This is a genomic window from Leucobacter sp. UCD-THU (genome assembly GCF_000349545.1).
GTDB lineage: Bacteria > Actinomycetota > Actinomycetes > Actinomycetales > Microbacteriaceae > Leucobacter > Leucobacter muris.
In genome coordinates this window covers 386,439-443,526 of the sequence record NZ_KB714599.1, presented here as the reverse complement: position 1 = coordinate 443,526, position 57,088 = coordinate 386,439, and the positions used below count along the sequence as shown (strand labels likewise).

Here is a 57,088-nt window from a genome sequence, read left to right as displayed (position 1 = left end):
GATCTCGAGGTAGGTGCCGTTGTCGATGAGCTCCTGCAGCGCCGCCTGGATCGCCTTCGCGAGTTCCTCGTTGGAGTTGTCGACGCCGAGGCCCCAGAGGCTCTCGCCGCCCTCGATCTCGATGGCGTCCATCTTGTTCTCGGGGTCGGCCGCGCGGGCCGCGGCGACGGGGTAGTCTCCGATGGTGGCGACGGCGCGGCCGCTCTGCACGGCGAGGTTGGCCTCGGAATCGCCGCCGAAGGCGAGAATCTCGTAGGGCGACTTGCCGTCGGCCTCGCACTCGGCCGAGAACTCCTCGGCGAGCAGCGCCGACGAGCCGGAGTCGACCACGGCGACGATCTTGCCGCAGAGATCGGACGGCGTCTCGATCGACTCGGGGTTGCCGGTGGAGACGAGGAACGCGTTGCCCGCGCTCACGTAGTTGATGAAGGTGGTGGTCTCGCGGCGCTCGGCGTTGTCGGTCATCGAGCTGGCGAGCACGTCGTACCGCTTCGAGATGAGGCCCGGGATCATCGAGTTGAACTCCTGATCCTCGATCGTCATGGAGACGCCGAGGGTGCGCGAGATCGCGTGGCCGATGGCGGGATCGACGCCGATGATGCCCTCGCCGTCGCTCGCCCACTCCTCCATGGGCGGGTAGCCGACCGAGGTGACCCAGCGCAGTCCCTTGCCCTTGAACTCGTCGGGCAGCAGCGCGGCGGCCTCCTCGGAGGGCTCGATGCCCTCGATCACGTCTTTGGCCTTCTCCTCGTCGGGCACGGCCATGAACTCGACCTCGCCCGCCGCGTCGCCGCTGCCGGTGTCGCTGAGGGACTGCCCGCCGCAGGCGGTCAGCCCGAGCAGGGCGAAGCTCGCGACGATCGCTCCCGAGAGCTGCAGTGCTCGCGTGCTGTTCTTCATCTGGTTCTCCATTCGTGGGTTGGGGTGCGCACTTCCCCGTGCGCGGCGTGGATCCCGGTGCGGTGCAGCCGTTCAGTCGGCCCGGTAGACGACCCGGCCGCCGACGACGGTGGTGCGCACGGTGAGATCCGGGATCTCGTGGGGTTCGACCGCGAAGATGTCGCGGTCGAGCACGACGAAGTCGGCGAGGAGGCCCGGGGCGAGCCGACCGACACGATCGGCGAGGCCGGCGGCGCGGGCGCCGCCCTCGGTGAAGGCGCGCAGCGCGTCGAGCAGCGCGATGCGCTGTTCGGGCTCGCGCCCTCCGGGCGGCAGGCCCTCGCGGTTCTGGCGGGTCACCGCGGCGTGCACGCCGTAGAGCGGGTTCGCCGGTTCGACCGGGGCGTCCGAGCCGAAGGCGACGAGCGCGCCCGAGTCGAGCAGCGACCGCCACGGGTAGTGCGCGATGTCGCGGTCTCCGAGCAGTTCGACGCTCAGCGGGAAGTCGCTCGTGCAGTGGATCGGCTGCTGGGAGGCGACGACGCCGAGCTCGGCGAAGCGGGGCACGTCCTGCCAGCGCAGGTGCTGGGCGTGCTCGACGCGATTGGTGAGGCCGGCGGCGGCGGTAAGTTCGCGGTGGCGCTCGTAGGCGTCGAGCACGAGCGTGTTGGCCCGGTCGCCGATCGCGTGGGTGGCGACGGCGATGCCGTGGCTCACGGCCCGCTCGACGAGTTCGCAGAGCTCGTCGAAGGGGATGACCTCGATGCCGTGGTTGCCGGGCTCTCCCGCGAAGTCCTCGTGCAGGTGCGCGGTGTGGGATCCGAGCGCGCCGTCCGAGAAGAGCTTGACGGGGCCGTCGGTGAGCCAGTCGTCGCCGCGGCCGGTGCGGCGGCCCTCGGCGATCGCGAGGTCGAGGTCGCCCATCGCGACGCCGACGTGCACGCGGATCGCGATGCGCCCGTCGGCCCGCAGTCGTTCGAGCCCGGCGCGCACGTCTTCGCCCTCGAAGTTGGTGATCTGGGTGATGCCGCAGGCGAGGAGCGTCTGCTGGGCCCGCTCGAGGAGGCGGTGCAGCTCGCCGACGAGCGCGGCCTCGGAGCGGTCGCGGATGTCGTCGCCCGCCGACTCGAGCAGCAGGCCGGTCGGCTCCTGCGAGCCGGGTTCGCGCTCGATGCGGCCGCCGACGGGGTCGGGCGTGCCGGCGTCGATGCCGGCGGCGCGCAGGCCGGCCGTGTTCGCCCAGACCGCGTGGCCGTCGACGCTCGGCAGGGACACGGGGCGAGAGCCGAAGAGCGCGTCGAGCGCCTGACGGGTCGGCATCTCGCCGGCGGGCCAGAGGTTGCGGTCCCAGCGGCCGCCGAGCACCCATCCGTCGCCCGGGTGGGCGTCGGCCCAGGCTCGCAGCCGGTCGAGGGTCTCGCCGAGCGAGGCCGCGCCGCGGAGGTCGGGCGCCTCGAGCTCTCGGGCGAGGTTGCCGATGTGGAAGTGGGCGTCGTGGAAGCCCGGCAGCACGACGCCGCCGTCGAGTTCGACGGTCTCGGTGCCGGCGGGCGCGATTCCGCGCAGTTCGCCCTCGGAGCCGAGGGCGACGATGCGACCGTTCTCGACGAGCATCGCCTCGTGCACCGCGGTCTCGGACTCGAGCGAGCGGATCGCCCCATGCAGGAACAGCGTGGAAACCATCAGTATCACTTACCCTCTCGCATCATCCTCGAAGCCCGTTCTAGCTCAGGCTAGGGCACGCAGGCCCGCGCTTTCCACTCCACCGCTGCGCGAATCGGCTACGCTGAGCATCAGCAGATCTTACGCATTTTCCGCTTCTCGATGCCGGGAGTCGCCATGCTCAACCCCGTCCACCTGCGCACGCTGCTCGAGGTCGTGCGCCTCGGATCCTTCGCCGGCGCCGCGAACCGCCTCGGCTACACGCCCTCGGCGGTCTCCCAGCAGATGGCGGCGCTCGAGCACGATTCCGGGGTGCGGCTGTTCGAGCGCACCGCGCGCAGCGCCCGCCCCACGCAGGCCGCCGAGATCATGGCACAGCACGCCGTCAACGTGCTCGCCGAGCTCGACGCCCTGCTGGAGGCCGCGGCCGGCGCCGGGCTCGACACGCGGGAGGAGCTGCGCCTGAGCATCTACGCGAGCCTCGCGCACCGGGTCTTCCCCGATCTGCTCACCGAGCAGCTCGTCGACGAGCCGCTGCTCGGGGTGCGCCTCACGATCCGCGACCCCTCCCCCGCCATCCAGGCGCTCCGCAACGGCGAGGAGGTCGACGTGTCGCTCGTCTACCAGGTCGGCGACAGCGGGCTGTCGTGGCCGGACTCGGTGCATCCCGAGTACCTCGGCGAGGATCGCTACCGCGTCGTGGTGCCCGAGAGCTGGGATCTGCACCGGCACGGCCCGGTGAGCGCGTCGCAGCTCGTCGGCCGCCCATGGGTGCTGCACCATCCCGGATCGAGCGACATCGCCGAGATCGAGGGCGCGTTCTCGGCCCGCGAGCTGCGGCCGAGGGTCGTCGCCCGCTGCGACGACTTCTCGGTGTCGCTGAAGCTCATCGGCAGCGGCTACGCGGCGTCGTTCATGCCGGAGGTGGCGCTCGGCGAACTGCCGGCCGGCGTGCGCGTGCTCGACGTGCCCGAGATCGCGCTCTCGCGACGGGTGTGGGCGCTCGTCTCCCGGCGCGCCCCCCAGCAGCCCGTGCAGCGTCTGCTGCGCCGGCTGCGCGAGGCGATCATCCGAGACGAGGCGCCACGGGAGTGAGGCCGGCCCTCTCGAGTGCGATGCCGAGGTCGAGCGCCTCGCGCTCGGAGCGGGCCATGATCTGCAGGTCGCCGACCGCGAGGGCCGCCAGGTCGAGGGCCGAGGCGGGCACGGCGTAGAGGCCGAGCAGATCCCGGTAGTCCTCCTCGCGCTCGCCGACGCGCGGCAGGGGGATGCCGAGCACCGGGCTCACGACGGCGACCGCCCCGAGCCGCCGCCACTCGCCGAGCAGCCGCTCGCGCAGCGCGGCGAGCCGCTCGCGGCTCGCGCGATAGCGCTCGAGCGGGATCCCCTGCGTGCCGGCGAGCTTCGCGGCAACGTTCGGATCGTATTCGCCCGCCAGACGCGGGTAGGTGGCCTGGTGCGCACGGGCGATCTCGGCGCGGAAGGCGGGCCAGAACGCCGCCTCGATCTCGTCGAGCGGCAGCTCCACCCGCACCGTCTGCACGCCGAGCCCCTCGAGGATGCCCAGCGCGGCGGGGTCGGGATCGCCGCAGACGCCCACGCGGAGCGGTGCCCGGCCTCCGCCGCCCGCGAGGTCGCCCTGTCGACCGCCTGCCGCGCCCGCCCGCGCGAGCGGCCCGCCCGGGCTGCTCGCGCCCTCGGAGAGCGCGCGCCAGGCCTCGGCCACGAGGGAGACGCTCGCGGCCATCGGCCCGACGGTGTCGAACGACGGGCACAGCGGCTGCACCCCTGCGAGGTCGAGCGACCCGTTGCGGGGCCGCAGGCCGACGACGCCCGTGCAGGCCGCGGGGATGCGGATCGAGCCCGCCGTGTCGGTGCCGAGGGCGAGCTCGGCGATGCCCGCCGCGATCGCCGCGGCGCTGCCTCCCGAGGATCCGCCCGGGATCCGATCCGGGAACCGCGGGTTCGGCACCCGGCCGTGCCAGGGGTTGTCGCTGCTCACCCCGTACGCGAACTCGTGCAGGTTCACCTTCGCGACGGGCCGCGCGCCCGCGGTCGCGAGCGCGGCGACCGTCGGGGCGGTCGCGAGCGCGGGTTCGTGACCGAAGATGCGGGACCCGCCCGTCGTGGGGGCGCCCGCGACGTCGATGTTGTCCTTCACTGCGAGGCGCAAACCCCGCAGCGGGCCGTCCCCCGTCTCGATTCCCGACAGCTCGGTGATCACGATGCCCGCAGGCGCAGCCGTTCCGTTCACGCGCACCACAGTAGCGGGTGCCCGGTCGGAAACGGGAGTCGCGGTGGCCTACGGCGGTGCCGCCCTAGTCCGCGACGAGCGCGTTGAGCGCCCTGATGAGCAGGTGCAGGCTGCCGATCGCGCGCGGCTCGGGCACCAGGGTGACGCGCGGCAGCTCCGTCCGATCCCGATCGGCGAGCTCCTCCGGGAAGGCGTCCGCGAGCTCGATGCGGCCCTTCGCCAGCATGTGCGCGAAGCGCGCGTTCAGCTCGTCGAGCTGCGCCTCCTCGGGCGCCCGCCGCAGTCGCAGCACGAGGCGGTCGTACTGCACGGCCGGGGCGGTCGGCGCGTTCTGCCCGCTCAGCATGGTCTGCCCGGGCGGAACCGCCGCCGAGGCGAGTCGGGCCGGCGACGCGGGGGCCCCGCCCGCCTCCGAAGGATCCGGCTCGGTCTCGACCCGCGCCCGCGGATCGCCCGCATCGGTTCCGGCGCGATCCGGCACCCACCGCAGCGAGTCGTAGTTGCTCCAGAAGCCCGCGATCTCGGCCACGGCGGCCTCGACCGAGTCGGTGATGAGCACACGATCGAGATCACCGGGCGACACCATGCCGTAGTCGGCGAGCTGCTCGCGCACGAACGCTTCGAAGCCCCGCCAGAACGTGCCTCCCGGCCGGTCGAGCAGCACGATCGGCGTCGGCACGGCCTTGCCGGTCTGCTGCAGCGTCAGCAGCTCGAACGTCTCGTCGAGCGTGCCGAATCCGCCGGGCAGGCACACGAAACCGCTCGACTCCTTGACGAGCATCAGCTTTCGGGTGAAGAAGTACTTCATCGCGACGTGGTTGCCGTCCTGACTGATCATGTCGTTCGGCTTCTCCTCGAAGGGCAGCCTGATCGAGACGCCGAGCGACCGGTCCGGCCCCGCGCCGCGAGCCGCGGCCTCCATGATCCCCGGCCCCGCCCCTGTGACGAGCATCCAGCCTAGCGCGGCGAGCCCCTGCGCTACGGCCTCGGCCTGCTCCCACAGCGGGTCGCCGGCGAGGATGCGAGCCGATCCGAAGATCGTGACCTTGGGCGTGCCCTCGTGCGCCGCGAAGATGCGGAAGGCGCTGCGCATCTCGGTCAGCGCCGCCGACGAGAGCTTCAGATTCGCGCGGCTCGTGCCGTCGCGGCCGAGGCCGATACTCGTGTCGACGAGCTGCGTGACGAGCTTGCGCTGCCCCCGCACCCCAGCCTCGTCGAGCAGCTCGGCGATCCGCCCCCGCAGCTCTTCGCGATCCTCTGCCCCTCGTTCACCGCTCATGCCTCGAGTCTACGAGGCGGGCGAACACACGACCGGGGGTTGTTGCCCCATCGTCGGAGAGGCGCGGTGGGTCGCGGGCTCAGGCGGTGACGACCTCGGGCGCACCCGTGCCCGCCGTATGGCCCATCTCGTCGGCGATGCGGTTCGCCTCCTCGATGAGCGTGGCCACGATCTCGCTCTCGGGCACGGTCTTGATGACCTCGCCCTTCACGAAGATCTGCCCCTTGCCGTTGCCGCTCGCCACGCCCAGATCGGCCTCGCGGGCCTCGCCCGGGCCGTTCACGACGCAGCCCATCACGGCGACGCGCAGCGGCACGCTCATGCCCTCGAGGCCCTTCGTGACCTGCTCGGCGAGGGTGTAGACGTCGACCTGAGCGCGGCCGCACGACGGGCAGGAGACGATCTCGAGCTTGCGCTCGCGCAGGTTGAGCGACTGCAGGATCTGCAGGCCCACCTTGACCTCCTCGACGGGGGGCGCCGAGAGCGAGACGCGGATCGTGTCGCCGATGCCCTCCGACAGCAGGATGCCGAACGCGGTCGCGCTCTTGATCGTGCCCTGGAACGCCGGTCCGGCCTCGGTGACGCCCAGGTGCAGCGGCCAGTCGCCCCGCTCGGCGAGCTGGCGGTAGGCCTTCACCATGACGATCGGATCGTTGTGCTTGACCGAGATCTTGAAGTCGTGGAAGTCGTGCTCCTCGAAGAGCGAGGCCTCCCAGACCGCGCTCTCGACGAGCGCCTCGGGTGTCGCCTTGCCGTACTTCTGCAGCAGACGGGGGTCGAGCGATCCGGCGTTCACGCCGATGCGGATCGAGACGCCAGCGGCCTTCGCCCGCTTCGCGATCTCGCCGACCTGATCGTCGAACTTGCGGATGTTGCCCGGGTTCACGCGCACCGCCGCGCAGCCGGCGTCGATCGCCGCGTAGACGTAGTTCGGCTGGAAGTGGATGTCGGCGATGACCGGGATCTGGCTCTTCATCGCGATGATCGGCAGCGCCTCGGCGTCGTCGCGCGACGGGCACGCGACACGCACGATGTCGCAGCCCGACGCCGTGAGCTCGGCGATCTGCTGCAGGGTCGCGTTGATGTCGGTGGTGGGCGTCGTGGTCATCGACTGCACCGAGACGGGGGCGTTGCCGCCCACCATCACCGAACCGACCTTGATCTGCCGGGTCTTGCGCCTGGGGGCGAGGACCTCGGGGACCTTCGGCATTCCTAGATTCACTGCTGCCACGGAGTCGAGTGTACCGCCGCCCGCTGTGCGCCGCCCGATGGCCCCCGGCGGATCGAACCGGCGCCCGCGGCGGCGCAGCGACCGAGCGCGAGCACGAGCCCGACCTCAGCCGAGCAGGCTCACCGGCTTCACGATGTCGGCGTACATGAGCAGCAGCGACATCGCGCCCACCGCCACCACCACCACGAACGTGACCGGCACCATGCGCGCCGTGTCGACCGGCCCGGGATCGGGTTTGCGGCGGACGCGCGCGAGGCCGCGCTTCGCCCCCTCGTAGAGGGCTCCCGCGACGTGGCCGCCGTCGAGCGGCATGAGCGGCACGAGGTTGAAGACGAACAGCGCCACGTTGAGCGAGCCGAGCAGGCCGATCACGCTCTGGGCGCGGGCCGCGACGGGCGCCTCGTCGAGGCTCACGATCTCGCCCGCGAGCCGCCCGACGCCCACGACGCTCATGGGGCCGTTGGGGTCGCGCTCCTCGGCGCCGAAGGCCGCGTTCCACGTGTCGACCATGCGCTGCGGCAGTCGCACGATCACACCGGCGACCTGCCGCACGTTCTCGCCCACGAACGCCGGCACCGCGGTGACCGGCTGGGGCACCGTCTCGGAGGCCGAGACCGCGCCGATCATGCCGACGGTCTCGGTGACGGGTTCGCCCGCGTCGTTCGTGACGGGTCGACCGGCATCGTCGAGCACGGCTCGGGCGTTCGGCTCGGGGGTCATCGTGAGCGTCTGCTCGGCCCCGTCGCGCTCGACGAGCACGCGCAGCGACTGCCCGGGCGAGCCCGCGACGATGCCGCGGAACTGCTCCCAGCTCTCGATCTCCTCGCCGTTCACAGTCACGATCCGGTCCCCGGGCAACATGCCCGCCGCCGCGGCGGGGGCGGCGGGATCGCCCTCGCCGCAGGTGGTCGCCGTGCTGCCCGCGGGCAGCAGGCACTCGCTGACGCTGCCGAGCGTGGTGGTGCTCTGCGGCACCCCGAAGCCGACGAGCACGATGCCGAAGAAGACGAAGGCGAGCACGAGGTTCATGAACGGGCCGCCGAGCATGATCACGATCTTCTTCCAGACCGGCAGCCGGTAGAAGGTGCGGTGCTCATCGCCCGCCTCGATCGTCTCGGCGCTCGCGATCCGGGCCTCCTCGACCATGCCCGCGATGCCGCCGCGGCCCTCGGCGGCGCCGGTGCCCTCGGGTTCGGCGCCGCTCTCGGCGTCGGCCTGGGCCTCGGCGGATCGCGAACCGCTCGCGGCGGTGGTGCCTGCGGAGCCGGGTCCGCCCGACTCGGTCGCAGCGGGGTCGGGATCGCCGATCCGCTCCACCTCGGCGATCACGTCGCCCGCCCCCGAGCGGTGGGCCGACGCGGGCCGCTCCTCGACGACCGTGTTGAGGAAGCCCGTGGTCGACTCCCGCGGCGCCTCCCCCGGCCTCTGGGGCGGGTACATGCCGATCATCGCGACGTAGCCGCCGAGCGGGATCGCTTTGACGCCGTACTCGGTCTCGCCCTTCTTGCGCGACCACAGCGTCTTGCCGAAGCCGACCATGTACTGCGTCACCTTCACGCCGAACAGCTTGGCGGGCAGCAGATGGCCGATCTCGTGCAGGCCGATCGAGACCGCGAGCCCGATGACCACGATCAGGATCCCGAGCACGTAGAGCAGCACCTCAATCACCCGCTCAGGCTACTGCTCGGCGCTGTGGACTCTCGGAGAGCCCGGCGCAGCGGATCAGCGCGAACCGCGGGCGGCGATCGTCTTCTGCGCGCGCTCGCGCGCCCACCGCTCGGCCTCGGCGAGCGATTCGAGTGTCAGGATGTCGGGCGCCGTGTGGGCCTCGAGCACGTCGCGCACCGTGTCGACGATGTCGAGGAAGCCGATGCGGCCGGCGTGGAAGGCTTCGACGGCCTCCTCGTTGGCGGCGTTGTAGACCGCTGGGAAGGTGCGCCGGGCGCGCCCCACCTCCTTCGCGAGGTCGACAGCGGGGAACGCTTCGGAGTCGAGCGGCTCGAACTCCCACGAGGTCGCGGCGGTCCAGTCGAGCGGCGGCACGGCGTGGGCGACGCGGTTCGGCCAGCTGAGGCCGAGCGCGATCGGCAGGCGCATGTCGGGCGGCGACGCCTGCGCGATGGTCGATCCGTCGATGAACTCGACCATGGAGTGCACGATCGACTGCGGGTGCACCACCACGTCGATATCGCCGTAGGAGACCCCGAAGAGCAGATGCGCCTCGATCACCTCGAGGCCCTTGTTGACGAGCGTGGCCGAGTTGGTGGTGACCACGCGCCCCATGTTCCAGGTGGGGTGCGCGAGCGCCTGCTCGGGGGTGACGTCGCGCAGGCGCTCGCGGCTGCGGCCGCGAAACGGGCCGCCCGAGGCGGTGAGCACGAGCCGCCGCACCTCATCGCTGCTGCCGGAGCGCAGCGCCTGCGCGATCGCCGAGTGCTCGGAGTCGACCGGCACGATCTGTCCCGGCTTCGCGAGGCCCGTGACGAGGTCGCCGCCCACGATCAGCGACTCCTTGTTGGCGAGAGCGAGCGTGCGGCCCGCCTCGAGCGCCGCGATCGTCGGCCCGAGGCCGATGGAGCCGGTGATGCCGTTGAGCACCACATCGGCCGGCACGTCGCGGATCAGCTTCGCGGCATCGGCGGCGCCGAGCGCGGTGTGCTCGACGTTGAACTCCTCGGCCTGCTCGCGCACCCGTTCGGCCTGGCTGCCGGCCACGAGCCCGACGACCTGGAACTTGGAGGGGTTCTTGCGGACGACGTCGAGCGCCTGTTCGCCGATGGAACCGGTGGACCCGAGAATGACGATGCGCCTCATGGCACCCATTCTGTCAGCACGCCGTTGCCCGAGCCCATCGAGACGATCATGGACGCGAGCGGGGAGGCGACGCCGAAGCCCGCCCCCTGAGTGCGTCACAGGGGCCGGCTGCGGCGTTGCGGCTACTCGCTGTCGGCGTCGGCGTGCACCGTGCCGAGGATGTCGAGCACGAAGATCATCGTGTCGTCGGGCTGGTGACCCATCTGCTCGAGGCTCGCGGCGCCGTAGCCGCCGTCTTCTGCGGGCACCACCGAGATGATCTGCGATCCGACCTTCTGGCCGACGAGGGCGCGCGCGAAGCCGCCGATGACGCCGCCGGGGCCCTCCTTCGCGAGGAAATCGATCGGCTCGCCGCGGCTCCAGCTCGAGTCGAACTCCTCGCCCGTGCGCCAGATCACGCCGCGGTAGTTGACGTAGACGCGGTCGCCCTCCTGCACCTCTTCGCCGTCGCCCTCGATGAGGGTCGCGATCGACAGCTCGGACGGGGGCTCCGCACCCTCGGGCACGGTGATGGTGGGCGCGCCGTCGTCGGCGAGCACCACGCTCGGGAAGCCGGCGGGAGCCTGCTGCTCCTTGCCCTCGGCCTTCTTCAGCAGCTGATCGGGCTCGAGCGTGCCGGGCTCGCCGGCGGTCGCGTCCTCGCCCTCGGTGATCTCGCCGAACTCCATGACGACGACGATCGAGTCCTTCTCGCTGAGACCCTCGATGCCGCTCTCCTCGGCCTTCAGCTCGCCGAAGACGTCGGCGTAGGGCGCGACGAGAGCGACCTGCTCGCCTGGCGTCGCGCAGCGGATGCCCTCGTAAGCCCAAGGCATGAGCTGCTCCTCGACGAACGGCACCGCGCTCTCGGGGAACTGCTGGAGGCTGGCGCCGTCGGAGCCGTTGAACATCGACATCGCGACCGCGATGGTCTGCCCGCTCTTGACGACGTCCCCCTCGCCGTTCTCGAGCACCGAGCGCTCCATCTCGTCGGCCGAGACGGGCGTCTTCGAGGTGATCTCGAGGTCGGAGCCGACCCCGCCCTTCACCGCGATGGACTTGCTGGCCTCGCCGGCGGGCACGCAGGCCTCGCCCGACGCGTCCTTCCCGGTTCCGCCGCCCCCCGTGCAGCCGGTCATGAGCAGTGCCCCGGCGACGGCCGCGGGCAGGAGAACGGAGGAGATTTTCACTGGTATCTGACTTCCTTACACGTGAACTTGCGACGGGGCCGAGCGGCCGCGGATCGTCCCCGAGTATTCCGCACCCGGCTGCCCGTCTCCTGGGAGAGGCGGCTCAGCGCCTCGACTTCGCCGGCAGCACCGCTCGGGCGGCGCTCACCGCGACCACCACGAGCAGCACCAGGGTGGCGAGGTCGCAGACGATGTACACGTAGTGCCACGGCGACTGCCCCGGATCCGCCCCCTGCAGCACGAGGTCGGTGCGCGCGTTGAGCGGCGGTCGCACCACGGTGAGCTTGAAGACGAAGACGAGCAGCAGCGCCATCCAGCTCCAGAGCCGGGCGCCGGCGATGCGGGTGGCCGCAGGCCAGAAGCACAGCAGCGTGTACACGAGCAGGATGGCCGCCTCCACGAGGTTGAGCACGGCGAAGACGAGGCGGCCGATGCCGAGACCGAGCGGGATCGTGATGCCGGGGGCCTGGAACTTCAGCGGAGCCTCGATGAACGAGATGGCCGCGACCATGCCGAACCACAGCACGGGCAGCACGAGCCGCCACAGCTCGGTCGAGATCCTGCGGCGCTCGGCCGCCTCCGTGCCCGCGTCGGCGCTCATGCCGATGCTCCTTCCGCTCGGGCCTCGAGCGCCGCGGCGTAGAGCTCGCGCGCCGAGAGGCCGGTGGCCTCGGCGACCGCTCGGGTCGCATCCTTGAGTCGTTCGCCCTCGACGACGCGCTGCTGCACCTCTGCGAGCGCGGCCTCGGCCGACACCGCGACCTCGGGAGCGCCCCCGACCACGACCACGATCTCGCCCCGCACACCCTCGGCGGCCCAGTCGGCGAGCTCGGCGAGCGAGCCTCGGCGCACCTCCTCGTGCAGCTTGGTGAGCTCGCGGCAGACCGCGGCCGGCCGACCGGGGCCGAAGGCCGCCGCGAGGTCGGCGAGCGAGGCCGCGAGACGGGTCGGCGCCTCGAAGAACACGAGCGTGCGGCGCTCGGCCGCGAGCGCCGAGAGCGCCCGGGATCGCTCTCCCGCCTTGCGCGGCAGGAAGCCCTCGAACGCGAAGCGGTCGGTCGGCAGCCCCGCGACGGCGAGCGCGGTGACGACGGCGCTGGGGCCGGGGATCGCGCTCACCTCGACGCCGTGCTCGGCCGCGAGCTGCACCACCCGGAACCCGGGGTCGGAGACCGTCGGCATGCCGGCGTCGCTCACCAGCACCACGTCCTCGCGAGCGGCCCGTTCGACGAGCGACGCCGCCTTCTCGTGCTCGTTGTGGTCGTGCAGCGCGAGCAGTTCGGGGCGGTTCTCGATGTCGAGCAGGCGCAGCAGCTGGGCGGTGTGCCGCGTGTCCTCCGCGGCGATCACCGTCGCAGCCTCGAGGGTCTCGCGGAGGCGCGGCGAGGCGTCCCCCAGATTGCCGATGGGGGTGGCCGCGAGCAGGATCATGCCTCCATGGTATGCCCGTCGCGCATTCCTCGCCCCTCGCGCCCGTCGCGGATCCCGCGCCCTCGTGAGGAGGAGACTCAGCGGGCACTGCCAGAATGTCGACCATGAGCGAAACGCCTCCTCAGGATCCCCAGCGCCCCCTCCCGCCGGCCAACCCGTTCACCGCGCCGCAGGCGGTCGAGGCCGACCGGGCGCCGAAGAAGGCGATGATCTGGATCGCCGCCGCCCTTGTGGCCCTGCTCTTCACCGGACTCATGGTCTGGTACACCACGGTGCAGCTGCGCGGCGGCGCGGCGGGCTCCGGCGGGCCGATCGCCGGACCCGTCGAGGATCAGACCGACGACGACGGGGCAGAGAACGGATCGGGGTCGTCGGTCGAGTGGCCCGAGAACCTCGCGACCGGCGGGATCGTGTTCGTCGAGCAGGGCGGCGAGGTCGGCGTGCTGCCCTCCGACGCCCCCGTCGGCGACGCGGTGCCCGCGCCGGTCGACGCGGCCGGCATCGGTGCGCAGCACCACATCCGCGTCTACCTCGACTACCGCTGCCCCTTCTGCGCGTTCTTCGAGGAGGCCAGCGCCGACACCCTCGAGCAGGCGGTGCTGAACGGCGACACGGCCGTCGAGATCCACCCGCTCACCTTCCTCGACCGCGCCTCGGCCGACGGCTACTACTCCTCCCGCACGGCGGGCGCGATCGAGTGCCTCGCCGACACGCAGCCCGAGGCGGCATGGGCGGGGCACCAGGCCCTGCTCGATCAGAGCTTCCAGCCCGGCGAGGGCACGGCCGGGCACGACAACACCGCGATCCTCTCCGAGCTCGACCGCGCGACCGGCGGGCTGAACGACGCGGCCCGCTCGTGCATCGAGCAGGAGCGCTTCGTGCCCTTCGCCCAGGCGCTCAACGATTGGGTGTTCAGCACGCCGGTGCCCGGGGCTCAGGATCCCGCGCTCGAGGTGACCGGCACCCCGCTCGTCCTGGTCGACGGGGTGCCCTACTCGGGCGACCCGCGAGACGGCGCCGCCTTCCGCGCGTTCCTCGAGCAGCAGGGCGTCGAGCTCGGCTGATCCCGAACCCATCGGGCCGCGAGTGCAGGCGGAGAGGCGCCCCGACCAGGGTGCGCCCCTTCGAGGTGCACCCGGCCGAGGGGCACCCCGACCGCGGGATGCGCCCCGACCGCGCTGCTAGACTCGGTCGGCTATGCATGAGACCGACCGGCACGGCGCCCAGCAGCCCTCCCCCACCCTGACCTCGCGCACCGGGATGCTCTACTACCCGGTGGCGCTCGTGGCGCGGCTGCCGTTCGCGATGATGGTGATCGGCGTGCTCACCCTCGTCGTCTCGGCCCGCGGCTCCGTCGAGCTCGGCGGCCTGAACTCGGCGATGGTCGGGCTCGGCATCGCCTGCGTCGGACCGCTCATCGGAGCGGCCGCCGACCGCTTCGGGCAGCGCCCCACGCTGCTGCTCGCGGGAGCCGCCAACAGCGTGCTGCTCGGGGCGCTCGCCTGGGTGGCGTTCAGCCCGGCGCCCACCTGGGTGCTGTTCCTCACCTCGTTCGCGGTCGGCGCCACCGCACCCCAGATCTCCCCGATGTCGCGCTCGCGGCTCGTCACGATCATCTCGAACGAGCTGCCGAGGCAGCGTCGGCCCCGCCTGCTCTCGACGGTGCTCGCCTACGAGTCGGCCGCCGACGAGGTCATCTTCGTGTTCGGCCCCGTCGCGGTGGGCGCGCTCGCGACCACGCTCGGCGCGTGGGCCCCGATCGCGGGCGCCGCGATCCTCACCCTCTGCTTCGTCACCGCGTTCGCGATGCACCGCACCAGCGCGCCGGCGAAGACCGCCGAGGAGCGCGCCGCGACCCTCGCCCCCGCCTCGGAGCTGTGGCGGCCCGCCCTGCTCGTCACCGTCTTCGGCATCTTCACCGTCGGCCTGTTCTTCGGTTCGATGCTCACTGCACTCACCTCGTTCATGCAGGACCGCGGCGATGCCGAGAGCGCCGGCCTCGTCTACGGCGTGATGGGCATCGGATCCGCGATCTTCGCGATCGGGGTGGCGCTGCTGCCCGCGCGCTTCACGCTGCGGTCCCGGTGGCTGGTGTTCGCGCTCATGATCCTCGCCGGCACGGCCCTGCTGCAGACCGCGGACGACCTGCCGCGTATGCTGCTGAGCCTCGCGATGATGGGAATCGGGATCGGCCCGCTGCTCGTCACGCTCTACAGCTTCGGCGCACGGCGCAGCCCCGAGGGGCGCTCGGCGACCGTGATGACGATGCTCGGTTCGGGTCTGATGGTGGGCCAGTCTCTCGCGGCGGCCATCACGGGTGTGGTCTCCACCGACCTGGGCACGCGCGCGGCGCTCGTGCTGCCGCTCGTCTCGGCCGCCCTCGCGGTACTCGCCGGTGCGGCCAACTGGGCGCTCACGCCGGCGGGGCGCGAGCCGGGCATCACCACGGGCCCGATCGACCTCGACTGAGCCGGTCGCGCGGAAGGTGCGGGCGGCGAGTCGGCTCGAGCGCCATCGGCCTCGGCGCGCTTCAGCTCTCGGCAGATCCGGGCTCCCGGCCGATGCGCGGCTTCGGCAGGTGCCAGCCGCGGGCGACCGAGGTGAGCCGCAGCACGATCGCCGCGGCGCCGCCGACGAGCGACGCGAGGCCGTCGCTGCCGCCGAGGGCCATGATCCCGACGGCGAGCCCGGCGCCCACGAGCGCCGATACGGCGTAGAGCTCGCGCGTGAGCACGCCCGGCACCGTGTTGACGAGCACGTCGCGGATCACACCTCCGCCGATCGCGGTGATCGTGCCCACCAGGATCGCGGTGAGCGGGGTCTGCCCGGCGGCGAGCGCCGTCGCGGCCCCGTTCGCCGAGAAGAGCCCCAGGCCGAAGGCGTCGAACACCACCTCGAAGTGGCGGATGCGCGTGATCCCGGGATGGACGAAGAAGACCGCGAGCGACCCCACGAGGGCGACCGCGAGGTTCGGCCAGTGCGTGAACGAGACGGGCGGGTGCACACCGAGCAGCATGTCGCGCACGATGCCGCCTCCGACACCGGTGAACGATCCCACGACCACCACGCCGAGGATGTCGAGGCGGCGGCGCACGCCGACGAGCGCTCCGGAGATCGCGAAGGCGAGGATGCCCGACAGCTGCAGGATCTCGTAGACGACGGTGCTCACCACGGGGCGATTCTATCCGGCGTCTCGCCCTGACGCGGTTTCGCGGATCCGCACCGCTCCGGGCCGCGCCGGAATACGCGCGCGGGCGCGAGCGTTGTACCGGGCGGTTCCCCGGGCACCAGCTCGGGTGGAAGAATGGAGACCATGTCTGCCCTCACCCCCGCGGAGGTCGCCGAGCTGCGCGCGGCCTTCCCGTACTTCGCGCTGCAGGCCGAGACCCCGCAGCCGCCCGCCTACCTCGACGCCGCTGCGACCTCGCAACGGCCGTCGAGCGTGCTCGACGCCGAACGGCGGTTCCTCGAGACCGCCAACGCCGCCGTGCACCGCGGCACGAGCGGGGCCGTCGGGGCCGCCACCGAGGCCTTCGAGGGGGCGCGGGAGGCGGTCGCCGGCTTCGTCGGCGCGGCCGCTCCCGAGCAGATCGTGTGGGCCGAGAACGCCACCGACGCGCTGAACATCGTGGCGCTCGGCATCGGCGAGGCGAGCGCGAACCCGGCACTCGGCGTGCCCGGCAGCGAGCGCTTCGCGCTGGGTCCGGGCGACGAGATCCTGGTCACCGAGGCCGAGCACCACGCCAACCTCATCCCGTGGCAGCGGCTCGCGGCCCGCACCGGCGCCGCCTTCCGCTACATCCCCGTGCGCGAGGACGGCACCTGGACGATCGACGACGCTCGCGGAGCCCTGAACGAGCGCACGCGGGTGTTCGCCTTCGCCCACATCTCCAACGTCACGGGCTACGTGGCCCCCGTCGCCGAGCTCGCTGAGCTCGCTCGCGGCGTCGGTGCGCTCACCGTGCTCGACGCGTGCCAGTCGGTGCCGCACATCCCCGTCGACCTCGACGCGCTCGGCGTCGACTTCGCGGCGTTCTCGGGCCACAAGATGCTCGGCCCCAACGGCATCGGCGTGCTCTACGGCCGCCCAGAGCTGCTCGCCGCGCTGCCGCCGTCGCGCACGGGCGGCTCGGCGATCACCCGCGTGACCATGGAGTCGGCCGAGTTCATGCCGCCGCCCATGCGCTTCGAGCCGGGCACGCAGCCCGTGTCCCAGGCCGTCGGCCTCGGCGCGGCGGTCGAGTTCCTCTCGGCCGTCGGCGTGGGGCGGGCCGCAGCGCGCGAGCACGAACTCGTGGAGCGCCTCGTCGCCGGCATCGAGGCCACGCCCGGCGTGCGCCTGCTCGGCCCCTCCGATCCCGCGCAGCGCGTGGCGCTCGCCGCGGTCTCGGTCAACGGCCTGCACGCTCACGACGTCGGCCAGTTCCTCGACGAGCAGGGGGTGCTCGTGCGGGTGGGCCACCACTGCGCGCAGCCGCTGCACCGCGCCTTCGGCATCGCATCGTCGACCCGCGCGAGCGTGCACCTGACCACCACCGAGGACGAGATCGATCGTTTCCTCGACGCGCTCCGCGGCGCTCAGCGGTACTTCGGAGTGGAGGCGGCGGCGTGAGCGCGCTCGACGGACTGTACCAGGAGCTCATCCTCGATCACTCGAAGCGCCCGGTGGGCAAGGGCCAGCTCGACGCCCCGGAGGGCGCGCTCACCGCGTCGCACCACGAGTTCAATCCGAGCTGCGGCGACGAGATCGACCTCTCCATCGCGGTCGATCCCGAGAGCGGGCGCATCGAGGGCCTCGCCTGGAACGGCCAGGGCTGCTCGATCTCGATGGCGTCGGCGTCGATCCTCTCGCAGCTGGTGCGCGATGAGCATCTCACGCTCGAGGGTGCGCAGCAGCGCATCGCAGCGTTCCGAGAGATGATCCAGGCGCGCGGCGAGGGCGAGCCCGACGAGGAGCTGCTCGGCGACGCGGTCGCGCTGCAGGGCGTCGCGAAGTTCGTGATGCGGGTCAAGTGCGCCATGCTGGGCTGGGTCGCGCTCGAGGCCGATCTGCGCCAGGTCGAGGGGCAGCGGGCATGAGCACCGCCATCACGGTCGACAGCACGGTCTCGGAGATCGTCGCGGTGCTCGAGGCGCTCGAGGATCCGAAGGCCCGCGTCGTCAACGAGCGGCACGGCGACGATCACGGCGTCAACCTCACGCGGCTGCGCGAAGTCGCGAAGCCGCTGAAGAAGAACCAGGATCTGGCACTCGAGCTGTGGGCCACCGGGTACACGCCCGCCCGCCTCGTGGCCACGCTCATCGGCAGGCCGCGCGCGTTCACGCAGGCCCAGCTCGACTCCATGCTGCGAGAGGCATACATCCCCAAGGTGCACGGCTGGCTCGTCAACTACATCGTGAAGAAGAGCCCCCACGCCGAGGCGCTGCGCCTCGTCTGGCTCATCGACGACGACCCCGTGGTGGCGAGCGCCGGCTGGGAGCTGACCGCGGAGCGTGTCATGAAGCAGCCCGAGGGCGTCGACGTCGAGATGCTGCTCGACGTGATCGAACTGGGCATGCGCGATGCGCCGCCGCGCCTGCAGTGGTCGATGAACTGGTGCCTCACGCAGATCGGCGTCTGCCACGAGCAGTACCGCGCACGGGCGATCGACATCGCCGAGCGCCTCGAAGTGCTCAAGGACTACCCCACGCCGCCCGGCTGCACGTCGCCGTACGCGCCGCTCGCGATCGCCGAGCTCGTGTCGCGCCGCGGGGTCTGACCGCGACGGCGCCGCGGGCGGAGCGCATCCCGACGGTCAGACCCTCGCGACGAGGCCGCTCTCGGCCGCGGCGAACCGATCCGCGACCTCGCGGATGATCGCCTGCATCGCCGCGCCCGCGTGCGTGGGCGCCATATCGGAGCGCCGCGCGATGCTGATCGTACGGGTGAGACCGTCGCCTGCGAGGGGCGTGACGCGCAGCTTGGGGCGATCCGCGGCCACCATCGCGGGAATCACCGCGATGCCGATGCCCCGCTCGGCGAAGCTCAGGGCGGCGTCCATCTCGGCGCCCTCGACCGCCACGAGCGGGGCCGCGCCCGCGCTGCGGAATGCGGCGTCCATCGTGACTCGCAGGTCGTAGTTCTCGGGGAACACGACCTGCGGCACCCGGCTCAGCTCGCCGAGGCCCACCGGCGCGGCGCCGGCGAACGGGTCGGGCTCGCTCGCCGCCGAGACGGCGACGAGGCGCTCGCTCAGGATCGGCTCCCGTTCGAGCACCGCTCGGGCCGCGCCCGACGAGACGCTCGTCACGATGAGCGCGAGGTCGAGCCCGCCCTCCATGAGCGCTGCGAGGAGGCTGCGCGATCCGCGCTCGAGGATCTCGATGTCGATGCCGGGGTGCCTGCCCCGGAACTCGGCGAGCACGTCGGCCACGAGGCTCGTGCACAGCGTGGGGGTCGCCCCGAGCCGGATCCTGCCCCGTCTGAGGCCGGCGAGCTCGGCCATCTCGCCGCGTGCGGTCTCGGCGTCGGCGAGCATGCGCCGCGCGAACGGCAGCAGACGCTCGCCCGCAGCGGTGAGGGCCACGTTGCCGCGCGCTCGGTGGAACAGCTCGACGCCGAGCTCGGTCTCGAGGCTCGCGATCTGACGGCTGAGGGAGGGCTGAGCGAGGTGGAGGTGCTCGGCGGCGCGCGTGAAGTGCCCGGTGCGGGCCACCTCGGCGAAGCCGCGGAGCTGTTCGAGATTCACACTTCATAGCCTATCCACATCATAATGATCCAATCTATTCATTGGAGTAATCATCGGTGGGTGCCTAGCGTGGTCCCCATGAACACCATCGCAGCCACCACCGACACTCCCGGATCCACCCGCCCCGAGCGGCTCCTCTCGACTTCCGTGCTCGTCATCGGCACGGGCGGCGCGGGCCTGCGCGCGTCCATCGAGCTCGCCGAGCGCGGCGTGCAGGTGCTCGCCGTCGGCAAGCGCCGCGCCCACGACGCCCACACCACGCTCGCCGCGGGCGGCATCAACGCCGCCCTCGGCACCGTCGATCCCGAGGACAGCTGGCAGCAGCACGCCGCCGACACGCTGCGCGAATCCTACTTCCTCGCCGACCCCGCTATCGTCGAGGTCGTCACCCGCGGCGCGGCTCAGGGAATCGAGGAGCTCGAGCGCTGGGGCATGCCCTTCGCCCGCGAGGACGACGGTCGCATCAGCCAGCGCTTCTTCGGCGCGCACAAGTACCGTCGCACCTGCTACGCCGGCGACTACACCGGTCTCGAGATCCAGCGCACCCTCATGCGCCGCGCCGCCGAGCTGCGCGTGCCCATCGTCGACACGATCTACATCACCCGCCTGCTCGTCAGCGACGGGCGCATCTTCGGCGCCTACGGCTTCGACATCGTCGACGGCACCCCCGTCGTCATCCACGCCGACGCGGTGATCCTCGCGGCCGGCGGTCACACCCGCATCTGGCGCAACACCTCGTCGCGACGCGACGAGAACACGGGCGACTCGTTCCGCCTCGCAGCCCTCGCCGGCGCGCGCATCCGCGACGCCGAGCTCGTGCAGTTCCACCCGTCGGGCATCCTCGAGCCGGCGGAGGCCGCCGGCACCCTCGTCTCCGAGGCGGCCCGCGGTGAGGGAGGCATTCTGCGCAACGCGCTCGGCGAGCGCTACATGGAGAAGTACGATCCCGAGCGCATGGAGCTCTCGACCCGCGACCGCGTCGCGCTCGCGAGCTACACCGAGATCGCCGAGGGGCGCGGCACGACGAACGGAGGCGTCTTCCTCGACGTCTCGCACCTGCCGCGCGAGCAGATCCTCTCCAAGCTGCCCCGGGTGTACCGCACCCTCATCGACCTGCAGATGCTCGACATCACCGAGCAGCCCATCGAGATCGCGCCCACCGCCCACTACTCCATGGGCGGCGTGTGGGTGCGCCCCGAGGATCACGGCACCGGCGTCGACGGGCTCTACGCCATCGGCGAGGCGTCGAGCGGGTTGCACGGCGCCAACCGCCTCGGCGGCAACTCCCTCATCGAGCTGCTCGTGTACGGGCGGATCACCGGCACCGACGCCGCCGAGTACGTCACCGGCCTCACCGAGATCACGCGCGATCCGACCGCCGTCGCCGAGGCGCGCGCCGAGATGCGGGCGCTGCTCACGGGCGACGGCACCGAGAGCCCGCGCCGTCTGCAGCGGGCGCTGCGCGATCTCATGACCGAGCACGCGGGTGTGGTGCGCAGCGAGGCGGGCCTGCGCGAGGGCCTCGAGAAGCTCGACGCCCTCGAGGAGCGCGTGGCGAAGGTCACCGCCCACCCCGACATCGCGGGATTCGACGATCTCGCGCACGCCTTCGACCTCTTCGGATCGATGCTGGCGGCCCGAGCGACCCTGGAGTGCGCCGTCGAGCGGCGCGAGACCCGCGGCTGCCACAACCGCTCCGACTTCCCCGAGCAGAGCGACGAGCTGCGCGGCAACTTCGTGTGGTCGCCGTCTGCCGGTGCGGTGTTCGAGCCGCTGCCCGAGGTTCCCGAGTCGTTCCGCGCACTCGCCTACGCCGACGCCGACGACTCGGTCGAGGGCAAGCTGGTCGAGTAGCCCGGCCCGATCACGGGCCTCCGCGGGCCAGGGTCGGTCCTGGCCCCGGTCGGGGTCGGGACCGGGGGTCGGGTCTGAGATCCGGGCCCGGGCTCGGGATCCGGATCACCGCACTTCGCTCACAGCCGGCCGATTCGAGTGAGTTCCACCCGAATCGGCCGGCTGCCTGTGCATCAGCCCGATTCGCGCGCCCGCCCCGCGCAGGATCGGATCATGACGCCCTCCAGCACCCCCGACGATCAGCGCCGCGTACTGACCTGCCGCGGCACCGCAGACTTCCTCGCAGCTCTCCCCCACCTCGTCGGCTACACCGCCGACGACAGCATCTTCGTCGTGTTCTTCTCCGGTTCGCGAACGGGCCAGGCGATGCGCCTCGACCTGCCGCCCGACGAGACGCCCGGGCACACCGCTCCGCTGCTCGACTTCATCAGCGGCACGTTGCGCGGGCTCGACGGCGAGCGCGCCTCGCCGCCGGCCGTCGTCATCACCTGCACCCGAACCTTCGCCGAGTCCGACGGGCCGCCGTGGCGGTCGCTCGCGCGACGCATCGAGCGCCGTCTGAAACGAGACGGCGTCCGCCTGCGAGAGCTCTGCTGCCGAGCTCCCGACGGCTGGATCAGCTACCTCGACCCGACGGCTCCCAGGGGCGGGCGCCCGCTCAGCGATATCGCAGAGAGCCCGATCGCGCTCGAAGCGGGTGCGAACGGCGAGGCTCCTCGCGATCTGGCCGAGCTCGGGGCGATCCCCGAACCGGCCCCCGAGCGTCGCGACGCGGTGCTCGCGGCACTCGCCGAGCTGCCCCCGTTCGAACCGGCGCACTTTCGTTCCCGCACGGCAGGGGCTTCGTCGGGCGGCGGGCGCGCCCCCGTGCCGGCCCGACGGGAGTTCGCCGCGGTGTCGGCCGAGCAGTGCACGCACCCCGCGCCGCCCGAAGCCTACGCCTGGATGCACGACACCGCGCGGGTCGTCGAGGCGCTGCGCGACGAACAGCGGCCCCTCGCCCCCGCCATGACGGCGCGCCTGATCCGCTGCGCGCAACTGCCCGACCGGTGGCTGCTGCTCGCCCTCGGGGTGCTCACGCGGCCGCTCTTCCCCGTCGAGCTCGCAGAAGATCTGGGGCCGGCGCAGTTCGTGGCGGTGCCCGTCGACCTCGACGCCGGGTCGGGGCCGTCCAGGCAGGCGGGCTGGACGCTGCGTCGGCTGCTCGCCCACCTCTCTCCCGAGTTCACCGAGCAGCGGCGGCTGCCGCCGCTGCGCGAGCGCGTGATCGAGGCGGTATCGGTTACGCCCGACGAGTTGCGGCCGTCGCTGCTCGCCTTCAGCGCCTGGCTGTGGTGGTTGAGCGGCTCCCAGTCCGTGGCCGCGCAGCAGCTGGGCGAGGCGCTCGCCATCGATCCGCAGCACGAGCTCGCACGCATGACCGAGCGGCTCATCGCCGCGTCACCCGTCGCACGCCCCCTTCCGAGCCCCGTCTCGAGGGCGGCATGATGGCGGGAGGCGCGACACCGGGCACGCGGGAGCTGCCGACGCGCGGGTCGATGCACGGGTCGATCCGCGGCTCGCAGCGCCAGTCGCAGTGCCGGTCAGCGCGAGTGGATCTCAGCACGCAGCACGCTCACCACGCGCTCGATGTCAGCGCTGTCGATGGGGCTCGCGAGGGTGAAGCGCACGGCCGTCTGCGCGAGCTCGGGCGCGAGCCCCATCGCGAGCAGCGCGGGCGACGGCTCATCCTTCCCCGCGGCGCAGGCCGATCCCGACGAGACCGCGAACCCCGCCGCGTCGAGCGCCACCAGCAGCGACTCGCCGCTCGCCGAGGCCATGACGAAGGAGGCGTGCCCCGGCAGCCGCTCGCTCGGATGCCCCGTGAGCCGCGCTCCCGGCACCTCGGCGAGCACACGCTCGACCAGTTCGTCGCGACTGCGCGCGAGCGCGAGGGCGCGGGTGCCGATCTCTCGGGCGGAGGCGGCGACGGCCGCCGCGAAACCGGCGATCGCCGCCACGTTCTCGGTGCCCGAGCGCCGGCCGCCCTCCTGCCCCCCGCCGTGCAGCAGGGGTTCGAGCGGCAGATGGGCGCGCACGAGCAGGGCGCCGGCCCCCTGCGGGCCGCCGAACTTGTGCGAGGCCACCGTCATCGCGTCGACCCCGGAGCCTGGCCATGCGGTCGCGCCGAGGCCGCCGAACGACACGGGCAGCGAGGCCGCCGCCTGCACGGCATCGGTGTGCACGAGCGCCCCGCGCGACCCGGCCTCGGCTGCGATCTCGGGCATCGGCTGCACGGTTCCGACCTCGGCGTTCGCGAGGCCGACCGAGACCAGCGTCGTGTCGTCGCGCAGCGTCGCGGCGACGTCCGCAGGATCGACGCGCCCGTGCCGGTCCACGGGCAGCAGGCTCAGCTCGAAGCCGTGCACCCGTTCGAGGAAGCGGCAGCTCTCGAGCACCGAGGGGTGCTCGATCGGAGTGGTCACGAGGTGCCGACCGCGCGGCGCGGCGAGCGAGAGCCCGATGATCGCGAGGTTGTTGGCCTCGGTGCCGCCGCCGGTGAATACGAGTTCGCCTGGCCGCGCCCCGATCGCCGAGGCGATCGCGGCGCGCGCGGCCTCCACGGTCTGCTGCGCGCGGTATCCCGCCTGGTGCACGCTCGACGGGTTGGCGGGCCCCCCGTCAAGTGCCGCGACCACGGCCGCCCGCGCCTCGGGCCTGAGCGGCGCCGTCGCAGCCGCGTCGAGATAGCGCTGAGCGTGCTGCGCGGGGCTCGGCAGGCTCACGGCGCGTCCAGCCCCAGGTCGAGCGCGCGTGCGCCGTGCGTGAGCCGGCCCACCGAGATGACGTCGACGCCGGTCTCGGCGATCCCCGCGACGGTGTCGAGGTCGACGCCCCCGCTCGCCTCAGCGATCGCCCGGCCGTCGATGAGACGCACGCCCTCGACCAGCTCGGGGATCGAGAAGTTGTCGAGCAGGAGGCCGGTCGGCGCGGCGTCGAGCACGGGCGGGATCTGCTCGAGACGGTCGACCTCCACCACGATCGAGGTGGTGTGGCCGGCGCGCTCCCGCAGTCGCCGCAGCGCGCTCGTGATCGACGCGTCGTCGACGGCTCCGAGGGCGGCGAGGTGGTTGTCCTTCACCATGATCGCGTCCGAGAGCCCGAAGCGGTGGTTCGATCCGCCGCCCGCCCGCACCGCGTGCTTCTCGAGCGCCCGCAGGCCCGGAGTGGTCTTCCGCGTATCGGCGATGCGGGCCTGTGTGTGGGCGACGGCGGCGGCGTACCGGGCGGTGAGTGTCGCGACGCCGCTCATCCGCTGGCAGAGGTTCAAGGCGACCCGCTCGCCGGTGAGCACCCCGCGGGCAGGGCCGGCGATGCGGGCGAGGGCCCGCCCGGCGGCGAACGCCTCGCCCTCGTCGGCGAGCGCCGTCACCTCGATGCGCGGGTCGAGCTGCCGGAAGGTCTCGACGATCAGCGGTCCGCCCGCGAAGACGCCGGACTCCCGGGCGACGAGGCGCGCATCGATCTCGGCGCTCGCCGGGATCGCGAGCTCGACGGTCAGGTCGCCCCACGGCGCGTCCTCTGCGAGCGCCGAACGTACGACGGATTCGATGATGTGTGGGGTCAGCACTGCACAAGGCTCCTCTGCCGATCAGGATCCGGGGAAGACTCGGGAGCGCTCGCGAAGGCGAACGCGAAGGCCCGGCGGCGGGCCTGCGCCGGGTCGGTGCGCGGCGCGTCGAGCCGCTGGTGGGCGCCGCGCGACTCGGTTCGCGCCTCCGCAGCGAGCGCGATCATCGCACGGAGGCTCGTGTCGGGGCCGCCGGTCGCGATCGCCCCCGGCCGTGCCTCGGCGACGAGCGCGCGCATGCCGGCTCCCTCGAGCACCCACGAACCGCGGGCCCTCGCGAAGCCCGCGGCGGCGTCTCCCGCCCGGCGGCCGAAGACCAGCCCCTCGAGCAGCGAGTTCGAAGCGAGGCGATTCGCCCCGTGCACGCCGGTCGCCGCCGTCTCTCCCGCGACGAACAGTCCCGGCACCGAGGTGCGGCCCCGCAGGTCGGAGGCGACGCCGCCCATCGTGTAGTGAGCCGCGGGCGAGACGGGCACGAGCTCTCGGCTCCAGTCGATGCCGTGCTCGGCGACCGCGGCGGTGATCCCGGGGAAGCGGCGGGCGAGCGATCCGGCTCCCCCCTCGCGCTCGACGCACCTCGCGTCGAGCCACAGCCGGGACTCCCCACGCTCCAGCATCGCCCGCTGCATCTCGCGCGACACCACATCGCGCGGCGCGAGCTCCGCGAGGGGATGCCGCCCCACCATGAAGCGCGCCCCCGAGCCGTCGCGCAGCACTGCGCCCGCACCGCGCACCGCTTCGGACACGAGCACGCCCGAGCCGTGCAGCACCGTGGGATGGAACTGCACGAACTCCAGGTCGGCGAGCACCGCGCCCGCCCGCGCCGCCAGCACCACTCCCTCGCCGCGCGAAGAGGTCGGATTGGTCGAGCGCTCGTAGAGCGCGGCGTACCCGCCCGTCGCGAGCACCACCGCATCCGCGCGACGATCCTCCAGCGCCTCACCGACGGTGCTCCGCAGCACCGCGCCGCGCACCGCACCCGCCTCGCTCAGCAGCTCGACGGCGACACGATCCTCCAGCAGCTCGATCCGCCCCGCAGCCGCCTCGACCAGCACGCGCGCCACGAGATGCTCGTGCAGCACTGCGCCGGTGCGATCGCCCCCGGCGTGCACGATGCGGGCACGGCCGTGCGCCCCCTCGAGCCCGAGGCGCGGCGCCCCCGACTCGGCGCGGTCCGCGTCGAAACCGCCCCGCAGCAGCGCTCGCACCGCTCGGGCGCCCTCGCCGGTCAGCACCTCCGCCGCCTCGGCGTCGACCAGCCCCGCCCCCGCCGCGACGGTGTCGGCGAAGTGCGCCTCCGGCGTATCGCCGAAACCGATCGCCGCGGCGATCCCGCCCTGCGCGAGGGCGGTGCTGCCGCCCGACGCGGCGCGCTCGGCCTCGTCGGCTCCGCCCAGGCGGCCGGGCACCACGAGCGTCGTCGCCGCCCCGGCCCGAGCCGCGGCGAGTGCGCACGAGAGCCCCGCGACCCCCGAGCCGATGACGAGGATCACGGGCGGGCCGCGAGCATCCGCTCGAGGGCGACCCGGGAGTCGCCCGCCACGTCGTCGGAGACCCGGATGCGGTTCGGCGCAGAGCCGTCGAGCAGCGACTCGAGCGTCCAGGCGAGGTATGCCGGGTGGATGCGGTACATCGTGGAGCAGGGGCACACGACGGGGTCGAGGCAGAACACCGTGAGCTCGGGGTGCTGCTCCTGCAGACGATTGACGAGGTTGATCTCGGTGCCGACCGCGATCACGTCGCCGGGCGCCGCCGCCTCGATCTCCCTGCGGATGTACTCGGTCGATCCCGCACCGTCCGCGGCCTCCACGACCGCGGCCGGGCACTCCGGGTGCACGATCACGCGCACGCCCGGGTACTCGGCGCGCGCGCGCTCGATCTGCTGCACGGTGAAGCGCTTGTGCACCGAGCAGAACCCGTTCCAGAGGATCACGCGAGCGTCGCGCAACTGCTCGACCGTGTTGCCGCCGAGCGGGAGGTGGGGCCGCCACAGCGGCATCAGCTCTTCGGAGATGCCCATCGCCTTCGCGGTGTTGCGGCCGAGGTGCTGATCCGGGAAGAACACGACGCGCTGACCGCGCTCGAACGCCCACTCCAGCACCGTTCGGGCGTTCGACGAGGTGCAGACGATGCCCCCGTTGCGCCCGCAGAACGCTTTGATCGCCGCCGACGAGTTCATGTAGGTCACCGGGATCACCCCTCGCTTCGCTCCGGGGGCTGACGCTGTGACGGCACCAGTCGAAGATTCGAACGCTGCGTCTTCTCGGTTTTCGCCTGCAGGGTGCAGACCGTTCTCGCTCTCGGCGCCCAGCGCGCCCGTCAGCTCCTCCCAGCAGCGTTCGACCTGCTCGATCGTCGCCATGTCGGCCATGGAGCAGCCCGCGGCGAGGTTCGGCAGCACGACCGCCTGCGACGGCCCGGAGAGGATGTCGGCGGTCTCGGCCATGAAGTGCACGCCGCAGAACACGAAGGCCTCGGCCTCGGGGTGCGCCTTCGCGGCCTGGGCCAGCATGAAGGAGTCGCCCACGAAGTCGGCGTGCTGCACGATCTCGTCGCGCTGGTAGAAGTGGCCGAGGATCTGCACGCGGTCGCCGAGCCGCTGCTTGGCGGCGACGATCCAGTCGTGCAGCTGCTCGTCGGAGGCGTCGGTGTACCGCGAGGGCAGCGGGCCCTGGCGCGGGGCGTCGCCCGGGATCGCGTCCGGCGCCGAAGCGCCCGGACCGTAGCCCGCGGAGCGGTCGATCGCCCAGGGGTCGCTGGCGAGACCGGAATCGCAGCTCGAGACGCCGGTCGCCCGCAGCGCGATGGGCCGACGATGCGACGCCGGGCCGCTCGCGGGCTTCTGCGGAGGTCGCGCGGCGCTCTCGCGCTCGGCGGCCGCTCGGATGAGTTCGTGCACGCTCGTCATGGTGTGCTCCTCGGTGTCGGGTCTTGGGGTTCGGCCGTCTCCCGTGACCGGGCTGCGGCACGGGTCGGCTGGTCGGGGCGGCCGGGAGGCGCCGTGAGCGGCTCGTCCCGAAAGCGGTAGAGGCGGGCGGGCCGGTGCCGAGCGCCGGTCTCGACCTCGCCGGTGTCGACGAGGTTGCCCTGCGCGAGGGCCTGGCGCCTGAAGTTCGCCGGGTCGACGGTCTCGCCGAGCACGGCCTCCGTCACGGCGCGCAGCCGTCCGAGGGTGAAGACGGGCCCGAGGAATCGGTGCGCGACCGCCTCGTACTCGGTCTTGGAGCGCAGGCGCGCGAGCGCGTAGGCGACGATCTCGGCGTGGTCGAAGGCCAGCTCGGGCAGCCGGTCGGCCGAGAACCAGACCACGTTCGGGTCGGGGTCGCCGGGCGGTGTCCGCCGATCCGTGCGGGCCTCGCCGGTGCGCCCGGCCTCGGCCTCGGGGGCCGCACCGGGTGCGCCGCTCGTCGTCTCGCCTGGATCCGGGTCGTCCCAGCGCCGGGGGCGCTCGGGATCCCTGCGCGGGTCGACCGCCTCGCCGGATGCGGGAGCCGTCGGCGCGAGCAGGTCGCGCTCCCCGTACAGCGCCCAGTAGGCGATGGTGACGAGCCGCTGTGCTTCCGCGGAGCGCTCGACGCCGCCGAAGGAGTAGAGCTGCTCGAGATACCCGGGATCCCGCAGCACGGCCGCGCGCAGGGTGCGCAGCGCGGTGTCCGAGAGGGTCTCGTCCCACTGGGTGGGGCCGCCGGGCAGCGCCCAGCACCCCAGGAACGGCGCCCGGGTGCGGCGCACGAGGGGCAGCCAGAGCGTGATGGCGGCGTCGGCCCCGCCGGTGCGCCCCTGCTGATCGCCGATGAGGGCGTCCTCCGGCGGTCGCAGCGCGAAGGCGACCGTCGAGACCGCCACCGCCGGAGGCAGGGTGCGTCGCTCGCTCACACTCGCGTTCTCGTACGGCACGGTTCTCCTCGTCGGGGCGGCAGCGGGTTCGCGCCCGGTTCCGCCAACTTATAGTCACAATGACTATAAGTCAATTCGCTCCCAGCGCAATCCCACCCAGGACACAAGAAGGTCACGAAGCTGTCGCAATGCCGGTATCTGGGATAGGCTCGCCGCAAGACCAGTAATGCCGAACGTTGGAGCACTCCAGACACGTTTTATCGCTGCGGCCCGCCGCAGCACGCACCACCAGTCTCCACGTCGGCGCCGTCGCCGTGGCACCCGGGTCGCATCACGCGGCCAGCAACACACGAAGGAAACACACTATGGCCATCGGCACCGTGAAATGGTTCAACTCCGAAAAGGGCTTCGGCTTCATCACCCCCGACGACGGAGCTTCCGACGTCTTCGCGCACTTCAGCGCGATCCAGGGCAACGGCCGTCGCGACCTCTTCGAGAACCAGCGCGTCGAGTTCGACGTCGAGCAGGGCCCCAAGGGTCTGCAGGCGAGCAACATCCGCGCGCTCTAAGCACAGCGCGACACCCGGCGGGGGTGCGGGGCTTCGGCCCCGCACCCCCGCTGCTGTTTCGGCCGACCCCGAACCCGGGATCCGACACCCCGCTGCCCGGCGCGCCCGTCAACCTGCCACCCGCGCGGCGCTCAGCCCGCCACCCGCCGCGGCATTCAGTCCGCGACCCGGTAGCGCAGATAGACCGTGCCGTTGTCGAAGCCGCGCTGCTCGAGCAGCCGCAGTTCGCAGCGAACCCCCTCAGGGAAGAATCGCTTGCCTCCGCCCACCACGACCGGGGCCACGAACAGCCCGATCTCGTCGACGAGGCCCGCCCGCAGCGCCTGGGCGGCGAGCATCGGCCCGTCGATCGTGAGGTCGTGGTCGAGGTTCAGCTTCAGTTCCCGGATCTCGTCGGGATCGAAGGATCGGCGCAGCGTCGTGCGCGCGCTGCGGGGCTCGTGGAGGCTCGTAGAGAAGACGATCTTGTCGCACGACCGCCACAGTCGCGCATAGTCGGCGATCCCCGCGGGCAGCTCCTCGTCGAGACCCGCGGTCTCCCAGTAGACCATCGTGTCGTACATGCGCCGCCCGTAGAGATAAGTGCCGACCGACCGGGTGCTCTCGGCGACGAACTCGTGCAGTTCCTCGCTCGCGACTCCCCAGTCGAAGGCGCCGTGCGCATCGGCGACGTAGCCGTCGGCCGTCACGATCATCGAGTAGATCAGTGCACCCATCAGCGTCTCCTTCGCTCGCCGCGCGCGGTCACGACTCCAGTATCGCCCCGCGGCGCGCCCGACCGGCTGCGCGGATCCTCCGAGCCGGCTCCGCCTGGCGCGGGCCTCGCGGGAGCGAACCGGCGCGGGCGCCCCTTTTGTGCATTCGCCACACCCGGCTCGACAGTGCTTCGGACGCCGCACTACATTCGGGGCACCGCGTCCGAATCGAAACTGGGGATCCATGTCAACGTCGACCTACCCGCACCTCTTCGCGCCCCTCGACCTGGGCTTCGTCACGCTACCCAACCGCGTGCTCATGGGATCGATGCACCTCGGCCTCGAGGAGGCGCCCGACGGGGCCCAGCGCCTCGCCGCGTTCTACCGCGAGCGAGCCCGCGGCGGGGCCGCACTCATCGTGACGGGCGGCATCGCCCCCAATGCCGCGGGGCGGCTCACCCCGGGCGCCGCGACGCTCGAGCACGAGGAGCAGCTGCCCCACCACCGCACCGTCACCGACGCCGTGCACGAGGAGGGAGGCAGGATCGCGCTGCAGATCCTGCACGCCGGCCGCTACGGCGCGCACCCCGACATCGTCGCCCCCAGCCCGATCCAGGCCCCCATCTCGCCGCTCACCCCGCGCGAGCTCGACGACGCCGAGATCGAGCGCACCATCGACGACTTCGCCCGCACGGCCCGCCTGGCCCGGCTCGCCGGGTACGACGGGGTCGAGATCATGGGCTCCGAGGGCTACCTCATCAACCAGTTCACGGCCCGGCGCACCAACCATCGCGAAGACCGCTGGGGCGGTTCCTTCGACAACCGCCTGCGGTTCCCCGTCGAGATCGTGCGGCGGGTGCGCGAGGCCGTGGGCGAGCGCTTCATCGTGATCTACCGGCTCTCGATGCTCGAGCTCGTGCCCGAAGGAGCCACCCTCGACGAGGCGACGGAGCTGGCGAGACGCGTCGAGGCGGCGGGCGCGACCATGATCAACTCCGGCATCGGCTGGCACGAGGCGCGCGTGCCCACGATCGCGAGCTCGGTGCCGCGGGCGGCCTTCGCCTGGGTGACGCAGCGCTTCGCGAGCGCCGTGTCGATCCCGCTCATCACCACCAACCGCATCAACAGCCCCCGCACGGCCGAGCGGCTGTTGGCCGAGGGCGGCGCCGACATGGTCTCGCTCGCCCGCCCGTTCCTCGCCGATCCCGAGTTCGTGAGCAAGGCTGCGGCGGGAACGCCCGAACGCATCAACACCTGCATCGCCTGCAACCAGGCGTGCCTCGACCACACCTTCTCGGGCCGGCCGGCGTCGTGCCTCGTGAACCCGCGGGCGGGCAGCGAGACCGAGCTGATCATCGCGCCCGCCCTCACCCGGAAGCGCGTCGCGGTCGTCGGTGCAGGACCGGCCGGGCTCGCCTGCGCGACCACGGCGGCGTCGCGCGGCCACGAGGTCACCCTGTTCGAGGCCGCGGATCGCATCGGCGGGCAGCTGAACGTTGCGCTGCAGGTGCCCGGCAAGAGCGAGTTCCGCGAGACGCTGCGCTACTTCGGGGTGCGCATCGAGGAGACCGGGGTCGAGCTGCGGCTCGGGCACCGGGTCGCCGCCGAGGAGCTCGCGGCGCACGATTTCGACGAGGTCGTCGTGGCCACGGGCGTCGTGCCGCGCCGCCCCGAGATCCCGGGCCTTGATCACCCGAGCGTGCTCGGATATCTCGACGTGCTGCGCGAGAAGGCGCCCGTGGGCGATCGCGTCGCGATCCTCGGCGCCGGCGGCATCGGCTTCGACGTCGCCGAGTACCTGACGGCGCCCGCCGACGATCCGGGCTGGAGCGACGCCGCGGCGCAGGATCCCGCCGCCCTCGACGCCTTCCTCGAGCTCTGGGGCGTCGACCGCGACTACGCGCGAGCCGGCGGTCTGCGGACCCCGCTCGAGGAGCGGCCCGCCCGCAGCGTGGTGATGCTGCAGCGCAAGGCCGGCAAGCTCGGGGCCGGCCTCGGCAAGACCACCGGCTGGATCCATCGCACCGAACTCGCCCGCCGCGGCGTGCGCATGGTGCCGGGCGCCGAGTACCTCGGCATCGACGACGCGGGCCTGCGGGTGCGGGTGCCCCACGGCGAGGCCGCGCCGGGCGCGCCCGAGAGCGGGGCCGCCGAGGAGCGCACGATCGCGGTCGACACGATCGTGCTGTGCACGGGGCAGGAGCCCGCGCGGGAGCTGCACGGCGAACTCGCGCGGCTCGGGATCGACGCGCGCCTCATCGGGGGCGCCGACGTGGCGGGCGAGCTCGACGCGAAGCGCGCGATCGCGCAGGGCACCAGGGTCGCCGCCGCGCTGTAGGGCGAGGCCTCCCTGGCGCGTCGCCCGGGGCGCCTCCCCCGCACCGCGCCCGCAGCCCGGGCCCTTTCCCCCATTCCTGCTTCCCCATTCTCCCTTCCCTTCCCCTTCCCTTTCCCTTCCCCTTCCCCGTTCTTGCTTCTTCCTTACCGCTTCCCCCTCCCCCCTTTTCTCCCCCTTCCCGGCCGCGAATGGTCGAAAAGCGCGCCCGCAGCGGCGAGAGGCAGCACTTATCGACCACTCGATGGCGTCAGCGTCAGCGTCACCCCCCAACCAGCGTCACCCCGCCAGTGCGATCCCACCAGCAGCACCCCGCCAGCGCGACCCCACCAGCGCCACCCCGCCAGCGCGACCCCACCAGCAGCGCCCCGCCAGGAGCCCCTACCAGCGCACCTCCGATCGCGCCGGGGCGAGCCGTCAGCCGCGAGGCTCGAGCGTGGCTCGCGCGGTCGCGAGCGCGTCGAGCAGCATGAGATCGAGGCGGTTGCGCCCCGCACCCCGGTCGGCCCAGCGCCACACCGCGGAGACGAGCGCGGCCGCGTACCCGGCTCCCGCCACGCAGGCGCGCACGGCTTCGACGCCGTCGCGTTCGAGCCGAGCCGCAATCGCGGTGCCGATGCGCAGCTGGCGCGCGGCGCGGCCGGCCTCGAGTTCGGGCTCGACCCCCATCGTGCGGGCGTCGACGATGGCGAGGGCGAGCGTGTCGGGGGTGTCGCCGAGGGCGAAGACCGCGAGGGCGTCGGCGAGGGGCGGCGCGGGATCGGCGAGTGCGTCGAGCAGCGCGTCGACGCGGCGGTCGAAGCCGAACCACAGGATCTCAGATTTGCCCGCGAAGTAGTTGAAGAAGCTCGACCGACTCACCCCGGCCCTGCGGGCGATCTCGGTGATGGAGGTCGCCTCGTACCCTTGTTCGAGGAACAGCTCGCACGCCGCGTCGGCGAGCACCTCGCGGGAGGAGGCGGGCGGGCGCCCGCGCGTGGGAGAGCTCATGCCAATACCCTACTCAGCCGGCCGGCTCCCGCTTCGGCCGCGGGGCAGGACGCAGCGCGCGTCGTGCGCGTGAGACGGGACCCGGTGCATGCGGTGTGCGCTAGTATCGATTTGTTGAACCGGATCTAATAAATCCTGAGGATTCGAATCCGACCCCTCTCCAGCCCCGACCCGAGGAGCTTCACGCACCCATGTCCCGACACTCCGCCCGCCCGCTCTCGCTGATCGCGCTCGCCGCGGCCGGCGCCCTCGCCCTCAGCTCGTGCAGCGCCGACGCCGGCGACGCCGCCCCGCAGGAGGGCGGCACGCTGATCTATGCGACCGGCGACGCCGAGCCGACCTGCCTCGATCCCCACGTGGGCGGCAACTACCCGCAGGCCCTCATCTCGACCCAGTACCTCGAGCCCTTGGTGGGCCGCGACGCGAGCGGCCAGATCCAGCCGTGGCTCGCGACCGAGTGGCAGCCGAGCGACGACGGCCTCACCTGGGACTTCACGCTGCAGGAGGGCGTGACCTTCACCGACGGCACTCCGCTCGACGCCGCCGCGGTCAAGGCGAACATCGAGCACCTGCAGGATCCGGACACGCAGTCCTCCACCGGCTACCTCGCCGTGCAGAAGATCGCCGAGATCGAGGTCGTCGACGACACGCACGTGCGCTTCCACCTCTCCTCCCCCGACTCGGCCCTGCTCGAGTCGCTGAGCCAGCAGTGGACCGCGATCCAGTCGCCCGCCGGCATCGAGCGCGGCATGGAGGAGAACTGCCAGGCCCCGATCGGCACCGGCCCGTTCATCGTCGAGGGCTGGACGCCGCAGCAGCAGGTCGACCTGGTGCGCAACGACGACTACCGCACCCCCGGTCCCGAGGCCGACCACGAGGGCCCCGCGCACCTCGAGCGCATCGAGTGGCGCTTCATCCCCGATGCGGCGACCCGCAATGCGGCGCTCACCTCGGGTGAGGTGCACGTCATCGACAACCCGCTTCCCGCCGACATCGTCGCGGCCGAGAACGGTGGCGACGGCATCGAGCACATCGACGCCCCCCGTCCGGGCGCCGTCAACCGCATCGAGCTGAACTCGGGTCAGGCGCCGTTCGACGACGCCCGCGTGCGCGAGGCGTTCATCCGCGTCGCCGATCCGAACCCCGGGGTCGAGTCCCTGTTCCGGGGCGTCGCGACGCGCTCGTACTCGCCGCTCTCGAGCACCGAGCCGACCGCGGCCGGCGACGAGTCGCTGTTCGAGACCGACCCCGATGCCGCGAACGCGCTGCTCGACGAGGCGGGCTGGACCGAGAAGGGCGACGACGGGGTGCGCGTGAAGAACGGCGAGCGCCTCGACGTGCGCTTCCCGGTCAGCACCAACCAGTCGACCGCCGCCGAGCAGTCGCTCTTCGAGCAGATCCAGGCGAACGCGGCGGTCGTCGGCTTCGACGTGATCCTCGAACCGGTCGACCTCAGCAGCTGGTACGGCGCGCTCGCCGCGCACGAGTACGAGGCCGTCAGCGCCCCCTACACCAAGGTCGGCCCCGACGTGCTGCGCGTCCTGTACCACTCCGACGGCACCATCCCGGCGCCGTCGGGCTACTTCGCCAACAACGCGCAGCTCAAGGATCCCGAGCTCGACGCGATCCTCGAGCAGGCCTCGGCCACCCTCGCCGAGGCGCAGCGTACGAAGCTCTACGCCGAGGCGCAGCAGCGCATTCTCGAGAGCTACACCGTGCTGCCGCTCTACGACCAGCAGAATCACTTCCTGGTGAACGGCGTCGAGGGCGTGACCACCCTCGGCACGGTGGCCACCCCCACGTTCGTCAACGCACGGATCGCCTGAGCGGCGACCGGCAGAATAGGCGTATCCGAGTGCGAGGCGTTCGCCCCGATGGGCCGACCCGCAGCGGCGTCCCGTGCCCGACCGGCGCAGGACGCCGCTCCGCGGATCGGCGCGCCGGGGGGCGAGCCGCGCGCACCGCTTCGACCGAGGGGCAGCAGTTCACGTGAGAGCCAGAGGGATCGCGCGCGCGTTCGCGACGCGGATCGGTGCAGCCCTGCTCGTGGTCTGGTTGACCGCCACCGTCGTGTTCTTCGCGCTGCGACTCTCGGGCGACCCGCTCGAGGCGATCATGGGCGGACCGGGATCGCAGGCCGGTGCCGAGGCGACGGACCGCGCGCGAGAGGCCTACGGGCTCGACCGGCCCCTCGTCGTGCAGTACCTCGCGCAGCTGTGGAACACGGCGACGCTGCAGTTCGGCGACTCCTACTCCCGGAAACAGCCGGTGGCCGAGCTGCTCGCCGCGAACCTGCCGCCCACGCTCGTGATCGCGACGCTCGCGCTGCTGCTCGCCTGGGTGCTCGTGGTGCTCGGCGCGCTCGTCGTCGCGGTCGCGGGCCGCGGCCGCGTCGGCCGCGCGATCCGTTCGGCGCTGGCCGGCCTCGAGACGGTGGCATCGGTCGCCCCGCAGTTCTTCGTGGGAGCCGTGCTGATCCTCGTCTTCGCGAGCGGCCTCGGCCTGTTGCCCGCGACGAGCGGATCGTCGCCCACCGGCCTCGTGCTGCCCGTCGTGACGCTCGCCGTGCCGATCGCGGGCTATCTCGCGCACGTGCTGCAGGGATCCCTCGTCGAGGCCGATGACGCCCCGTTCGCCGTGACGGCCCGCTCGCGGGGGGCGTCGGAGGCGCGGGTGCTGTTCAGCCACACGCTGCGCCACGCCGCGCTGCCCGCGCTCGCGCTGTCGGGGTGGGCGTACGGCTCGCTGCTGAGCGGAGCCGTAGTGGTGGAGGCGCTCTTCGCCCGGCAGGGCATCGGGCGCATGCTGCTCGAGGCGGCGACGGTGCGCGACGTGCCGGTGGTGATCGGGGCGGTCGTGGTGATCGCACTGCTGTACGTGGCGATCATGCTGCTCTCGGATCTGCTCGAGCACCTGGTCGATCCGCGACTGCGCCACCGAGGGGTGATCCCCGCATGAGTGCTCGGCGATTCGGAGGACGCGAGGGCGGGGTCGTGCTCGGCCTGCGCCTCGGATGGTCGGGATGGATCAGCACGGCGATCCTGCTGCTCGCCCTCGTCGCGGTCTGCGCACCGCGACTGCTCGCCCCCGGCGACCCGCTCGCGGTGCACCCGGCCGACAGCTTCCAGCCGCCCTCGGCAGCGCACCTCTTCGGCACCGACGAGTCCGGCCGCGATCTCTTCACCCGCGTCGTGCACGGCGCCGCCGCGTCGGTGGGCATCGGCCTCGCGGCGACCGGCATCGGCATCGGCGTCGGGGCGGCGCTCGGCTTCGCCGCCGGGCTCGGCCCGCGCTGGCTCGACGGTTCGCTCGACCGCGTCTTCGAGGTGCTGTTCGCGCTGCCCACGCTCGTGATGGCGCTGCTGTTCATCTCGGTGATGGGATCCGGCCCCACCGCGTCGATCCTCGCGATCGGCCTCGCCACGATCCCCGGCTACGCGCGCATGCTGCGCGCTCGTGTGCGCGGCATCGCGGCCAGCGGCTACGTGGAGTGGGCCCGACTCGACGAGGTGGGCCCGGCGCGGGTATTCGTGCGGCACATCGCGCCGAACTCGCTGTGGCCGCTGGCCTCGGCCGCGACGCTCGGGATCGGCCAGGCCATCGTCTGGGTGTCGGCGCTCGGCTTCCTCGGTCTCGGGGCCCTGCCTCCCTCGCCCGAGTGGGGGGCGATGCTGAACGCGGGGCGCGTGTACCTCACGACGGCCTGGTGGATGACGGTGTGCCCGGGCCTCGCGATCGTGCTGGTCGCGGGGGCGCTCACGGTGCTGGGGCGACGATTGGGGAATGCTCGTGACTAGGTCGGTTCCGACCGGGGACGGCGCGACGGCCGTGCTCGAGGTCGAGGGGCTCAGTGCGGCGCTGCGCGGCCCGCGGTCGGGTTTCGGCGCGAGCGCCCGGGGCACGCGCGATGCGGGAGGCCCGGCCGGCGACCGGCCCGTGCTCGACGGCATCGATCTGCGGGTGCGCCCCGGCGAGTGCGTGGCGGTGGTCGGCGAATCGGGCGCCGGCAAATCGGTGCTCGCCCGCACCCTGCTCGGACTGACCCAGGCGGACCCCCGCTGGACGGTACGCGCCGACGCCTTCGAAGCGGCGGGCCGCGATGCCCGCAGGTTCACGCCCCGGCAGTGGCGCGGGCTGCGGGGGCGTTCCGTGTCGCTCGTGCTGCAGGACGCGCTGCAGTCGCTCGACCCGCTGCGCACCATCGAGGCCGAGGTCGGCGAGGCCCTCGCGGTGCGCGGGATCGGCCGCCGCGAGCGGCGCGCCGCCGTGATCCGCGCGCTCGAGGGGGCCGGCCTCCCCGACGCCGCATCCCGCCTGCGGCAGCGATCGGGCGAGCTGTCGGGCGGCATGCGTCAGCGGGCGCTCATCGCATCGGCGCTCGTGCACGAGCCCGAGCTGCTCGTCGCCGACGAGCCGACCACCGCGCTCGACCCCACCACGGCGACCCGCGTGCTGCGCCTCTTCGACGAGGTGAAGCGGCGGGGCACGGCGATCCTGCTCATCAGCCACGATCTCGCAAGTGTCGCCCGCGTCGCCGATCGGATCGCCGTGCTGGACCGGGGCCGCGTCGTCGAGCAGGGCGCCGCCGAGCAGATCCTGCACCGGCCCGCCCACCCCGTCACCCGCGCGCTCGTCGACGCGATCCCGCGCGGCCCGAAGCCCCGGTCGGCGAGCCGAACCGCCGCCGAAGCCTCCGGCTCCCCCGCCTCCTCCGATTCACCCGCGCTGCTCGCGCTGCACGGCGCCGCTCGCCGCTTCCCGGCTCCCGACGGCGGCACGACGGGTCTGCACGGGGTCGACCTCGTGCTGCGGCGCGGTGAGGCCGTCGGCGTGGTCGGCGAGTCCGGGGCGGGCAAGAGCACACTCGCGCGCATCCTCGTGGGCGCCGAGCAGCCGGACGCGGGATCGGTCGAGCGCGTCGATCCCGGGTGCCGCGTGCGGCTCATCCCGCAGGACCCCCTTTCCACGTTCGACCCGCGCTGGCGGGTCGGCAGGATCCTCACCGCCTCGCTGCGCGACGCCGGCCGCTCGCCCGTCGAACTGCTCGCGCAGGTCGGGCTCGGCCCCGAGTACCTGCATCGCCGACCCGCGACGCTCTCGGGCGGTCAGCGCCAGCGCATCGCGATCGCGCGAGCCCTCGCCGCAGAACCCGACGTGCTCGTCTGCGACGAACCGGTGTCGGCGCTCGACGTGACCACGCAGGCCGGCATCCTGCGACTGCTGCGGGATCTGCAGGAGCGGCGCGGCGTCTCGCTCGTGTTCGTCTCGCACGATCTCGCGGCGGTGCGCACCGTGTGCGACCGCGTGCTCATCATGCGCGACGGGCGCGTCGTCGAGTCGGGTGAGACGGAGCGGGTGTTCGCGGATCCGGGCGACCCCTTCACGCGGGAGCTCATCGCGAGCGCGGCCGCCGACTAGAGACCCGTGCTTCCGAGATGCGGAGCATCGGATTGCCGGTTCATCATCTCGACGAGCAGCGGTTCAGCGCCCCGCATCTCGAAGAGGGGCGGGCGGGTGCCCGGACCCTCAGGCCGGCTCGACGCGCGAGCTGTCCCGGTAGAGCCGGATGAGGCCCTCGAGGCCGTCGTCCTCGAACCGTTCGAGCTGGCGGCGGGCCGGGCCGCCGGTGCGGCGCAGGCGCTCGACGTAGCCCCGCACGCGCTCGAGGTCGTCGGTGCGGCGCAGCTCGGCTTCCACCCCCGAGACCATGCGCTCGAGGGTGTCGAAGGCGGGCTCGGAGCGCGCGGTGGTCGGATCGATGAGGTCGGCGCCGAGGCCATCGCGCGCCGCCATCCAGATCGCGCCGTTCACGAGCCCCGGGGTCGCGCGCGGCCGCGGCGCGCCCGCCTCGGCGTCGCTCAGGGCGCGCTCCACGAGGGCGCGCACGAGCACCGCGAAGCAGACGGCGTCCTCGGCCTCCAGCTGCGCATCGGCGATGCGCAGCTCCATCGTCGGGTAGTTCTGGGAGAGCCGAGCCAGCCAGGTCACCACCCCAGAGTCGAGCAGCACGCCGCTGTCGACGAGCTGTTCGACGGCACGTGCGTAGTCGTCGCCGCTCTCGAAGTCGGGCGGGAACCCGGCCACCGGCCACGACATGTTCATGATGTGGCGCCAGCTCGCGAAGCCCGTCGGCTCGCCGCACCAGAGCGGGGAGTTCGCGGTCATCGCGAGCAGCGCCGGCGCCCACGGCGCCAGCCGGGCGAGCACCTCGACCCCGGCGTCGGGAGACGGGATCTCGACGTGCACGTGCGTGCCGGTGACGTACTGGTAGGCCGCGGCGTTCCTCAGCTGCGCGTCGAGCTCGCGGTACCGTGACTTCGGCGTGACGGTTCCGGCCGCGTCGCCGCCGACGGGCGGCAGGCCGCTGCCTGCCAGCACGATGCCGCGATCCGCGGCCTCACGCGACAGCGCGCTGCGAAAGCCCGTGAGCGTGTCGAGCGCTTCCTCGGCGGTGCGGCACACCGGGGTGGCGGTTTCGAGCTGACTCGAGAAGAATTCGCGCTCGGCGGGAGCCACCGAGTTCGGAGCCGAGCGCACGAGCTCGGCGGCGAGGTCGGTCGGGGCGCCGTGTTCGACGTCGAGCAGCAGGTATTCTTCCTCGACCCCGAAGCTGCGGAACTCATCGGCTGCCATGTGGCCCTCCTTCGCGTTCAGCCGGCGCGGCGCGCCCCGGCTTGGAGTTCGAGCGTAGAGCGCCCGGGGCGCGGTGTCACCGGGGTTGATTTCGCAGGCGGACAACCGATAGGCGGCCGTGACCCGAAGCCGGGCTTACTCGGAGCCGATGATGATGCCGGTGCGCAGTTCGGCGAGCAGCGCGAGCACCGCCGTGGCGGTCTCGGGATCCGGCACGCGCTCCACCGCGGCCGTCGCGCCGTCTCCCACCTTGATGCCCAGGTCGTCGTGGCCCAGCGAGGTGAACACGTCCTCGTCGGTGACGTCGTCGCCGAGGAACAGCACGGGCGCGTTCGGCAGTGCCGCGCGGATGCTGCGCAGCACCGATCCCTTGTTCGAGTCGCGCACCGAGAACTCGCGCACCTGCTTGCCCTCGCGCACGTGCATCTCGGCCGCGAGCCCCAGCTCGACGGCGGCGGCCATCAGCTCGTCCGCCTGCTCGGAATCGGCCACCTGGCGCGTGTGCACCGCGATCCCGAACGGCTTGCGCTCCAGACGCACCCCCGGCTCGCCGCCCAGCACGCGCTCGAAGCGGCGCGCGATCCGCTGCAGGCGCTCGTGCTCCTCATCGGTGAGCGGGCTGCCGAGCGGCGGCGCCTCCCCGGCGCCGGCGACGGCGCCGACGTCGAGCCCCGTCAGCTCGGAGCCGTGCGAGCCCGACACGATCCAGCCCTCGCTCTGCAGTCCGGTCTCGGCGAGCCCCTCGAGCGAGCGGCCCGTCAGCACCGCGACGTAGGTGTCGGGCGCGCTGCGCAGCACCTCGAGCGCTTGACGCGCCCGGGGCAGGATCCGCGCGTCCTGCGGCCGGGGCACGATGGGCGCGAGCGTGCCGTCGAAGTCGCTCGCCACGATGAGCTGCGGGAGCGCGGCGAGGCGCCGCACCCGGTCGTCGATGCTGCGCGGCACGAACGCCGTGCTGACCTGGATCGGCTCGGTGCGGTGCCCGGTCTGGCTGGGGCGCTGCGACTCGGCGGCCGCGCGAACCGCGCCCAGGTAGCCCGTCGCCCAATGCGCCACGTCGTTGTCGTAGACGGTGCGCCGCAGCGAGCGCATCCGTCGGCGCTGCTCCTCGCGCGGCATGTGCGCGGCGCGCACGATCGCGGCTTTGAGCCCCTCGATGTCGTGGGGGTTGACGAGCAGCGCGTCGCGCAGTTCGTCGGCCGCGCCCGCGAACTCGCTCAGCACCAGCACCCCTTGCTCGTCGGCCCGGCACGCCACGTACTCCTTCGCCACGAGGTTCATGCCGTCGCGCAGCGGTGTGACGAGCAGCACGTCGGCCGCGAGGTAGAGGGCCACCATCTCGTCGCGGGTGTGTCCGCGGTGCAGGTAGACGAGCGGCGCGTGCCCGATCGAGCCGTGCTCGCCGTTGATGCGCCCCACCGTGAGCTCGACCTCGTCACGCAGCTGCCGGTAGGCGTCGACGCGTTCGCGGCTCGGGCTCGCGACCTGCACGAACACGATGTCGGCGGGGTCGATCTCACCGTCGCCGAGCAGCTCGTCGAACGCCTTGAGGCGGTGGCGGATGCCCTTCGTGTAGTCGAGCCGGTCGACGCCCAGCATGACCGTCTTGGGGTTGCCGAGCTCGGCGCGGATCTCCCGCGCGCGCTGCTGGATCTCGGGGCGGGCGGCGACCTCGGCGAAGGCTGCGGCGTCGATCGAGATCGGGAACTCCTGGGCGAGCACCGTGCGCGACGGATGGTCGGCGGTGCCGGGTACGACGATCGTATTGCCGAGGGCGGGCACGCGGGTGAAGCGCTCGGCGGTCATGCGGAAGGCGACCGCGTCGGTGACCTGCTGGAACCCGATCACGTCGGCGCCGAGCAGCCCCTCGACGACGCTCTTGCGCCACGGCAGCTGTGCGAAGAGGCGGCTCGGCGGGAACGGGATGTGCAGGAAGAACGCGATCGTGAGGTCGGGGCGCAGTTCGCGCAGCATGGCGGGCACGAGCTGCAGCTGGTAGTCGTGCACCCACACGATCGCTCCCCGGGCGGCCTGCTCGGCGACGCGCTCCGCGAACCGCTGGTTCACCCGACGGTAGCGGTCCCACCACACGCGGTGGAAGTCGGGGCGCGCGATCACGTCGTGGTAGAGCGGCCACAGCGTGCCGTTCGAGAAGCCCTCGTAGTAGAACTCGATGTCGTCTTCGCTGAGTTCGACGGGGGCGAGGCGCATCGATCCGATCTCGAAGGGCTCGAGCTGCTCGTCGGCGGCGCCGACCCACCCGACCCAGAGGCAGCCGAGCTGCTCGACGATGGGCGCGACGGCGGTGACGAGCCCCCCGGGCGAGGTGCGCCAGGAGGTCGATCCGTCGCTCGCGACCACGCGGTCGACGGGAAGTCGATTGGAAACCATGACGAGCTCGCGACCGCCCGTCATGTCCTGCATTTCGGTCATGGCACCCCCTGCGACTCTGTGTTCGCAGTCTAACGAGCGCGGGTCACGGTTCGCTGCCCATTGCGGCTCAGGATCGCGCGATGATAGGCGCCCACGCACCCGGGAGAGGATCCGTCCTCACCCGCCGGCTCGTTTGCCCTCAGCGAACGCCTCTTAGCACTCCCACCTCGAGAGTGCTAATCTACAAGCAGGTTGAGTCGCATCGACTCAACTTTCGAACTCCGTATCGCCAGATGAGAGAAAGGTGCGAACATGGCAAGCTACAACCCCCTCCGCGACGTGGAACGCCTCGCCGACGTGCTGCTCAGCGAACCGCTCCGCGGCCCCCGGCAGATGCCGATGGATCTCTATCGCGATGGCGACCACTACCTGCTGACGGCAGACCTCCCCGGCATGGATCCCGGCTCCGTCGACATCGACGTGGACGGGCAGCTCCTCACGATCCGAGCCGAGCGCACCCTGCCCGACGCCGAGAACGTGAAGTGGATCACCCGCGAGCGCACCGCCGGCAGCTTCCTGCGCCAGCTGAGCCTGGGCCAGGGCATCGACACCGAACGCATCAGCGCCAGCTACGACAACGGGGTCCTGTGCGTCACGATCCCGGTCAGCGAGCGCGCGAAGCCGCGCAAGGTGGAGGTCATGACCGGCGGAGCCGGCGAGACGCCGCAGACCATTCAGGCCTCCGATCCCACCCCCGCGCAGCTGGAGAACAGTCCGGCCTAAGCGCGACGCACACGAACGAGGGCTCCGCGCCCGCTCTCTTCGAGCGGACGCGGAGCCCTCGTCGTTCAGCGGCGGTCAGTCGACGGTGGTCCGAGGCTCCTGCGGCTGCTGCCATCGCTCGTCGTCGGTGACGTCGCGGGCGGCGTCCACCTCGCCCCGCCCCGTCTCCTGGGACGGCTCGCCACCGGGCTCACCGCCCGCCCCGGCCGCCGACTCGGCGTCCGATCCGGTGTTCGTCTTCTCGACGACCTCCTCGGCGCGCTCGGCACCCTCCTCGACCGCGCGCGGCATCTGCTCGTCCATGGTGCCCTCCTCCTCATGATGCGTCGTCTCTCCAGACTGCGCCAGCGGCGCCGGGCTTTCCAGGGGTGGCGCGACCGGGCACGATCATCTAACCTGCGAGTGCGCCACCCGAGCACACGACCCCCGGTTCGCACCGGGCTTCGGGGATTCGCCTGGCGACGGCAACCGCCCGACACCCACGACCCGGGATCGGCTCGGGATCGCACGAGCCTCTGGAGGGGTCATGGTCCGCACTCGCGTGCACAATCAGTTCGTATCGCTCGACGGCTACTCGGCCGGAGAGTACGTGACGTTCGATCAGCCGATCGGAGACGCCAGCCGTCTCTTCGGGTGGTTCGACGGCCGCGTCATCGAGGGGGTGCACCGGGTGCAGGAGCCGGTCACCCTCGACCGGGCGCTGTTCAGCATGTGGGGACAGGGCATCGGCGCCGAGATCATGGGCCGCCGCAAGTTCGGCCCGCAGCAGGGGCCCTGGCCGGACGACGGCTGGCGCGGCTGGTGGGGCGAGCAACCGCCCTTCAAGACGCCCTGCTTCGTACTCACCCACCACCCGCGCGAGCAGATGGTGTTCGAGAACGGCACGAGCTTCCACTTCGTCGACGACACCCCCGAAGAGGTGCTGCGCCGGGCGAAGGAGGCCGCGGACGGCCTCGACGTGCGCATCGGGGGCGGCCCGACCACCGTGCGGCAGTTCCTGCGCGCAGATCTCATCGACTTCATGCACCTGGTGATCGTGCCGATCACACTGGGGCGCGGGGTGAGCCTGTGGCACGATGTCACGGGCTTCGAGGATCGCTTCACCCTCGAGTCGGTCAGCAGTTCGAGCGGTCTCACGCATCAGCTCTGGAACCGGAGGAGCACGGGGTCGTAACCCGGCGCCTCGGGGACCCGGCTGCGCAGGGCGCTGCTGGGCGGTCCGCCGGGGCGCCCGGCTGCAGCGCGGCCGCGCCGCCGTGCCGCAGTGCCGCTCGCTCTACGGCGTGCGTCGGCGCAGGGTCAGCGCGGCCAGACTGAGCGCGGCCAGCGTCACTGCGCCGATCACGATCAGCGGCCCGCCCAGCTCCCAACCCACGTCGCCGCGGGTCACCGCGTTTACCGCGTCGATCGCGTAGCTGAGGGGCAGCCAGTCCGAGACCGCGTGCAGCGGGTCGGGCATGCGATCTCGCGGCATCAGCAGTCCGCCGAGCAGGATCTGCGGGAAGACGAGCACCGGCATGAACTGCACCGCCTGGAACTCCGTGCGGGCGAAGGCGCTGGCGAGCAGCCCGAGCCCGGTGCCGAGCAGGGCGTCGAGCACGGCGACGAGCCCCAGCTGCCAGATCGGACCGTCGACCTCGAGCCCGCACACGACCACCGCGAAGCCGACCGTGATCACCGCCTGCACGGCGGCGGCGAGGCCGAACGCGAGCGCGTAGCCCGCGATGAAGTCGCCCTTGCCGAGGGGTGTGGTCATCAGCCGTTCGAGCGTGCCGGATCGGCGCTCCCGCAGGGTGGTCACCGACGTGATGATGAACATGAGGATGAAGGGGAACAGAGCCAGGATCGGCCCGCCGAGTTGCTCGAACGCCCCCTCCTGTTCGTCGAGCAGCCACGCGAAGAGGCCGACGAGCAGGCTCGGCATGAGCAGCAGCAGAGCGATGGATCGCGGGTCGTGACCGAGCTGCCGCAGCACGCGGCCGGCGGTGGCAAGGGTGCGGGTGAGGGTCATCCCGTACCCTCCTTCGAAGCCTCTGCGGGGTCGGCGGCCTCGTGCCTCCCGTGGTGGGACGCCGCAGCCGGAGGCCGCGCGGGCGCGCCGCCCTGTGTCGCGACGATCGCGAGGAACGCGGCCTCGGGGTCGGTCGTGCCGGTCCGCTCGAGCAGGTCGGCGGGCGAGGTGTCGGCGATGATGCGGCCCTCGCGCATCAGCAGCAGGCGGTCGCAGCGCAGCGCCTCGTCCATCACGTGACTGCTGACGAGGAGGGTGGTGCCGGTGGCCGCGAGCTCTCGGAAGAGATCCCACAGCTCGACCCGGAGCACGGGGTCGAGGCCGACGGTGGGCTCGTCCAGCACGACCACGTCGGGCGACCCGAGCAGCGCTGCAGCCAGCGAGACCCGGTTGCGCTGCCCGCCGCTCAACGCCTCGACTTGTCGCTTCGCGTGGCCGCCCAGGCCGACCAGCTCGATCACGCGCTCGGTATCGCCGCCGGGCGCGCCGAGCACGCGGGCGAAGTAGCGCAGGTTCTGCTGCACGGTGAGGTCGTCGTACACCGACGCGGCCTGCGTGGCGTAGGAGACCCGGCGACGCAGCCGCTTCGATCCCGCCGGCTCGCCGAGCACGCGCAGTTCGCCCGCGACCCCGCCCTGCACCCCGACCACGGAGCGCATCAGCGTGCTCTTGCCGCAGCCCGAGGGGCCGAGCAGACCAGTGACCTGCCCGCGCGGTATCTCGAACCCGACGTCGTCGAGCACCGTGCTCCGGCCGCGCCGCACCGTCAGCCCCGCGACCTGAATCGCGGGCCGGGCATCGGTGCCGTCGTCCATGCCCTCAGAGTACTCGCCTCGACGTTCGATGCCCGCCCCGGAGGCCGAGAACCGCCGCGCCCCCGGGGCGCGCCTCGCCGCCCGACCATGCTCGCAGCGCGGCCGAGCGACGCGTCTAGCGCTCGGAGAGCACCGGCACCGGACGACGGAATCCGCGGGTGGCGATCCCGAGCATCACGAGACCGAGGACCAGCCAGCCGCCCCCGATCGCGTACGCCTCGGGATGCAGCTTCGAGAAGAGGTACAGATCGACCGCGAAACCCGCGATCGGCAGCAGGCTGAGCAGAGCCGCGCGCGCCACGCTACTGCGGGTACGGAAGCTGCGCCAGATCCACACGAGGAATGCGACGTTCACGAGCGCGAACGCGAGAAATGCGCCGAAGTTGATGTACGCGGTCGCCTTCCCGATGTCGAGCAGGATCCCGAGCATGCCGATGAGCCCGATCAGCAGGATGTTGATCCACGGCACGCGGAAGACCGAGCTGAGGCGACCGAAGACCGACCTGGGCAGCACGCCGTCGCGCCCCATCACGTACAGCAGCCGGCTCGAGGTCGCCTGGATCGCGAGACCGGAACCGAAGCCCGCGATCACGCTGACCAGATTGTTCACGTTGGTGAACGCCTCACCTCCCGCGAAGATCGAGAGGGTGTAGCCCGCGGTGTCCGCGTTCTCGAATACGCCGCCGGGGTGCACGAGCTGCATGAGGAAGGAGACGCCGACGAAGATGCACCCGCCGAGCAGTACGGCGAGCACGATGCCCCGCGGAATGTCGCGTCGAGGCTGCTTGGTCTCCTCGCTCAGCGTGGAGATCGCGTCGAAGCCGAGGAAGGAGTAGGCGGCGACGGCCGCCGCCGAACTCACCGCGACGAGATTCGTCTCTTCGTTCCACATGGCGCTCGAGGCGGGCCCTCCACCCTCACGACCGAGGAAGAGGAGCAGCACCACGACGAGCGCGGCGACCGAGGCCATCGCCGTGATCGTGAGCACGATGTTGACGCGGTCGGCGAGCGCGATCCCGAGGAGATTGATGGTCGTCGTCGCCCCGACATTGATGAGCAGCCACACCCACAGGGGGATCCCCGGGAACTGCGCATGCAGATAGGTGGATTGGATGAGCCAGGCCACCATGGGCAGGAACAGATAGTCGAGCAGGATCACCCACCCGGCGAAGAAGCCCACCACCCGGCCGAGAGTGCGCCCCACATAGGTGTAGGCCGATCCAGCCGTCGGATACTCGCGGGCGAGCACCGCATATGCGACCGCGGTGAGCAGCATTGCTGCGGTGGCGACGAGGTAGGCGGTCGGCGCAGCCCCGCGACTCGTCTCGGAGACGACGCCGAAGGTCGAGGTGACGATGCTCGGCGACATGTAGGCGAGTCCGAAGAACACGACCCCGAGCAGTCCGAGGCGCGGGAGGAGCTTCGTGGCGGGAGCACTCGTGGTCTCCATGACGACGCTCATGCGCGGACCTCCGTCGTGCGGGGGGCCCAGGCACTCGGGGTGATGCGCCCCGAGTAGAGAGGCAGTTCCACGGGCTCGTCTTCTCGCCTGAATTGCGCCCACGGTCGGGAGACGCCGGCGGTGCCGAATCGGCGCACGTCGTCCACCTGCTCGAAGTCGATGACCGTCGTGAGGATCTCGTCCCCCGACGTACCGGACGACATGCGCACGGCGCCATCCGGGTCGACCAGGAGAGAGCGTCCGCGTCCGGTCGGCGCGGACGCGTTGACCGAGGCGATCCACACCTGGTTCATGATGGCGTTGCCGCGCACGATCGCCTGTTCCTGCTCACGATCGCTCGTGTTGGTCTGCACCAGGTTGAGGATCACGTCGGCGCCCTGCCACGCCAGCTGCCGCGTGTGTTCCGGGAACCAGATGTCGTAGCAGATCGAGAGCCCCACGTTGCCGTATCCCGGGATCTCGAAGACGGTGAAGGCCTCTCCGGGGGCGCACACCTCGGCGGGCCGCCAGGGGAAGATCTTTCGATAACTCGCCCGAACGGCGCCGTCCGGGCCGAACACCACGGCGGTGTTGTGCACTCGCCCGCCGACTCCGCGCTCGTAGAACGTGCCGGGCACCAGCCAGATGCCGAGTTCGGCCGCGATCGCGCCCAACTCGGCGAAACGATCGTCGGTGATCGGGCGCGCCAGTTGTTCGACATCGATAGTGCCGGCAGGGGTGTCGAGATGGAGTTCGGGGAACACCCAGAGTCGCATCTCGGGGTGGGCAGCCACCCCCCTTCTGAGTTGTGCCTCGAATTGCGGGAGAGAAGCTGCGGGGTGCTGCACCAGCGCAACACCGAGTGATCGGCTCATAGCCTTCCTTTCATTAATTAATGATACTTTAAATAACTAATTCGACGATGTCAACGCGACGAGACCGCACGGCTCTGAAACAATGGCTGCATGGCACGTCCCCGCAATCAAGAAGGCCGCAAACGAGAACTCGTGGCAGTCGCCACGGGGCTCCTCGTACGACACGGGCAGGGCGGGGCGCGCTTGATCGACATCGCCGAGGCCGCAGGGGTCACGCCGGCCGCGGTGAGCTACTACTACCCCGATCTTTCAGACCTCTACGCGGACACCTACGCCAGCGCCGTGGAGCAGTACCTCGTGCGCCGCCGCGAGCGCGTGCAGAGCATCTCCGAGCCCGTCGAGCAGCTCAGCCAGTGCCTCGCACTCGGGGTGCCCCAGGAGCACTCGAGTTCACGCGCGGCGACGGTGCTGCTGATCGAGCTCTCGGCGTTGGCGATCCGCCAGGAACGCATCGCCGCTTCGGGCCGCAGATTCGAGACGGAACAACTCGACCTGTTCCAGGAGATCCTCGATGCGGGATCGCGGGCGCGCGTCATGGAGCTCTCCATGAGCTCGCGAGACATCGCTCGTGCGCTTCTCGCGGTCGAGGACGGTATCGCCATTCCTGTGGTGGCAGGGCGCCTCGATCCGGCCGAGGCGCTGCGCGTCACCCTGAGAACCGCCGCATCGCTCACCGGAACCCCTGCACTCCTCGCGGGCTGACGCCGAGGGCCATCCGCACGGCCGCGTTCCGCAACCGGGGAGGTCGCGGGGAACCCATCGGCGTTCACGAGGGCCATACGACGGAACCCCCGGTGAGATTCATGACCTCACCGGGGGTTCTTCGTCGGGATGACAGGATTTGAACCTGCGACCCCGTCATGGTCGCGGCTTCAATCCGGTTGCCCCGGTCGTCGTGGAGCTTCTTGAGTTCCCGTGTGTTCTTGGGACTGTAGACGCTCCGCCTGCTCCGAGTATAGCCGGTCGCTGCGGGTCGATGTCGGGTGATTTCGATGAGTATCCGGTAGGCGCTGGGAGCGCCCATGCCCGGAACCCGGTCCACCCGATGCCGGACCCTCCGGGTGCGGCATCTCCATGACGTCATCGTCAAAGGTCTAGGCCCATAGTAGCTTGCCCGCCCCTCGTCACGGGTGCTCCCCCGGGTGACGTCCCACCGGCGCCTCCTCTCGTGCGGAACGAATTCGCTCCGCAGGTTCGAACAGAGGAGTAGACGGATGAGCGATCAGACATTGCCGGCGCTGGATACCGGACCGGCCCCCGTTCCCGAGAGGAGGGCGCGGGAGATCTGGCAGTTCGTCGGTCTGCTCCTCGTGCTGCTGCTCGGCATCGGCGGGACGGTGCTGCCGTCCCCGAGCGCGCAGGCGGCATCCGCTGGGCCGGCCTACGGGAACCAGAGCGACGGGTATCTCGGGGCGCTCGTGGCCGAGTCGGATGGGAAGCTGGTCTACTGCCTCGACATCCTTTCGCCATCACCGCTGGGGCAGCCGACCTCCGGACCGACCACGGTGACTCAGCTCGATACCGTCAACGGCCATCGGCTGTCCGACGAAACGCTCGCGCGCCTGAACTATGTGATGGCGCGCTGGGGTGATTCGACGAACCCGCAGGTCACGGCCGCGGTGCAGCTCTACGTCTGGACGATCGTCGACCCGGGCGCTTACGCCGAGAAGGGCGGCTACTACATCGGGCTGATCCCGGAGGGCGAGCGTGCCACCGTCATGGCGAACCTGGCGACGATGGAGGCCGAGGCAGAGGCGAATGCGACGGTCTCCCCCAAGGTGACGCTCGCGGTGCAGATGCGGGATCAGTACAACGGCACCCTCACCGTCGGCGTCGAGCCGGCATCGATGTCCGGAACCGCGACGCTGACCAACGCCCGATTCGCGGACGGCTCCACGTCGAAGGCCCTCCCGCCCGGCAACTATGCGATCACCGGCACCCCTCCCTCGGGTGCGCCCGCCTACAAGGTCGGAGCCTCCGCGTCCTACGCCGGTGCGGGGCTGGGCTCGCGAGTGAATCTCTATGCGACACCGGGTGCACAGCGGCTGATGGCGGCGGGCACGCCCGGCGCGGCCACGGCGACCGCGGAGTCACCACTGATCGAGCTGGATTTCCAGCCCGTGATCGGCACGCAGGTCGCCGCACGCTACGTCGAAGAGGGCGATGCCTTCGTGGATCAGCTGGCGGTGGAGACCACGGGGCCGGGCGACTGGATCGTGATCGACGGCGCCCCGGTCGAGCTCAGCGCCCGAGGCACGTTGTACGGACCGTTCGCGGAACAGCCCCAGGAGTCGGAGACGGTTCCGGAGGGCGCGCCGATCGCGGGAACCGAGACCTTGGTCCTCGACCATGGAGCCGGCCCCTACCACTCTTCCGGGGAGACCGTCGCGGAGGAATCCGGCTTCTATACGTGGGTGTGGGAGATCGATAAGGACGAGCAAGGCGCGAACGCGAAGTACATTCGCGAGAGCTTCCGAGACTGGTTCGGTCGCGTCTCGGAGACCCATGTCGTTCCCTTCCAGCCAGTGGCCGAGTCGAAGTCGGATGCCCGTCTCGCAGTGCCCGGCGACATGGTGACCGACACGATCACCGTCGAGTCGAGCAACGGCGAGTGGCTGCAGATCGATGGCGTACCGATCCCGGTCACGTTCACGGGAACCGCCTACCAGGTCCCGGGAACGCTGCCGCCGGCTGAGCAGGCCGAGGTACCGGAGAATGCGACAGCGTTGGGAACCGTAGAGGTCGTGGCGAACGCCCCTGGCGTCTATACCTCTCCCCCGGTTGAATTCCCCGGCCCGGGGTTCGTGACGTGGGTGTGGGAGATGCGCCTCGACCAGCAGCCCGAGCAGTATCGCGATTACATCGCGGCCGACTGGACCGATCAGTACGGGATCCCGGTCGAGACGACCAGCGTTCGCCATCCGGTCAAGATCACGAGCGAAGTGAAGGAGTACAACGTGCACGTGTCGGGCCGCGCTTTCGACGACATCGTTGTATCCGGGTTCCCCGATGATCATGGCGATTTCACCGGCGATGGCTACTGGGGCGCCGATCGCGATGTGATCGAGCACACGGTGTATGGGCCGTTCGAGTCGGATGAGCAGCTGACCGATGACCTCGACCTCGGCTCCGCTCCCGTTCTGACGAAGCTCACGACGCCCGCGAGGAACGCAACCTATCGGGTCGGGTTCACGGATGCGGATCGGATCCAGCCGACCGAGCCGGGGTTCTACGTCGTGGTCTCGGTATTCGAGGGCGATGACCGCGTGCAGCCGTTCCGGTCGAGCCCGGCCGACGTGCTCGAGCGCTTCTATGTGCCGAAGCCGCCGCCCGGTGTCGAGGTGCGCGTCAGCACGAAGGCCCAGCCCGAGGCCTGGGTGGGCGACCCGTTCTCGGATACCGCCGTCGTCGAAGGGAAGAACCTGCCCGACGGTTCCTACCTGGTGTTCCGAGCGTTCGGCCCCTACGCGGCGCAGCCTGCGAAAGACGCGGAGGGAGGCCCGTTCTTCACGAGCGAGAAGATCCCCGTCGACGGGCCAGGTGAGTACCAGTCCGGGGCCACAACGGTTGACCGTGCCGGCCTCGTGTTCTGGGTCGAGACGCTCTACACGAAGGAGGGCGAAGTGCTCGCCGAAGGCTATCTCGGTGCACCGGGCGAGACCACGGTGGTGAAGGACAAGCCAGGCACCCCGCCTTCCTCGCCGGAGCACCCCGGCTCGCTGGCGACGACCGGCAGCACCGACTGGGTCCTGCCAGCGGGGATCGCAGCCGTCGTGCTGCTCACCAGCGGCGGAGTGCTGCTCTTCGGCCGACGGCTGGCTCAGCGGCGCGCAGGTGCCGAGCAGAACGACGGTGCGCAGGAGCCGACCGAGAGGGATCGGGACGACGGCGAAGCGCTGGACGGTCTCGACGAGCTGTTCGAGGAGTAGAGGAGGGAGTCGACACTGAGGGGGCGAGCCATCGGCTCGCCCCCTCAGTGCGTTTCACGGTGCCGGCTGGTCACGCCGGCTCCGGCTGGGTCCGACGCGCTCGCCAGGCCTGGTGGGCCTCGATCGCTCGGGCTCGAGCGAGCAGCACCAGGCTCCAGGGGCCGAGGCCGACAAACAGCAGCGCCGAGAAGCCCGCGGGGACCGCGATGCAGAGGAGCGCGGGCGTGGCACCGGCCGCGACGAGACCCATCAGCCACTGGGCGAGGAGCCAGTATGGGATTGCGAGGAGCATCGCGGGAATCCCGAACTTCAGGCCTCGGCGACGGCGCACAAGGGCTCGGAGTCGGCTACCCGACAGAAACATGAGGGCAGTTGCGAGGAGCACTGCCGCTCGGAACGCGGTGCCGCGAATGAAGCGATACATCGGGGCCTCCAAGAGATCACGGTGAATGAAACTCCGGTGACCAGCCGACTTCGACAGGTTCAGTCTCTCGGTGTTCTCCCACGGAAGCGGGAGGCGGATTGCCGGCGAACCGGCTACAGGAGGCCTGCCTACTCCTTCTATTTTACGCGCCGCCATCGCGCTGGGGAAGGGCGGGGTTAGAGGCGCAGAGGAGCCGCCCGATCGGGTGCAGAACGGCGGCGACTCGGCGCCCGCTCGGCGAGCGCGGCCGCCCGGTTCAGGGCCGCCCGAGCTCGTGCCGCGTCGATGCGTTGCACTGTTCCCGTAATCTTCCCCAGGAACGTCTTACCGCTGGTCACTCGGTAGCGGTCCCGGTAGGCGGCTACCGTCGCCGCGTTGCGTTCCCACGCGGTCCTCCTGCGGCCCGTGGGCGGCGCTCCCAGCTCGGCAATCCAGGGGTGGTGCTCGTCCAGTGCTGCCTGGGCGAGCGCACGCGCGCGACCCTCGATGAGTTGTTCTCGCTCCCTCAGCGCTCTCCGAAGGTCCGGGTCTGAGACACCGGTTGCTTTCGGGAAGAGGCCGGCGATCAGCTGCGGTGCGCGCGACTGCGTACTCCCGGTGCGCGCGGTCGTGGCCTGTTGTATCCGGTGGCGGAGCACCGCTCCGATATCGGTCGCGTGGGTGATCGGGCGCCCCGCTAGAACCTGAGGTACCAGGGTTTCGGGGCGGTGGCCGTTCGCTGCGGCTCTGCGAAGCTCGGCCGCGAGCGCCCCGAAGGAATCGCCTTCCACGATTTGGTCGATCTGCTCGGTTGGGAGCCCAGAGGCTTCGAGGACGCCTACCCAACGATCCTGTTGTGCCACCTGAGCGATTGTGTCGTATTCCGCGGCCAGCTGGGCGATGCTCGACCACTTTTCCTGTTCGGCTTCGATGGCTTCGTGCGCGGAGAGTTCAGTGCCGGAATGTCTGAGGACCCCGGCGAGAACGGATTCGAGTGTGACTTCCTCATCTGGTCGCGCCTGGTGTTCCTCGAGTTGGGCCTGGTCGATCGCGACGTAGGCGTGATTGGACTGGCGGCCTCTCGTCATGGCCACGTAGAAGGCCTCGCGAGTCATCTGGTTCGAATGGACGACGACGTGGCCGGTGTCGACCGTCGCCCCTTGTGCGCGGTGGGCGGTGATGGCATAGGCGAGTTCGACGTGCTCGGTGACGTAGTTGGCCGGGAGCCGAATCGCCTTCCCCTTGCTATGTGTGCGCTGCACCGTGAGAGAGCCGTCGGAATGGGCCTCGATGACGTTCCAGATGTCTCCGTTCTTGACCCAGGATCTCCGGTCCGGGCGCAGACGGCGATTGTTCCTTCGCGTGATCACCAGATCCCCTCTCGACGCTTCGGTACCGTCGTGGAGTTTCAGCGATCGGGTCGCGTCCACGGTGCTCGCGATGATGCGGTCGAGCCGGGCGCGCTGGTTGAGTGCGATCGTGGCTTCGATCGTCTCGGTGATCATCAACGACGTGAGCCCGGCATGGATATCGGTGAGCCAGGCGCTGTAGACGGCGTCGAGCATCGCTTCGGATTCGCCGGCGGTGAGTCGCTGCTCCTTCTTATATGTGTCGATCGAACTCTCGTCTCCCAGCCGCAGTGCCAGGCTGGCGGATCGTTCCCACTTGTGCTCGAAGCGGTGAACCGCGTTGAGCTGCGGAGCGTCGCCGCCGAGGTTCCGCGCAATCAGCCCGAACACGCCCGAAGGGTCTACCGCGTCGAGCTGGGCAGGATCGCCAACCAGGACGACTTTCGCACCGACGCTTCGCGCGTGTGCCATGAGCCGGTCGAGGAAGTAGGTTCCCGCCATACTGGACTCGTCGACGAGGATCAGTTGTCCAGACTTGAAATCCCACCGTCCGTTGCGGTGCTCGTACTCCCACTTCGCGGTGTTCTCGGTCTTGATGCCCAACTCCTGACCGAGGACCTCAGCTGCAGGAGCGGAGGTTGCGAGACCCACCACTGAGCCGGGACCGAACTCGCTCTCCCAAGCCTTGCGGAGTGCCAGCAAGGAGGTGGTCTTGCCCGTTCCTGCCGGGCCGAGCATCACGTCGACCGCCCGGCCGGAGAGCGCGACTTGGGCAACAGCCCGTGCTTGATCCTCGCCGAGGAGGTGGCCGGCATCCGTCTTTCGGGCTATCGCACGATCCACACGGCGCACGTCCGCTTTCGGAGCGTCGTCGGTTGCGGCGAGTGCGAGAAGTCGGTCCTCCGCGGCAAGCATTTCAGCGGAGGAGAACAGCGCGGCGTCTTTCGGGCGAAACACGCTCGTTCCATCCGAGCGTTGGAAGACAACGGGCGAATGGGCCAGCTCTCCCGGTGTGAGTCGGAGAGACGCGCGCTCAGCCGCGTCGACGACAAGGCCGGTGACAGCTTCGCGGTCTTCGGTGGAAGCGAATCGGATATCCATGAGCTGGCGCGCCGCCTCGGCGTAGAGGTTCCATTTTCGCCAGGTGGTTCGCTTGTTGCCGACTTGCTCGACAACCGATCCGCCGATCTCTTCGAGGAGTTCGAGCGAAGCATCAGATGCTCTGAGGAGTGGGACTCGTACCGGTTCTGCGCCTTTCAAGAGATTGGTCGCCCATTCTGTAGAGTCTGCGCCCAGAATCTCATCGGCACGAGCCCTCCACTGCTCTGTGAGCTCAGCCAAAGACCGCTTCTGCTTGTCGGGGCGAGTCATCAGCGTCGCCGCGGCACGGAGCCGAATCAGGGTCTGTTGCGTGGTAGGCCTTCCGTGTTTCTCGGTGAACTCCGCTATCAGCTCATCTGCGCGTAGCTCGATGTCGTGGGAACGCGAGGAGAACTCGGCGAGCAGTGCGTCCGGCACCCCGACGATCTCGAACGCCTGGTTTCTGCGCGGGCCGCGATCACGCCACTCCCATTCGACACCGAGGTCCCGGGTTAGGTGGTCGGCGAGCACCGCGTTGTAGTGCTCCGAGAGCGCTACAACGGCCCGGTGGATCGGGCGCCCATCGAGCGTTCTCCACTTGCCGTCGTGCACGCCTTGGACGCGATTCGCGATCACGACATGGGTGTGCAGCTGGGGGTCAGCAGCACGAGAATCGAAATGATCGTAGGCGGTCGCGATGACGCCTCGCACTTCCACCTGCGCGACCGAGCCATCACCGGCATCCGCACCGACTCTGGTCATTGCAACATCCCGTTCTAGGAGATCGAGCACCTCGGAGAACGCCGCCCGGTGCGCCCGCGCGATCAAGGCTTGCGTTCCCCCATCGGCCACGGCCCAGAGCGTAGAGACAGACTTCGGAACCGAGAAGGTGTGGTCGAACCCGACCACCGGATGTCGCATCGTACGAGCTTGTTCTTCCTCTTCAATTGCCGACGTGGCTTCCGCCTGCTCATCGAGCGTGAGCGAAAGCGGCAACGAAGCGACCCGCTTCTCGATCCTCTCCTCGAGTGATTTCGGCCGTGGTAGGCGACGCCCCAAGGGCTCACCCGTGATCGGATGGCAGGCTTTTCCGAGTAGGAGACGTAGCTGACCTTCTGTGACGACGGCACCTGCGAATATCGCCGAGCTTTGAAAGCCTCCTACCCCGGAGCCGTGCCAGATGCCCGGAGGGGTTCCAGCTTGCTGGTAGTAGCGCACCAGAGGTTCAGTGAGCCCCCGGGGGACATCACTGGCAACCACCGAGTCGAGTAGATAGCGGTATCCACCGCCAAAGCTCATCACACGCATCGAGACCGTCATACTACGTAGGCACCGGTGAGACTCACATCACTATTTACGAAACGACACCGCGCAGCGCCGCACAACGCTTTGCTGCAGGGGCTCCGGCCCAGGAGCGTAGGTATGAAAACCTCCACAAACACCGGTGGAAGATCTAACGCGGGCTAACGTTCTGCAGTTGCAGAACGTGGAAGATTCGCACCACGCTCTTGAGAAATAGCCGAGGCCGTAGCGAGAAGATCGGGGGCAAACGCCAGCATCTCATCCAGTGTTTTTACGGGCGATGCCAGAGAAATAGCGGCGAGTTCGCCATCTCCTTGAAATACGGGTGCCGCAATGCACCGGACAATTGCTTCATGTTCGCCATCATCAGTTGCCCAACCTCGCTCTCGGATGGCCCTCATCTCAGCAAGGAACGCGTCACGGGAGGAAATCGTTGTGGGCGTGTATTTGGTGTAGGTCAAGCGACTAGCTAGAGCGGATAACTCGCTCTCAGGGAGGAAAGCTGCGGCAGCCTTGCCGATCCCTCGACAGTGCACTGAGCCCCGTCTTCCTACCCGCGACCACATTCTAACCGCCGCCTGACCATCGATCTTGTCGATGTAGATGACGTCCATTCCATCAAGAATGCCGAGATGGACTGTTTCTTTGGTCTTTTCGTGCAGATGTTTCAGGTGCGGTGCAGCGATGTCACGCAAGTCAAACTGATCAAGAGCCTGCTGCCCAAGAGAAATCAACATTGATCCCGCTCGATAGCGTA

At 71.0% G+C, this 57,088-nt stretch carries 47 protein-coding genes (1 of these 47 running past the window's edge); 18 read left to right on the top strand and 29 right to left on the bottom strand.

Going from position 1 to position 57,088, the window contains the following annotated elements; translation table 11 throughout:
* On the bottom strand, positions 1–900 hold the 5' portion of the coding sequence (locus H490_RS19445; protein ID WP_017883086.1) for an ABC transporter substrate-binding protein. The gene continues 63 nt to the left of window position 1, outside the view; 900 of the gene's 963 nt are visible here — the first part of the coding sequence; it begins with the start codon at positions 898–900; its stop codon lies off the left edge, out of view.
* Positions 901–972: 72 nt separating this feature from the next.
* Entirely contained in the window at positions 973–2,562 is a 1,590-nt protein-coding gene (locus tag H490_RS19440) for an amidohydrolase (protein ID WP_017883085.1), read from the bottom strand.
* A 156-nt stretch (positions 2,563–2,718) separates the two neighbouring features.
* Between H490_RS19440 and H490_RS19435 the strand changes: the two genes are divergently transcribed.
* Positions 2,719–3,636 (top strand): LysR family transcriptional regulator, encoded by a 918-nt coding sequence (locus H490_RS19435; RefSeq protein ID WP_017883084.1) that lies wholly within the window; start codon positions 2,719–2,721, stop codon positions 3,634–3,636.
* Here H490_RS19435 and H490_RS31005 read toward each other — a convergent pair.
* From H490_RS31005 to rsmI, 8 genes are all read right to left on the bottom strand, one after another.
* Positions 3,608–4,795 carry an amidase gene (locus H490_RS31005; protein ID WP_193743375.1) on the bottom strand — a complete coding sequence of 396 codons (1,188 nt, stop codon included), beginning with the start codon at positions 4,793–4,795 and terminating at the stop codon, positions 3,608–3,610. The genes H490_RS19435 and H490_RS31005 overlap by 29 nt on opposite strands.
* Positions 4,796–4,859: 64 nt before the next feature.
* Positions 4,860–6,074, bottom strand: coding sequence for a TIGR00730 family Rossman fold protein (locus tag H490_RS19430; protein WP_017883082.1), 1,215 nt, complete (start codon positions 6,072–6,074; stop codon positions 4,860–4,862).
* A gap of 79 nt (positions 6,075–6,153) precedes the next feature.
* On the bottom strand, positions 6,154–7,284 hold the full coding sequence (gene ispG, locus H490_RS19425) for a flavodoxin-dependent (E)-4-hydroxy-3-methylbut-2-enyl-diphosphate synthase (RefSeq protein WP_017883081.1): 1,131 nt from the start codon (positions 7,282–7,284) through the stop codon (positions 6,154–6,156).
* 126 nt (positions 7,285–7,410) lie between these two features.
* Positions 7,411–8,973 (bottom strand): M50 family metallopeptidase, encoded by a 1,563-nt coding sequence (locus tag H490_RS19420; protein ID WP_017883080.1) that lies wholly within the window; start codon positions 8,971–8,973, stop codon positions 7,411–7,413.
* Positions 8,974–9,027: 54 nt separating this feature from the next.
* Entirely contained in the window at positions 9,028–10,119 is a 1,092-nt protein-coding gene (dxr, locus tag H490_RS19415) for a 1-deoxy-D-xylulose-5-phosphate reductoisomerase (RefSeq protein WP_017883079.1), read from the bottom strand.
* A 122-nt stretch (positions 10,120–10,241) separates the two neighbouring features.
* Positions 10,242–11,288, bottom strand: coding sequence for an FKBP-type peptidyl-prolyl cis-trans isomerase (locus H490_RS19410; RefSeq protein WP_017883078.1), 1,047 nt, complete (start codon positions 11,286–11,288; stop codon positions 10,242–10,244).
* Between the two features lie 103 nt (positions 11,289–11,391).
* On the bottom strand, positions 11,392–11,889 hold the full coding sequence (locus H490_RS19405; RefSeq protein WP_017883077.1) for a hypothetical protein: 498 nt from the start codon (positions 11,887–11,889) through the stop codon (positions 11,392–11,394).
* A complete protein-coding gene (rsmI, locus tag H490_RS19400; protein WP_017883076.1) occupies positions 11,886–12,719 on the bottom strand; it encodes a 16S rRNA (cytidine(1402)-2'-O)-methyltransferase in 834 nt (277 codons plus the stop codon). The genes H490_RS19405 and rsmI overlap by 4 nt, the downstream gene beginning before the upstream one ends.
* Positions 12,720–12,823: 104 nt before the next feature.
* Here rsmI and H490_RS19395 point away from each other — a divergent pair, with 104 nt between their 5' ends.
* A complete protein-coding gene (locus H490_RS19395) occupies positions 12,824–13,783 on the top strand; it encodes a DsbA family protein (RefSeq protein WP_152424176.1) in 960 nt (319 codons plus the stop codon).
* A gap of 133 nt (positions 13,784–13,916) precedes the next feature.
* A complete protein-coding gene (locus H490_RS19390) occupies positions 13,917–15,188 on the top strand; it encodes an MFS transporter (protein ID WP_017883074.1) in 1,272 nt (423 codons plus the stop codon).
* A 61-nt stretch (positions 15,189–15,249) separates the two neighbouring features.
* On the opposite strand, the gene H490_RS19385 is transcribed toward H490_RS19390, so the two are convergent.
* Entirely contained in the window at positions 15,250–15,891 is a 642-nt protein-coding gene (locus H490_RS19385; protein ID WP_017883073.1) for a trimeric intracellular cation channel family protein, read from the bottom strand.
* A 132-nt stretch (positions 15,892–16,023) separates the two neighbouring features.
* On the opposite strand from H490_RS19385, the gene H490_RS19380 reads away from it, so the two are divergent.
* The 3 genes from H490_RS19380 to H490_RS19370 are packed head-to-tail and all read left to right on the top strand — an operon-like array spanning position 16,024 to position 18,478.
* Entirely contained in the window at positions 16,024–17,331 is a 1,308-nt protein-coding gene (locus H490_RS19380) for an aminotransferase class V-fold PLP-dependent enzyme (protein WP_017883072.1), read from the top strand.
* A complete protein-coding gene (gene sufU, locus H490_RS19375; RefSeq protein WP_017883071.1) occupies positions 17,328–17,798 on the top strand; it encodes a Fe-S cluster assembly sulfur transfer protein SufU in 471 nt (156 codons plus the stop codon). Before H490_RS19380 ends, sufU begins: the two co-directional genes overlap by 4 nt.
* Positions 17,795–18,478, top strand: coding sequence for a DNA alkylation repair protein (locus tag H490_RS19370; protein ID WP_017883070.1), 684 nt, complete (start codon positions 17,795–17,797; stop codon positions 18,476–18,478). The genes sufU and H490_RS19370 overlap by 4 nt, the downstream gene beginning before the upstream one ends.
* A 36-nt stretch (positions 18,479–18,514) precedes the next feature.
* On the opposite strand, the gene H490_RS19365 is transcribed toward H490_RS19370, so the two are convergent.
* Positions 18,515–19,447, bottom strand: coding sequence for a LysR family transcriptional regulator (locus H490_RS19365; protein WP_017883069.1), 933 nt, complete (start codon positions 19,445–19,447; stop codon positions 18,515–18,517).
* Positions 19,448–19,525: 78 nt separating this feature from the next.
* On the opposite strand from H490_RS19365, the gene H490_RS19360 reads away from it, so the two are divergent.
* Together H490_RS19360 and H490_RS19355 are read left to right on the top strand one after the other, a co-directional pair.
* Complete coding sequence (locus H490_RS19360) at positions 19,526–21,301, top strand: FAD-binding protein (RefSeq protein WP_017883068.1); 1,776 nt, start codon at positions 19,526–19,528, stop codon at positions 21,299–21,301.
* Positions 21,302–21,514: 213 nt separating this feature from the next.
* Positions 21,515–22,789: a DUF4192 family protein gene (locus H490_RS19355; protein ID WP_031289667.1), complete on the top strand. Its 1,275-nt coding sequence runs from the start codon at positions 21,515–21,517 to the stop codon at positions 22,787–22,789.
* A gap of 95 nt (positions 22,790–22,884) precedes the next feature.
* On the opposite strand, the gene H490_RS19350 is transcribed toward H490_RS19355, so the two are convergent.
* The 5 genes from H490_RS19350 to H490_RS19330 are packed head-to-tail and all read right to left on the bottom strand — an operon-like array spanning position 22,885 to position 28,808.
* On the bottom strand, positions 22,885–24,066 hold the full coding sequence (locus H490_RS19350) for a cysteine desulfurase family protein (RefSeq protein ID WP_017883067.1): 1,182 nt from the start codon (positions 24,064–24,066) through the stop codon (positions 22,885–22,887).
* Positions 24,063–24,911 carry a carboxylating nicotinate-nucleotide diphosphorylase gene (gene nadC / locus H490_RS19345; protein ID WP_017883066.1) on the bottom strand — a complete coding sequence of 283 codons (849 nt, stop codon included), beginning with the start codon at positions 24,909–24,911 and terminating at the stop codon, positions 24,063–24,065. The genes H490_RS19350 and nadC overlap by 4 nt, the downstream gene beginning before the upstream one ends.
* The gene (locus H490_RS19340) at positions 24,905–26,404 is read right to left on the bottom strand and encodes an L-aspartate oxidase (protein WP_017883065.1); all 1,500 of its coding nucleotides are present in this window, start codon (positions 26,402–26,404) and stop codon (positions 24,905–24,907) included. Before H490_RS19340 ends, nadC begins: the two co-directional genes overlap by 7 nt.
* Positions 26,401–27,819: a quinolinate synthase NadA gene (gene nadA / locus H490_RS19335; protein ID WP_017883064.1), complete on the bottom strand. Its 1,419-nt coding sequence runs from the start codon at positions 27,817–27,819 to the stop codon at positions 26,401–26,403. The genes H490_RS19340 and nadA overlap by 4 nt, the downstream gene beginning before the upstream one ends.
* Positions 27,816–28,808 carry an NUDIX hydrolase gene (locus tag H490_RS19330; RefSeq protein WP_017883063.1) on the bottom strand — a complete coding sequence of 331 codons (993 nt, stop codon included), beginning with the start codon at positions 28,806–28,808 and terminating at the stop codon, positions 27,816–27,818. The genes nadA and H490_RS19330 overlap by 4 nt, the downstream gene beginning before the upstream one ends.
* A gap of 305 nt (positions 28,809–29,113) precedes the next feature.
* On the opposite strand from H490_RS19330, the gene H490_RS19325 reads away from it, so the two are divergent.
* Positions 29,114–29,317: a cold-shock protein gene (locus tag H490_RS19325; RefSeq protein ID WP_017883062.1), complete on the top strand. Its 204-nt coding sequence runs from the start codon at positions 29,114–29,116 to the stop codon at positions 29,315–29,317.
* Positions 29,318–29,472: 155 nt separating this feature from the next.
* Here the strand turns inward: H490_RS19325 and H490_RS19320 are convergent, their stop codons facing one another.
* A complete protein-coding gene (locus tag H490_RS19320) occupies positions 29,473–30,033 on the bottom strand; it encodes a dihydrofolate reductase family protein (RefSeq protein WP_017883061.1) in 561 nt (186 codons plus the stop codon).
* 223 nt (positions 30,034–30,256) lie between these two features.
* Here H490_RS19320 and H490_RS19315 point away from each other — a divergent pair, with 223 nt between their 5' ends.
* Positions 30,257–32,350 (top strand): NADPH-dependent 2,4-dienoyl-CoA reductase, encoded by a 2,094-nt coding sequence (locus H490_RS19315; protein ID WP_017883060.1) that lies wholly within the window; start codon positions 30,257–30,259, stop codon positions 32,348–32,350.
* A 414-nt stretch (positions 32,351–32,764) separates the two neighbouring features.
* Here the strand turns inward: H490_RS19315 and H490_RS19310 are convergent, their stop codons facing one another.
* The gene (locus H490_RS19310; RefSeq protein WP_017883059.1) at positions 32,765–33,337 is read right to left on the bottom strand and encodes a TetR/AcrR family transcriptional regulator; all 573 of its coding nucleotides are present in this window, start codon (positions 33,335–33,337) and stop codon (positions 32,765–32,767) included.
* A gap of 191 nt (positions 33,338–33,528) precedes the next feature.
* Between H490_RS19310 and H490_RS19305 the strand changes: the two genes are divergently transcribed.
* From H490_RS19305 to H490_RS19290, 4 genes are all read left to right on the top strand, one after another.
* A complete protein-coding gene (locus H490_RS19305; protein ID WP_017883058.1) occupies positions 33,529–35,163 on the top strand; it encodes an ABC transporter substrate-binding protein in 1,635 nt (544 codons plus the stop codon).
* Between the two features lie 163 nt (positions 35,164–35,326).
* A complete protein-coding gene (locus H490_RS19300) occupies positions 35,327–36,295 on the top strand; it encodes an ABC transporter permease (protein ID WP_017883057.1) in 969 nt (322 codons plus the stop codon).
* Complete coding sequence (locus H490_RS19295) at positions 36,292–37,134, top strand: ABC transporter permease (protein ID WP_152424175.1); 843 nt, start codon at positions 36,292–36,294, stop codon at positions 37,132–37,134. The genes H490_RS19300 and H490_RS19295 overlap by 4 nt, the downstream gene beginning before the upstream one ends.
* Positions 37,121–38,755, top strand: a complete 1,635-nt coding sequence (locus tag H490_RS19290) for an ABC transporter ATP-binding protein (protein ID WP_017883055.1) — start codon at positions 37,121–37,123, stop codon at positions 38,753–38,755. Before H490_RS19295 ends, H490_RS19290 begins: the two co-directional genes overlap by 14 nt.
* A 108-nt stretch (positions 38,756–38,863) precedes the next feature.
* Here H490_RS19290 and H490_RS19285 read toward each other — a convergent pair whose 3' ends face one another.
* Together H490_RS19285 and H490_RS19280 are read right to left on the bottom strand one after the other, a co-directional pair.
* Positions 38,864–39,970, bottom strand: coding sequence for a carboxylate-amine ligase (locus H490_RS19285; protein WP_017883054.1), 1,107 nt, complete (start codon positions 39,968–39,970; stop codon positions 38,864–38,866).
* A gap of 135 nt (positions 39,971–40,105) precedes the next feature.
* On the bottom strand, positions 40,106–42,403 hold the full coding sequence (locus H490_RS19280; RefSeq protein WP_031289662.1) for a bifunctional alpha,alpha-trehalose-phosphate synthase (UDP-forming)/trehalose-phosphatase: 2,298 nt from the start codon (positions 42,401–42,403) through the stop codon (positions 40,106–40,108).
* A 252-nt stretch (positions 42,404–42,655) separates the two neighbouring features.
* Between H490_RS19280 and H490_RS19275 the strand changes: the two genes are divergently transcribed.
* Positions 42,656–43,126, top strand: a complete 471-nt coding sequence (locus H490_RS19275; protein WP_017883052.1) for an Hsp20/alpha crystallin family protein — start codon at positions 42,656–42,658, stop codon at positions 43,124–43,126.
* Positions 43,127–43,201: 75 nt separating this feature from the next.
* Here H490_RS19275 and H490_RS19270 read toward each other — a convergent pair whose 3' ends face one another.
* A complete protein-coding gene (locus H490_RS19270; RefSeq protein WP_017883051.1) occupies positions 43,202–43,429 on the bottom strand; it encodes a hypothetical protein in 228 nt (75 codons plus the stop codon).
* 223 nt (positions 43,430–43,652) lie between these two features.
* Here H490_RS19270 and H490_RS19265 point away from each other — a divergent pair, with 223 nt between their 5' ends.
* The gene (locus H490_RS19265) at positions 43,653–44,300 is read left to right on the top strand and encodes a dihydrofolate reductase family protein (protein ID WP_017883050.1); all 648 of its coding nucleotides are present in this window, start codon (positions 43,653–43,655) and stop codon (positions 44,298–44,300) included.
* 102 nt (positions 44,301–44,402) lie between these two features.
* On the opposite strand, the gene H490_RS19260 is transcribed toward H490_RS19265, so the two are convergent.
* The 4 genes from H490_RS19260 to H490_RS19245 form a co-directional block, all read right to left on the bottom strand.
* Positions 44,403–45,137 (bottom strand): ABC transporter permease, encoded by a 735-nt coding sequence (locus H490_RS19260; RefSeq protein ID WP_017883049.1) that lies wholly within the window; start codon positions 45,135–45,137, stop codon positions 44,403–44,405.
* On the bottom strand, positions 45,134–45,952 hold the full coding sequence (locus H490_RS19255; protein ID WP_017883048.1) for an ABC transporter ATP-binding protein: 819 nt from the start codon (positions 45,950–45,952) through the stop codon (positions 45,134–45,136). Before H490_RS19255 ends, H490_RS19260 begins: the two co-directional genes overlap by 4 nt.
* Before the next feature lie 115 nt (positions 45,953–46,067).
* Entirely contained in the window at positions 46,068–47,414 is a 1,347-nt protein-coding gene (locus H490_RS19250; RefSeq protein ID WP_017883047.1) for an APC family permease, read from the bottom strand.
* Positions 47,411–48,268, bottom strand: a complete 858-nt coding sequence (locus tag H490_RS19245) for a carbon-nitrogen hydrolase family protein (protein WP_031289660.1) — start codon at positions 48,266–48,268, stop codon at positions 47,411–47,413. Before H490_RS19245 ends, H490_RS19250 begins: the two co-directional genes overlap by 4 nt.
* A gap of 90 nt (positions 48,269–48,358) precedes the next feature.
* Here H490_RS19245 and H490_RS19240 point away from each other — a divergent pair, with 90 nt between their 5' ends.
* Positions 48,359–48,970: a TetR/AcrR family transcriptional regulator gene (locus tag H490_RS19240; RefSeq protein WP_051066127.1), complete on the top strand. Its 612-nt coding sequence runs from the start codon at positions 48,359–48,361 to the stop codon at positions 48,968–48,970.
* A 512-nt stretch (positions 48,971–49,482) separates the two neighbouring features.
* On the top strand, positions 49,483–52,197 hold the full coding sequence (locus tag H490_RS19235; RefSeq protein ID WP_017883044.1) for a hypothetical protein: 2,715 nt from the start codon (positions 49,483–49,485) through the stop codon (positions 52,195–52,197).
* A gap of 70 nt (positions 52,198–52,267) precedes the next feature.
* Here H490_RS19235 and H490_RS31965 read toward each other — a convergent pair whose 3' ends face one another.
* From H490_RS31965 to H490_RS31615, 3 genes are all read right to left on the bottom strand, one after another.
* Entirely contained in the window at positions 52,268–52,489 is a 222-nt protein-coding gene (locus H490_RS31965) for a hypothetical protein (protein ID WP_152424174.1), read from the bottom strand.
* Between the two features lie 308 nt (positions 52,490–52,797).
* Entirely contained in the window at positions 52,798–56,349 is a 3,552-nt protein-coding gene (gene mobF / locus H490_RS19225) for a MobF family relaxase (protein ID WP_031289657.1), read from the bottom strand.
* 143 nt (positions 56,350–56,492) lie between these two features.
* Positions 56,493–57,068, bottom strand: coding sequence for an IclR family transcriptional regulator (locus tag H490_RS31615; protein ID WP_238560290.1), 576 nt, complete (start codon positions 57,066–57,068; stop codon positions 56,493–56,495).
* Between the last annotated feature and the right edge of the window lie 20 nt (positions 57,069–57,088).

Excerpts from the sequence above, each read along its gene's own strand:
- H490_RS19440 (WP_017883085.1), bottom strand. The coding sequence starts at position 2,562 with ATGGTTTCCACGCTGTTCCTGCATGGGGCGATCCGCTCGCTCGAGTCC.
- H490_RS19435 (WP_017883084.1), top strand. The coding sequence starts at position 2,719 with ATGCTCAACCCCGTCCACCTGCGCACGCTGCTCGAGGTCGTGCGCCTC.
- H490_RS19430 (WP_017883082.1), bottom strand. The coding sequence starts at position 6,074 with ATGAGCGGTGAACGAGGGGCAGAGGATCGCGAAGAGCTGCGGGGGCGG.
- ispG (WP_017883081.1), bottom strand. The coding sequence starts at position 7,284 with ATGCCGAAGGTCCCCGAGGTCCTCGCCCCCAGGCGCAAGACCCGGCAG.
- dxr (WP_017883079.1), bottom strand. The coding sequence starts at position 10,119 with ATGAGGCGCATCGTCATTCTCGGGTCCACCGGTTCCATCGGCGAACAG.
- H490_RS19405 (WP_017883077.1), bottom strand. The coding sequence starts at position 11,889 with ATGAGCGCCGACGCGGGCACGGAGGCGGCCGAGCGCCGCAGGATCTCG.
- rsmI (WP_017883076.1), bottom strand. The coding sequence starts at position 12,719 with ATGATCCTGCTCGCGGCCACCCCCATCGGCAATCTGGGGGACGCCTCG.
- H490_RS19395 (WP_152424176.1), top strand. The coding sequence starts at position 12,824 with ATGAGCGAAACGCCTCCTCAGGATCCCCAGCGCCCCCTCCCGCCGGCC.
- H490_RS19390 (WP_017883074.1), top strand. The coding sequence starts at position 13,917 with ATGCATGAGACCGACCGGCACGGCGCCCAGCAGCCCTCCCCCACCCTG.
- H490_RS19380 (WP_017883072.1), top strand. The coding sequence starts at position 16,024 with ATGGAGACCATGTCTGCCCTCACCCCCGCGGAGGTCGCCGAGCTGCGC.
- H490_RS19370 (WP_017883070.1), top strand. The coding sequence starts at position 17,795 with ATGAGCACCGCCATCACGGTCGACAGCACGGTCTCGGAGATCGTCGCG.
- H490_RS19360 (WP_017883068.1), top strand. The coding sequence starts at position 19,526 with ATGAACACCATCGCAGCCACCACCGACACTCCCGGATCCACCCGCCCC.
- H490_RS19355 (WP_031289667.1), top strand. The coding sequence starts at position 21,515 with ATGACGCCCTCCAGCACCCCCGACGATCAGCGCCGCGTACTGACCTGC.
- nadA (WP_017883064.1), bottom strand. The coding sequence starts at position 27,819 with ATGACGAGCGTGCACGAACTCATCCGAGCGGCCGCCGAGCGCGAGAGC.
- H490_RS19325 (WP_017883062.1), top strand. The coding sequence starts at position 29,114 with ATGGCCATCGGCACCGTGAAATGGTTCAACTCCGAAAAGGGCTTCGGC.
- H490_RS19320 (WP_017883061.1), bottom strand. The coding sequence starts at position 30,033 with ATGGGTGCACTGATCTACTCGATGATCGTGACGGCCGACGGCTACGTC.
- H490_RS19315 (WP_017883060.1), top strand. The coding sequence starts at position 30,257 with ATGTCAACGTCGACCTACCCGCACCTCTTCGCGCCCCTCGACCTGGGC.
- H490_RS19310 (WP_017883059.1), bottom strand. The coding sequence starts at position 33,337 with ATGAGCTCTCCCACGCGCGGGCGCCCGCCCGCCTCCTCCCGCGAGGTG.
- H490_RS19305 (WP_017883058.1), top strand. The coding sequence starts at position 33,529 with ATGTCCCGACACTCCGCCCGCCCGCTCTCGCTGATCGCGCTCGCCGCG.
- H490_RS19295 (WP_152424175.1), top strand. The coding sequence starts at position 36,292 with ATGAGTGCTCGGCGATTCGGAGGACGCGAGGGCGGGGTCGTGCTCGGC.
- H490_RS19290 (WP_017883055.1), top strand. The coding sequence starts at position 37,121 with ATGCTCGTGACTAGGTCGGTTCCGACCGGGGACGGCGCGACGGCCGTG.
- H490_RS19285 (WP_017883054.1), bottom strand. The coding sequence starts at position 39,970 with ATGGCAGCCGATGAGTTCCGCAGCTTCGGGGTCGAGGAAGAATACCTG.
- H490_RS19280 (WP_031289662.1), bottom strand. The coding sequence starts at position 42,403 with ATGACCGAAATGCAGGACATGACGGGCGGTCGCGAGCTCGTCATGGTT.
- H490_RS19275 (WP_017883052.1), top strand. The coding sequence starts at position 42,656 with ATGGCAAGCTACAACCCCCTCCGCGACGTGGAACGCCTCGCCGACGTG.
- H490_RS19270 (WP_017883051.1), bottom strand. The coding sequence starts at position 43,429 with ATGGACGAGCAGATGCCGCGCGCGGTCGAGGAGGGTGCCGAGCGCGCC.
- H490_RS19265 (WP_017883050.1), top strand. The coding sequence starts at position 43,653 with ATGGTCCGCACTCGCGTGCACAATCAGTTCGTATCGCTCGACGGCTAC.
- H490_RS19260 (WP_017883049.1), bottom strand. The coding sequence starts at position 45,137 with ATGACCCTCACCCGCACCCTTGCCACCGCCGGCCGCGTGCTGCGGCAG.
- H490_RS19255 (WP_017883048.1), bottom strand. The coding sequence starts at position 45,952 with ATGGACGACGGCACCGATGCCCGGCCCGCGATTCAGGTCGCGGGGCTG.
- H490_RS19250 (WP_017883047.1), bottom strand. The coding sequence starts at position 47,414 with ATGAGCGTCGTCATGGAGACCACGAGTGCTCCCGCCACGAAGCTCCTC.
- H490_RS19245 (WP_031289660.1), bottom strand. The coding sequence starts at position 48,268 with ATGAGCCGATCACTCGGTGTTGCGCTGGTGCAGCACCCCGCAGCTTCT.
- H490_RS19240 (WP_051066127.1), top strand. The coding sequence starts at position 48,359 with ATGGCACGTCCCCGCAATCAAGAAGGCCGCAAACGAGAACTCGTGGCA.
- H490_RS19235 (WP_017883044.1), top strand. The coding sequence starts at position 49,483 with ATGAGCGATCAGACATTGCCGGCGCTGGATACCGGACCGGCCCCCGTT.
- H490_RS31965 (WP_152424174.1), bottom strand. The coding sequence starts at position 52,489 with ATGCTCCTCGCAATCCCATACTGGCTCCTCGCCCAGTGGCTGATGGGT.
- mobF (WP_031289657.1), bottom strand. The coding sequence starts at position 56,349 with ATGACGGTCTCGATGCGTGTGATGAGCTTTGGCGGTGGATACCGCTAT.
- H490_RS31615 (WP_238560290.1), bottom strand. The coding sequence starts at position 57,068 with ATGTTGATTTCTCTTGGGCAGCAGGCTCTTGATCAGTTTGACTTGCGT.